We start from the raw sequence: 54,721 nt of genomic DNA, 5'->3' as shown, positions 1-54,721 counted from the left end.
TCGCTCAGTGCGGTCTCGATCGCCGCGAGGCTTTCCCAGAAGTGGCCGGTCACGGTGTTGAACAGACCGCTCGCCGACGCACCGTCGGGGAGGAACCGCGCACCAACCCTGTCCGGCATCGACCGTGAACCCGCCAGGCCTGGGGTGATCAGGCGGGCTTGTTGCCGACCATGACCGGGTGGGTGGGTTTGGTGCCGACCCTCGCCGTCCGGCCGATGGAAGCGCACTGATCCTCCGCAACACGGACGCCGAGCAGCCTGGAGAGGTCGAGGTCGATCCGGCGAGCCGGGTGACGGGTCATGAGAATCGTCCCTTCGAGGTTGCTGAGGATTGCCGAACATCTTCGCTTGTAGAAGGCGCGTCCGGACGTAGAGGAATGTGATAGCTGTGCCTTCCGGCGCCTGGTCTGTCAAGGACCGAGCTGCCCGCAGACAGGTTGCAGACCATGATCGTCTTCATCGTCACCGCCGCTCATCGCTATACCATCGATGCTCTCGATGCAGATTTCGGCGCGCCCCTGCCCGACTGCCGCGCCCTCTCCTATGAGGCCCTGTTCGCGCCCTCGAACCTGCCCGGCGGTACCTATGTGTTCGGCGATGTCGAGCGACTCTCTTACCGGGAGATCGCCCTGGCGGCGCAGGTCTATCGCCAGATGGCGACGAAGACGGGCTTCAGGGTCGTGAACGATCTCGCGCGTGCGCGGACCCGCTACGGCCTCCTGCGTGCCCTGCACGAGGCCGGCATCAACGATTTCGACGCCTATCGCGCGGACGGCTTCCCGCGGCCGACGCGATTTCCCGTCTTCGTGCGCATTGAGGCCTCTCACGAACCGGCGCTCACCGGGCTTCTTGCCGACCAGGCCGCCCTCGACGCGGCGCTCGTTGCCCTGGAGGCCGCCGGCCATGCCCTTGGCCGCCTTGTGGTCATCGAGTACTGCGCCGAGCCCGTCGCGCCGGGACTCTTCCGGCGCTACGGCGCCTATCGCATCGGCAACCGCATCCACCTCGACCACGTGGTCACGGAAGACAACTGGAACGTCAAATGGGGCCGGCAGGGCCTCGTCGGCGAAGAGACCTATCGCGAGGACGACAAGGCGGTGCGGGACAACATGCTTGCGGAGACGCTCGGGACGGCCTTCGACATTGCCGGGATCGCCTATGGACGTGCCGACTTCGGCCTCGTCGGCGGCCGGCCGCAGATCTATGAGATCAATACCAATCCGACCGTCGGCAGGCTCGCCGACCACCCTTCCCCGACACGTATGGCGACCATGCGCTTTGCCCACGAGCGGTTCGCCGAGTACCTGAGGGCGATCGATACGCCGGCCAGCGACGCCCGCTTCGCCCTCGACCCGGCCGCGCTGCCGCCGAACGCCATCGTCGCCTATGACGAGATCAACGCCCTGCGCGACCACCAGCGCGAGATCGTCATGGCTGCCGCCCCACACCGGGGCCTGCGCGCCACGATCGGCGGACTTGTCCGTCGTCTTGGGGGTGACCGGCGCCGGGGATGACGCCGACCGCAACCGTTGAAGACGCGCGGTTCCACAACCAGGCACGCTGCCGAGGCTCAAATCCCTGTCGAGATACATTTATGAGGATATTTTCCTAGATACCACAGAGCGTCACGCTCCTGCAAGCCCCTGATCGACGTGCGACGCGCTGCCGCATCCTTTACGGCCGCTTAACCACGCCGCGCGGTTGCCCCCCTCTCCGTCAAGGAAGCATCAAGGAAAACGGCCTGATAACCACCTCTCCGAGACCACATTCCCGTTCGAATGAGGTCGCTCCGCGTTGCGTTATCAGGACGGACCCTCGCCCATGGCCCCGACCGCTCCCCGCATGCCGCGCCCTTCCCTCCTGGCCGGCGTCGCACTGACGATCCTGACGATGGCCGGATGCGCCAACAGCGAGGTCGTCGCCCGGAGCGAGGGCGACGGCGAGCCGGCCACGCAGGTGTCTCCGCAACTGACGAGCTACGCGGCAGCCGAGCCTGCGACCACCGCCTCGATCTCGCGGGACCAGCAGGTCTGGCGTCCGGCGGCCGGCACGGCGGGCGAGGCCGATGTGGCGGCCCTCGGCCGCGCCATCACCGCGGCCCGGGCCGGGCGCGCCGACCAGGCGACGGCGGCCCGCGACCAGATCCGCGATCCGGTGGCGAAGGTCGTGGCCGAATGGGCCATCCTGCGCTCGAACGACTCCGTCGGCTTTGCCCGGCAGGCTGCCTTCCTCGCCGCCCATCCGAGCTTCCCGGCAAGCCAGCGCATCCGGCTGCGCGCCGAGGGGTCGCTGCTGGAGAACAACGCCGACGCGGCGAGCGTCCGGCAGTTCTTCGCCCATCGCCAGCCGACATCGGCCAAGGGCAAGATCGCGCTGGCCATCGCGCTGAAGCGCGGCGGTGACGGCGGGCGGGCGATCCGCCTCATCCGCGATGTCTGGCACCACTCCGATCTCTCCGCCGAGGTCGAGCAGCGGGTGGTCGCCGAGTTCGGCTCCGCCCTGACTGCCACCGACCACAAGATGCGTCTCGACCGCATGCTGCACGAGAGCGAGACGGCGACCGCCATGCGCGCCGCCCAGCGGCTAGGCGCCGGACAGTTGGCGATCGCCCGCGCCTTCCTCGCCATCGGCGCGCAACGTTCCAATGGCGGCGCCCTGCTCGCCCAGGTGCCAGCGAGCCTGCACCGCGACCCTGCCTATCTCTTCGCCCGCGCCCAGTGGCTGCGTCGCGAGGACCGCGCCATGGAGGCGGTGCCGATCCTCGTCAACGCGCCGCGCGATCCGGCCGTGCTCGGCAAGCCGGAGGACTGGTGGGTCGAGCGCCGCGTGATGGTGCGCAAGCTGCTCGATGCCGGCCAGGCCCGCGCCGCCTATCAGGTGGCCTCCACCCATGCGGTGAGGTCCGGCCCGGTGCGAGTCGACGCCGAGTTCCACGCCGGCTGGCTGGCGCTGCGTCACCTCAACGACGCGACGATGGCGGTGCGGCATTTCGAGGCGGCGCGTCAGGCGGCGACCACGCCGATGTCGCAGTCGCGGGCGCAGTACTGGCTGGCGCGGGCCCATGAGGCGGCCGGCCACCAGGGCCAGGCGCGCCAGCACTACGAGGCGGCGGCGCGCCACTCGACGCACTACTACGGCCAACTGGCGCGGGCAAAGCTCGGCCTCGCCGACCTGCCAATCCGCCGTCCGAGCGACACGACGGCGGCGAGCGCCGCCTATGCGCGGGCGCTCGGCATGCTCTACCGGCTGGATGAGAAGGATCTCGCGCGCCTGATCCTCGCCGATCTCGGCCTTCGCGCCGGCGACCACGGCACGCTGCATGCGGCCGCGGAGGTCGCGGCGCGCGCCGGCGACGCCAAGGGCGTGCTCACCCTCGGCAAGCTCGCCAACAACCGCGGCCTGCCCTTCGACATGCAGGCCTTCCCGACCATGGGCATCCCCAACTACGCCCATGTCGGCCCGCCGGTGGACCGCGCGGTCGTCTATGCCATCGCCCGGCAGGAATCGACCTTCGACCACCGGGTCGTCAGCCACGCGGGCGCGCGCGGACTTTTGCAGCTCATGCCCGCGACCGCGCGCGCGACCGCCCGCAATCACGGCGTCGCCTTCGACCAGGGGCGGCTGACCTCGGACCCCGCCTACAATGCGCGCCTCGGCGCAGCCCATCTCGGCGAACTCGTGGCCGAGTTCAACGGCAGCTACATCCTCACCTTCGTCGCCTACAACGCCGGACGCGCACGCGCACGGGAATGGATCCAGAAGTACGGCGATCCGCGCGACCCGTCCGTCGACCCCGTCGACTGGGTCGAGCGCATCCCCTTCACCGAGACGCGCAACTACGTGCAGCGGGTGATGGAGAATGTGCAGGTCTATCGCGCGCGCCTCGGCGGCGGGTCTTCGCTGCGCATCGAGGCCGACCTCAGGCGCGGGCGCGCGAACTGACGCGGACGGGGACCTCCTCCCAACACCGTGCAAGCTGACGCTCAGATTCCGGTGAAGGGCGAAAGCCGAGTCGGTCCAGCCGCTTGGCGGTGCCTTTGCGAGCTCCGATTCCGATTCCGTAAGGCCGGGTGATCGGGTTCGTCATGATGCTGCCGCTGATGGTCCGCCTGCGCGCCGGCCGGCGTCGGAGGGGTGGCGCTCTGGCCGCCCTCCTCGCCTCGCACGGCGCGGCTGGCCTTGGTCGTCACCGTCTTGATTGGGCTTTGCAGCGGGCCTGGCGGCCCACGCTCTCAGGACGGCGCCGGCGTTTCAGATCGACCGGGCCACGGGAACCCTCGCCGGCATCGCGCTGGGGCTGAACGGGCTGATGAGCGCCCTTCTGGTGCCGCTGGTCTGGCGATGGCTCTGGCCGTGAGCGGGCTCAGCCCCGGAGGGCCTTCTTGGCCGGCGGGCGCACCGCTACCGGAGGCTCCATCGCCTCGACGAGCTGGCGGTAGGACGAACCCGGCAGCGGCGGGGCGAAGACATAGCCCTGGGCGGAGCGCACGCCGCGGCGGCGCAGTGCCTCGACCTGCTCGAAGGTCTCGACGCCCTCGGCGATGACTTCCATGTTCAGGTGGGCGGCGAGATCGATGAGGCTGTCGACGATAGCCGTCGACAGGCGCTCGGCCCCGAGCGCGTCGATGAAGAGCTTGTCGATCTTCATGACATCGACGCGCAGCTTGAGGAGATAGCTCATCCCGCCATGACCGGTGCCCACGTCGTCGAGCGCGACGCGCACGCCCATCTCCTGGAATTTTGCGATGATGCCGCGCGCCCGCTCCATGTCGGGCAGCGGATCGCGCTCGGTGACCTCCAGCAGGACCTGAGTCAGCTTCAGCTCGGAATGGGAGAAGATGGAAGCGACATCGCCGACGATCCGCTCGTCCCGGAAATGTGCGGCGCAGAGGTTGAAGCCGCATTTGAGGTTCGGCCGCGCCGCATAGAGAGGGCCGAGTTCCTCGGCGGCGTGCCGCATGACCGCGAGCGTCAGCGGGAAGATGAAGCCGGAGCGCTCCGCATCGCCGATGAAGGCGCTTGGCGGAATGATGGTGCCGTCCGGCTTGCGCCAGCGCACGAGGGCTTCGCAGCCGAGGATGCGCCCGGTGTCGATGTCCACAACCGGCTGGTAGTGCGGAATGAACTCGCCGTTCCTCAGCGCCCTCTCCATGTCCGCCATGGGACCGCGCTCGCGCCATCCCACGAGAATCAGGGCGCCGATCAGCAGACCGAAGCCGAGACCGCCGCCGACTGACGCCTTGACGACCCATCCGTGCTTCTGACGCCAGGCACCCTCGGAGGCCGTTGTCTGGATGCGGATCGGATAGCGCTCCGAGTGCCGGATCCCGTGGACGTCCCGCGTGCCCTCGACACTGCCCGGCCCGCGAACCGCAACCAGCCGCCCCCGCGGCAACAATTCCACGTCAAGGGCCAGTCCGAGGTTCGATGACTGAATGTCGCTGTAGGGAACGAACAATCCGACGGAGAGCAGACCACCGGTCGTTACCCCGATCGGCGAGGACAGGATGACCCGCAGGGCCCGCCCATGCGGGCCACGCGCGTGCACGATGGACAGCGACAGGTGGGGCTCACGTGTTACGAAAGGGGTGGACGCCGGCGTGATCTGAACGAGACCGCCGATATTGTTGCAGCGGATCCCGCCATCGGGACTGAGAACGGCGATCTCCTTCAGAACCGGCGACTCGAAGACCAGCAGGCGCAGCGTCTCGCGGTCGCCGGCGCTGCAATCCTCGATCTGCTTCGTCTGCGCCTCCCGCAGCGACAACGTCGCACGGACAATGGCATTCTCCATCCGCTCCAGAATGATCGACGCCCGCTGGTCGACATGAGACTGGAGGCTGCGGCGGAGCCAGGTTTCCGCGCCGAGATAGGAGCCAAGCGGTAGCGCGACAACCAACATCGCAGCCGCCAACCAGACCAGGCCTCTCTTTCGCGAGACCGCGCTCACGCCCACTCCACCGCATGCACGCGACCGGCATGCTCCAGGCCGGATCGCGTAAAATTTTCAGCAGTTTATGGGGGGATGCTTAATGGGGTGTTTCTTGACCCTGCGTCAGCGCGGACGCTCCTGATCCTGCTCCTGTGCTTCCACCACGGCCAGCGCCGTCATGTTGACCACGCCGCGGGCGGTGACGGAGGAGGTGAGAATGTGGGCGGGCCTCGCCTGCCCCACCAGGATGGGTCCGACGGGCAGCGCATCCGCCAGCACCTTGATGACCTGGAAGGCGATGTTGGCGGCGGACAGGTTGGGCATGATGAGGACGTTGGCGACGCCCGTCAGCCGCGACTGCGGAAAGACCCTTTCGCGCAGGTCCGGCAGCAGCGCCGTGTCGGCATGCATCTCGCCATCGACCTCGAGGTCCGGCGCCCGCTCCCACAGGATCTTCAGCGCGGCCTGCATCTTCAGCGCTACGTCATCGTCGTAGCTGCCGAAATCGGAATGGGAGACGAGTGCGATCTTCGGTTCGAGGCCGAAGCGCCGCACATGCTCGGCGGCGGTGCAGACCATGTCGGCAAGCTGGTCGGGGGTCGGATCGGCCGTGACATGGGTGTCGGCGATGAAGAGCGGCCCCTTGGAGGTGATGAGGAGCGAGAGGGCGGCAAGGCCGTTGGCGCCCTCCTTCAGGCCGATCACCTGGCGGATGTGGCGCAGATGCGTGTTGAAGCGTCCCTCGACCCCGCAGATCATGGCGTCCACGTCCCCGCGCTCGAGAGCCACGGCGGCGATCGCGGAGTTGGCGGTGCGGATGATGGTGCGCGCCGCATCCGGCGTCACACCGCGGCGCCCGGTGCGGTCGTGATAGGTTGCGACATAGTCCCGGTAGCGCGGATCGGACTGCGGATCGACGAGCTCGAAGTCCTTGCCGGGCTTGATCGACAGTCCGAAACGCTCCAGCCGCTGCTCGACGATGGCGGGGCGTCCGATCAGCACGGGAAAGGCGAGCCCGTCCTCCACGACGACCTGCGCCGCGCGCAGGATGCGTTCGTCCTCGCCTTCGGCATAGATGACGCGCTTGGGGTTCTGCCGCGCCTTGTCGAAGACAGGTTTCATCAGCAGGCCCGAGCGGAAAACGAAGCGCGAGAGCTCGGCCTCGTAGGCCTTGAAATCGGCGATCGGCCGGGTGGCGACGCCGGTCTCCATGGCGGCCTTCGCGACCGCCGGGGCGATGCGCAGGATGAGGCGTGGATCGAAGGGCGAGGGAATGAGACTGCCGGCGCCGAAGGTACCGACCTCGCCGCCATAGGCGCGCGCCACGACGTCGGACGGCGCCTCGCGGGCAAGGCCGGCAATGGCACGCACGGCGGCGAGCTTCATCGCCTCGTTGATGGCGGTGGCGCCGCAGTCGAGCGCGCCGCGGAAGATGTAGGGGAAGCAGAGGACGTTGTTGACCTGGTTGGGATAGTCGGAGCGGCCCGTGCAGATCATGGCGTCGGGTTTGGCGGCACGTGCCTCCTCCGGCATGATCTCCGGATTGGGATTGGCGAGGGCCATGATGAGGGGACCGGCCGCCATGCGCTGGACCATGTCGGGCTTCAGGACGCCGGCCGCCGACAGGCCGAGGAAGATGTCGGCGTCGCCGATGATGTCGCCGAGCGAACGGGCGTTGGTGTCCTTGGCATAGACCGCCTTGTAGGGGTCCATGAGCGTCTCGCGGCCCTTGTAGACGACGCCCTCGATGTCCGAGACCCAGATGTTCTCGACCTTCGCGCCGAGTTCGCGCAGCAGGTTGAGGCAGGCGATGGCGGCGGCGCCCGCGCCGGAGGCGACGATCTTCACGTCCTCGATGGCCTTGCCCATCAGCGCCAGCGCGTTGGTCACGGCGGCGGCGACGATGATGGCGGTGCCGTGCTGGTCGTCGTGGAAGACGGGGATGCCCATGCGTTCGCGCAGGCGGCGTTCGACCTCGAAGCACTCGGGAGCCTTGATGTCCTCGAGGTTGATGCCGCCGAAGGTCGGCTCCAGCGCCGCCACCACGTCGACGATGCGGTCGACCTCGCGGGCGTCGATCTCGATGTCGAAGACGTCGATGCCGGCGAACTTCTTGAACAGGACCGCCTTGCCTTCCATCACCGGCTTGCTGGCGAGCGGGCCGATGTCGCCGAGGCCGAGGACCGCGGTGCCGTTGGAGACGACGGCGACGAGATTGGCGCGGATGGTCAGTTCGGCGGCCTGGGCCGGGTCGGCGACGATCGCCTCGCAGGCGGCCGCGACGCCGGGCGAATAGGCCAGCGCCAGGTCGCGCTGGTTGCCGAGCGGCTTGGTCGCCTGAATCTCAAGCTTTCCCGGCCTCGGCAGGCGATGATAGATGAGCGCGCCGGATTTGAGATCGTCGGTGATCGACTTCGTCATGCCACTGGTCTCCCCGGCCGGTCATGCGCCGCGCGGCCGTCCGGCGTCAATCTCCGACATTGCCGCAACGGCTGGAAGACCATCCCTCGGCCAAGCATCCCTGCGGCGGGGGAAAAGATCGCCGGCGACGGCTTCGGCGTTGCGGGCCGGCGGCACAAGGGCTAATCGGGCATTTCCCGCGAGACGAGCGCCGTGACCGACAAGCCGAAACCCACCAACGGACTGACCTATTCGCAGGCCGGCGTCGACATCGATGCCGGCAACCGGATGGTCGACATGATCAAGCCGCTGGTCCGCGCCACCGCGCGCCCGGGCGCGGACGCCGAGATCGGCGGCTTCGGCGGCCTGTTCGACCTGAAGGCGGCCGGCTTCAAGGACCCCGTGCTGGTGGCGGCCAATGACGGCGTCGGCACCAAGATCAAGATCGCAATCGAGACCGACAAGCACGACACCATCGGCATCGACCTCGTCGCCATGTGCGTCAACGACCTCGTGGTGCAGGGCGCCGAGCCGCTGTTCTTCCTCGACTATTTCGCCACGGGCAAGCTGTCGCCGGAGGCGGCCGCTCAGGTCGTCAAGGGCATCGCCCTCGGCTGCCGGCAGGCCGGCTGCGCGCTCATTGGCGGCGAGACGGCCGAGATGCCGGGACTCTATGCGGACGGAGACTACGACCTCGCGGGCTTCTCGGTGGGCGCTGCCGAGCGCGGCACGCTGCTGCCGCGCCAGGACGTCCAGGCCGGCGACGTGGTGCTGGGCCTTGCCTCCTCCGGCGTCCATTCCAACGGCTATTCGCTGGTGCGCAAGATCGCCGAGGTGTCGGGCCTCGGCTGGGATGCACCCGCGCCCTTCGACGGGGATCGCAGCCTCGGCGAGGCGCTGCTGGAGCCGACCCGCATCTACGTGAAGAGTGTCATGGCCGTGCATCGCGGCACCAAGGCGATCAAGGCGCTGGCCCATATCACCGGCGGCGGCTTCGTCGACAACATCCCGCGGGTGCTCCCGGAAGGCACGGGCGCTGAGATCGACCTCGCCTCCATCGCCGTGCCGGCGGTCTTCGGCTGGCTGGCGAAGGTCGGCGGCCTCGCCCAGGCCGAGATGGTGCGCACCTTCAACTGCGGCATCGGCATGGTGATCGTGGTGGCGGCGGGCGAGGCGGCGCGCGTCACCGAGGCCTTCAACCTCGCCGGCGAGACCATCGTCACCCTCGGCCGCATCACCGAGGCCGCGGCGGAGCCGCGCGTCACCTTCCGTGGGGCGCTGGCGCTGTGAGCGCGGGATCGTCGCCGAAGAAGCGCGTCGCCATCCTGATCTCCGGCCGCGGCTCCAACATGGCGGCGCTGATCGAGGCGGCGAAGGCGCCGGACTATCCGGCCGAGATCGTGCTGGTGCTGTCCAACGTGCCGGACGCCGGCGGTCTCGCCATCGCCGCCGCCAGCGGCATCGCCACGGCGACCGTCGACCACCGCGCCTTCAGCCGGAACCGCGAGGCCTTCGAACAGGCCATGCAGGCCGAACTCGAGCGCCACCGCGTCGACCTCGTCTGCCTCGCCGGCTTCATGCGCATTCTCACCCCCTGGTTCGTGGGCAGGTGGGAGGGACGGATGATCAACATCCACCCTGCGCTGCTGCCCGCCTACAAGGGGCTCGACACCCACGCACGGGCTCTCGCCGACGGGGCGAGGGAACACGGCGCGACGGTGCATTTCGTCACGCCCGGCATGGACGAGGGCGAGATCATCCTGCAGGAGGCGGTGACGGTGCTGCCGGGCGATACGCCGGAGAGCCTTGGCCAGCGCGTGCTGGAGGTCGAGCACCGCATCTACCCGCAGGCGCTCAGGATGATCGCCACCGAATACCGGCTGCTCTGACACGCGCCGTTCACGGCCGCAGCAGCAGGCGATCGAGCGCCGCCGGGTCCTGGTCATCGAGGAACTCCACCGCGAACCCCTCCGGGAAATGCCGGCAGACCCGCGCCGCGATGCGCCCGACCGCCAGCAGCGTGCCCACCTCCGGCACGACGTCGGCGGAAATCGCCGCACCCGTCACCGACATGTCCATAACCAGGCAGGACAGGACGCTGCCGTCCACGAAGGTCAGCATCGAATAGGGCTCGCGCGGCACCATGCGGGCGTGGAGCCGCTTGTCGTGCAGGTCGAGGTTCTTGTGGTCCTCCATCCAGGCGAGGCGGCTGACCAGCCGGGCTCTCGCCTCCTCGGACAGGGTCAGGTTCATGACGAAGCCGCCCTCCAGAACCCGGATGATGCGGCCGGACAGCTTGCCGAACGTGCGGAAATAGGCGATCGCGCGGTCGCCCGCCGGCCCCTTCACCGGACAGGCGAGCATCATGGCGCGGCTGGAGACGTTGATGGCGCGGCAGGCGAATTCCCGGCGCCGGCCGCTGTCGTCGCGCATCGAGGACAGCGAGTATGTTCCGGGCATGCTCATGATCACGCGCGGCTCGGCGCGTCGCTCCATGCCGACATAGTCGGCCGTTGCAGACAGGGCGGTGATGATCTTGGGCATGGCACGAGGGGTCGCGGCGATGAAGCGCTCGCGTGCCAGCTAGCGGGCGGGCCAATAAAACGCGTTTAAATGAATCGTAAAAATTGATTTCATTGCCCCGATTTCATGCAAGATCGCGTTTCCGCAACGACATCGCATGTCATCCCCCCTTCCGTTACGTCAGATCGATCCAACCAGACCGATCATTCGACAGCTTTCACCCGAAGCGACGGCGTGCGATGACTAGCGGAGATATCCGCCATGCGTCGATAATTCTTACAATATTCGTCCAACAACGCTGAAGGAACAGGCCGCCGCCCCTCTTCAGCCGGCGACTTCGCACAGGCGGAGCCACGCCTTGTTGTCGTGGAAGGCCGCGCCGCCGAAGGGCGCGACTGCGTCCGCGCCTGTGAGCATGTTGATGCCGCGGCCGGCCTCATGGTCCGAATTGGCCCAGAGCCCCTCCGCGATCAGCGTTCCCGCCCGCGTCTGGTCAGTGACCTTCGCGTGCAGGATGACCGTGCCGCGCGGCGAACCGACCTCGACCTTCGCGCCGGCTGCGATGCCGAGGCTCGCCGCATCGGCCGGATTGATCATCACCTCCGGCCGACCCTCGCGCTTCCGCGACGACGGCGTCTCGGCGAAGGTCGAGTTGAGGTAGCTGCGCGAGGGCGAGGTGGCGAGCCTGAAGGGATACTCCGCATCGGCCTCCTCGATCACCGGCCAGTGGTCGGGCAGGCCGGGCATGGTGTCGACCGGCCCCAGCGTGCCGATATTGGCATAGGGGACGTTCGGCCAGTCCGGCCTGAAGCGGAACTTGCGGTCGCCATAGGCGAAGCCCTTCAGATAGTGCGCCTCCTCGAACTTCGGCTGCACGTCGCGGAAGTTGGTCGCCGCCAGCTCGTCGAACGTGCCCCAGCCGGACTTCTGCAGCGTCCAGTCGATGATCTCGCGCGGGGTCATGGCGAAGCCCTCGTGCTCGGCGCCGACGCGGGCGGCGAGATCGCTGATGACCTCGTGGTTGGAGCGGCATTCGCCCGGCGGATCGACGAGCTTCAGCCCGAGCATGATGTGCTGGTGGCCGCCGCCCTGGTACATGTCGTCGTGCTCCATGAACTGCGTCGCGGGCAGCACCAGATCGGCCATCTTCGCCGTGTCGGTCATGAACTGCTCGTGGACGACGGTGAAAAGGTCGTCGCGGGCAAAGCCGGCGATCACCTTTGACTGGTCCGGCGCGACGTTCACCGGATTGGTGTTCTGGATGATCATGGCGGCGACGGGCGGCCCGTCCGATCCGTCCGGCCGGGCGAGCGCCGCCCTCTCTCCGGTGAGGATCGCGCCGATACGCGACTGGTCGAGGGTGCGGATCGCCGGATCCTTCACGTCGAGCCCCTCGATCAGCGACTTCCGCCAGTGATAGATCGCGCCATTGTTGTGGAAGGCCCCACCCCCCTCGTATTTCCACGCGCCGGTGACGGCGGGAATGCAGGAGGCGGCATGCATGTTCACCGCGCCGTTGCGCTGACGGCCGAAACCGTAGCCGAGGCGGAAGAAGGTCTTCCTGTTCTCGCCGACGAGTCTGGCGAAGGCCTCGATCTCCTCCACCGTCAGCCCGGTGATGGCGGCGGCCCATTGCGGCGTACGTGTCTGAAGATGTGATTCCAGTTCCGCCGGCACGTCCGTGTAATCGTAGAGATATTCGCGGTCGGCATAACCGTTGCGGAAGAGGACATGCATGACGGCGCAGGCGAGCGCCGCGTCCGTTCCCGGCTTCAGGACGAGACCGAGATCCGCCTGCTTCACCGTGTCGGTGCGGTAGATATCGACGACGACGATCTTCGCCCCGCGCTCCTTGCGGGCCTTCATGGCGTGGGTCATCACGTTGACCTGCGTCGAGACCGGGTTGGTGCCCCAGATCACCACGACATCGGACTTCGCCATCTCGCGAGGGTCGACGCCGGCGAGCCGCCCCGTGCCGGCGATAAAGCCGGACCAGGCCATGTTGGTGCAGATCGTGGCATAGAAGCCGGAATATTTCTTCACGTGGCGCAGGCGGTTGATGCCGTCGCGCTGCACGAAGCCCATGGTGCCGGCGTAGTAGTAGGGCCAGACGCTCTCGGAACCGTAGCGGCGCTCCGCCTCGAGGAACCTCTCGGCCGTGATCGCCATGGCCTCGTCCCAGGAGATGCGCTGGAACGCGCCGGAGCCTTTCGGACCCTTGCGGATCAGCGGGTATGTTAGCCGGTCGGGATGGTGGATGCGCTCGGCATAGCGCGCGACCTTGGCGCAGACGACGCCGGCCGTATAGCTCTGCTGGGGGTCGCCATGCACCCGGCCGATCGTCGTCCCGTCGATGACCTCCACCTCCAGCGAGCAGGCGGAGGGGCAGTCGTGCGGGCAGGTCGACTTCAGGCGCGCGACGCTGACGGGGGCGTTCATGGCGGCTCCGGGGGGCAAGACGAGACTGGCTGCAAGGCTAGCCCATTGGCGGCCAACGAAAAAGGCGGGCCGGAGCCCGCCTTTGCGCATGCACCCTGTGCAGCGAGATCAGGCCGGAAGGATCTCGTTCTCGGAGAAGAACTGGGCGATCTCGAGCTTGGCGTTGTCGACCGAGTCCGATCCATGGACCGAATTCTCGCCGACGGAGACGGCGTAGAGCTTGCGGATGGTGCCCTCGGCGGCCTGGGCCGGGTTGGTGGCGCCCATGATCTCGCGATACCTGGCGACGGCGTTCTCGCCTTCGAGCACCTGCACCACGACCGGGGCCGAGACCATGAAGTCGACGAGTTCGCCGAAGAAGGGGCGCTCGGAGTGGACCGCGTAGAACTTGCGGGCCTCGGTCAGCGACATGCGGATGCGCTTCTGCGCGACGATCTGCAGGCCGGCGGCCTCGATGACGGCGTTCACGGCGCCGGTCAGGTTCCGCTTGGTGGCGTCCGGCTTGATGATGGAGAAGGTGCGCTCGATGGCCATGTCTCGTTCCTCGATGGATCGGTGGGAGAAGGTGGCGCGCTTCTAGCAGCGGCCCGATGAGGCCGCAACGGGCCTCGCGGCGGCACTGTGGCGCGCCGGTGAACCGCCGATGAAGCTAGAGTTCAGAACGGGTTCCGCGGCACTGGCCCAGGATGAGCCCAAGATCGCAGTTGAGCGATCGAGGCGACCGGAGACCCACCAATGCGCAGTCTCGTCCTATCCACCCTTGCCGGGATCGCTGCCTTGTCGGCGGCGGCCGCGGTCCCGTCAGACGCCAAGGCCCAGGTCGCCGTCGATCTGGCGATCACCGCGACCCCCGTCCAGTGGGGCCCCGGTCCCGGCTGGGACGGCCCGCGGCGGCACTACGGTCCGCCGCCCTATATGGCGCCCCGCCCGCACTATCGCCCGCCGCCGCCGCACTACGGCGTCTATCGCCCCTACCGGCCGGCCTATGTCGCTCCTCAATGCTGGCGCGAGCGCCGCTGGGTCGACACGCCGTGGGGTCCCGAGGTTCGCATGGTCCGGGTCTGCCGCTGACGGTTCACGAGTAGTCGCGCGGATCATCCGACGCCCCCCCAAACCCGATCCGCGCGGGTACGAGCCCGCCACCGAGACTCTATCGGTGGCGGGCGTCGCCGTTTGTGAGGCTCAGGCCTCCAGGATCTTCGCCTTGAACAGGTAGCCGGCCGCCGCGGCAGCGATGAGCGGCACGAGGATGAACAGCCAGAGCTGGGCGATCGCCTTGCTTCCGACGAACAGCGCCGGTCCGATCGAGCGGGCCGGGTTGACGGAGGTGCCGGTCACCGGGATCAGCAGCAGGTGGATCGCCGTGAGCGTCAGGCCGATGGCGAGACCCGCGACGACAGGCGATCCGGCCTTGGAGGTGACGCCGAGGATGCAGACGAGGAACAGGAAAGTTCCAACGAACTCGCCGATGATGGCCGAGGTCATTCCATAGCCCTTGGCGGGGTCCCAGCCGTTCTGGCCAAGGCCTGCGGCGGTGACGTCATAGCCCCCGGCCTTGCCGGTCAGGGTCACATAGAGGATGGCCGCGCCGACGATGGCGCCGGCGACCTGGGCTGCGATGTAGCCTGGAACCTCCGAGGTCGGCATGCGACCGGCCATCCAGACGCCCACCGTGACCGCCGGATTGACGTGGCAGCCAGAGACCGGGCCGATGCCGTAGGCCATGGCGACGATGGCGAGGCCGAAGGCAAAGGCGATCGGCAGGGTCGCCAGCGCCGCATAGGGCTGCCCGCCGCCGAAGACGGCGCCCTGACCGCCGAGGGTCACCACCCCGCAGCCGATGATGACCAGCGCCGCCGTTCCGATGAACTCGGCGATATACTTTTTTGTTGAGCCGTTCATGACCCGATTCCCTTCCTGGCCCGACTCGCGGCAATCGTCGATCGGGGGAGACAAATCCTAACACCGCCTGCGACGACGTCACCCGCGACTTTCACGGGAAGGTCGTGCGCAGGGCGCGCAATCCGCCCGCCACGGCCTTGTATCCGGCCGCCGCCTCCTTCAAAAGCCGCTTCATGCTGCAGATCAACGACCTGACCGTACGGGTGGCCGGCCGCGTGCTCATCGACAATGCGTCGGTGTCGCTGCCACCGAATGCGCGCGTCGGCTTCCTCGGCCGCAACGGGACGGGCAAGTCGACCCTGTTCAAGGTGATCCAGGGCGATCTCGCCGCCGATGCCGGCACGATCAAGCTTCCGGCGCGGGCCCGCATGGGCGGCGTCGCGCAGGAGGCGCCGGGCGGACCGGATTCCCTCCTCGACTTCGTGCTGGCCGCCGACAAGGAGCGCGCCCGGCTGCTGGCGGAAGCGGAGACGGCCACCGACCCGCATCGCATCGCCGAGATCCAGACGCGGCTCGTCGACATCGACGCCCATTCGGCCCCGGCCCGTGCCGCGGCCATTCTCGCCGGCCTCGGCTTCGACACGGCGGCGCAGGCGCGACCCTGCTCGGACTTCTCCGGCGGCTGGCGCATGCGCGTGGCGCTGGCGGCGGTGCTGTTCACCGCCCCCGACCTCCTGCTGCTCGACGAGCCGACCAACTATCTCGACCTCGAGGGCACGCTCTGGCTGCAGGACTATCTTGCCGGCTATCCGCACAGCGTCCTCTTGATCAGCCACGACCGCGACCTGCTGGACGCTTCCGTCGAGCACATCCTGCACCTCGACCAGGGCAAGCTGACGCTGTGGAAGGGGTCCTACACGACCTTCGCGCGCTCGCGCGCCATCGAGATCGCGGTGCGCGAGAAGGCGGCGAAGCGGCAGGAGGACAAGCGCGCGCACCTGCAGTCCTTCGTCGACCGCTTCCGCGCCAAGGCGACCAAGGCGCGGCAGGCGCAGTCGCGGCTGAAGATGCTGGAGAAGATGGAAGCGGTGGCGACGATCGTGGAAACGGACGTGCCGCCCTTCATCATCCCGGAGCCGGCGCGCAAGGCCTCGCCGCCGATCATCAACATGGAGGGCGTTTCGGTCGGCTACACGCCGGGCCAGCCGATCCTCCGGCGGCTCGACCTCAGGATCGACGACGATGACCGCATCGGCCTGCTCGGCGCCAACGGCAACGGCAAGTCGACCTTCCTGAAGCTGATTTCGGCCCGGCTGGACGCCATGTCCGGCCGCATCGTGCGCGCCGACAAGCTGAAGATCGCCTATTTCGCCCAGCACCAGCTCGATGAGCTGAGGCCGGCCGAGAGCGTCTATCAGCACCTCCGGCGCCTCATGCCCGACGACCCGGAGGCGAAGGTGCGCGCCGCCTGCGCCCGCGCCGGCTTTTCGGGCGATCGCTCGGACACCAGGATTGCCGCGCTCTCCGGTGGCGAGAAGGCGCGGCTGCTCTTTGCGCTGGCGGTCTTCGAAGGCCCTCACCTGCTCATCCTCGACGAGCCGACCAACCACCTCGACATCGACAGCCGTGCGGCGCTGGTCGAGGCGCTCAACGACTATTCAGGCGCGGTGATGATCGTCTCGCATGACCGCCACCTGCTGGAATCGACGGTGGACCGTCTCTGGCTCGTGCGCGACGGAACGGTGAAGCCATTCGACGGCGACCTCGACGACTACCGCAAGATCGTGCTGTCGGGATCGTCGCCGACGCCTGTGAAATCAGAGAAGGCGAGCGCGGAGGCAAGGCCCGCCGCACCGTCGCGCAGCGAGACCAAGGCGCTGGCGAAGAAGGTCGCCGAGATCGAGGCCGGGATGGCCAAACTGCGCAGCGACATCGACAAGATCGACCGAATCCTCGCCCAGCCCGGCTACTTCGAAGCCCATCCCGACAGCGCAGCGCAGGCGTCGAAGACCCGCGCGCTGCGCGAGAAGCAACTCGCCGAGGCGGAGGAAGCCTGGCTGGAGGCGAGCGCGGAACTGGAGTCCGCGACTGCGCCGGCCTAGTTCTCCTTCAGCGTCTTCCGCCACCTGGCCCGCAGCACGCTCGGCCGCTCGGGATAGCGCTCGTCGAGGAATTCGGCGGAGGCGATGCGGTCGGTGCGGAAGGAGCGGAAGTCGCGCCTGAGCTCGCACCAGGCGATGAGATGGCGGACGCTGTCGAAATAGCCCACCGCCACCGGCCAGAGGATGCGCTGGGTCGCCCTGCCCTGCTCGTCGCTGTAACCGAGCGCGATCTTCCGGCCCTCGTGGATCCAGCCGCGCACGCGGGCAAGGTCGATGCGGTCCTCGGTCGGCTCCCAGGCAGGTCCCGTACGCGAGACGGGATCGAGCGCCACATCGCGCAGGCGCTCAGGGACAATGGCGGCGAGCTTGGCGATGAGGTCGGCCGCCGCGCGCGACAGCGCGGGGTCGCCGCGCGACTGCACCCAGCGGGCGCCGAGGGCGGCGGCCTCGATCTCGTCGGATGTCAGCATCAGCGGCGGCAGGTCGAAGCCGCCTTCCAGCACATAGCCGAGCCCGGCCTCGCCGCGGATCGGCACACGCTGGCCGACGAGCGTTGAGATGTCGCGGTAGATCGTGCGCTTGGACGTCTCAAGCTCCGCCGCGATCGCCTCGGCGGTCAGGGGCCGGCGCGAACGGCGCAGGATCTGGATGATCTGGAACAGGCGGTCGGACGGTCTCATGGGGACACTCTGCCGCAGGGCTGCTGCCAGCGTTATGGCAGCATACTGGCAACAGAGCTATCGCCGCCTGCGAAAACGTCGCGACCACGCATAGATCAGAAGCAGGGTCAGGCCGAGGCTCGACACCGACAGCGAGATCATGACCGGCACGTAGCCGAACTGGCCGATCGCCAGGCTCGCCGGCAGGGCGATGACCGTCATGGCGGCGAAGAAGGTGGCGTTGAACACGGCCATGGGAGTGGCGCGCTGCTCGGGCGGGGTGCCGTCGCAGATCCAGGCCGACAGCACCGGAAAGCCGATGGAATGGCCGAGGCCGAAGACCAGACCGGCCACGGCGACGCCGGTGACCGTCTGGGCGAGGGCCACGAGAACCAGCCCGGCCGCGAGAAGCACGGCGCCCCCCGCCACCACGAGGCGGCGGTCGATGTTTTCGATCAGGGCGAGGCCGCCGAAGCGGACCGCGAAGATCGAGATGGTGAAGGCGGTGAAGAAGGTGCCGACGACGATGCCGCGCTCCACCAGGAAGGGCGCCGCATAGGCGCTGATGAAACCGAACATGTAGCCGTAGACGATGGCGGCGGTGAGTGGCAGCCAGATGCGCGGGGTCGCGATGAGACCGAAAATGCCGCCGACCGGACCCTCGGCCTTCTCCGCCGGGCGGATGGTCCACAACAGCGGCAGACCGATGAGGGCCGGCACGGTGCCTGCCAGGAAGTAACCGTGGGCGCCGAAGGCGTGGTAGAGGAACTCGGCGACGATGGGGCCGAAGGCATAGGGCAGCGGCGCCATCGCCGAGAGCAGGCCGAAGAGGCGGACGAAGCGTTCACGCGTCAGCCGCGTCGTGCCATAGGTCATGACCGGCGCGTGGAACAGTGCGAAGCCAGTGCCTTGGACGAGGCGCGAGGCGAGCGAACCGAGGACGCTCTCATGGGTGAAGTAGAGGCTGAGGAAGCCCAGCGCCGTCAGCACGGCGCCGATGCGCACGGTCTGCAGAAGCCCTATGCGGTTGGCGAGCGGGCCGGAGAACAGACTCATCAGCACCAGCGGGATGCCATAGACGGCGATCAGCAGGCCGATGTCGCGATGGGCGAACCCCGCCTGCTCCCAGACGACGGCGAGCAGCACGGACTGCTGGTTGGTCATGGCGGTCAGGAAGATGATCGCCGCCAGGCGGACGAATTCAGAGCGGGCGGTACTGTCGACGAATCCGCGCGGGGGCCCGGCGGCCGGCGCGCCGGTCACGCCTTCTTCCCCCATCGCCCGGCATCGTCCTGCTGCCAGTAGGTGCAGTCATGCCCAGCCGAGCGTGCCGTCTTCCAGTGTGCGCGCGCCTGATCGAGAGCATCGGGATCGTTGCCGTCGAAGAGCAGCACGATCCGCTCGTAGGTCTCCATGTCGGCAGGCAGCGGGGCGCCGTCGACGAGGAAGCGGACCGATCCACCGTTGGCGCGCCCGGAGCCGGAGGTGATCAGGACCGGCTGCAGCGCGGCATCGGCATCGCGGTCCGTGCCGTGCGGCAGGAAACTCGCATCGTCAAAGGTCCACAGGAACGCGTCGAGGGCCTCGACCCGCTCGGGAGAGGTCGCCTCGACGACGACTTTCCAGCCGCGTTCCACCGATTTTTCGAGCAGCACCGGCAAGACCCTTTCGAGCGGCTGGTTCTGCAAATGGTAGAACAGGATGTCGGTCACGAGTTCCGTCGTTTTTGCATGGCTCTGCGGGGATCAGCGCTCGTAGCCGTCCGCCACCAGCCTGTCGAGGAGCCTCACGCCCCAGCCCGCGCCCCAGGAGCGGTTGAGGTCGCCGTTGGTCGAGTTCATCGCCGTGCCGGCGACATCGAGGTGGGCCCACGGCGTATCGCCGACGAAGCGCTGCAGGAACTGCGCCGCCGTGATCGCGCCGGCATAGCGCCCGCCGGCGTTCTTCATGTCGGCGAACTGGCTGTCCATCAGCTTGTCGTATTCGGGGGTCAGCGGCATGCGCCAGACCTTCTCGCCGGTGGCGAGACCCGCTTCGGAGAGCCCATTCGCGAGATCGTCGTTGTTGGAGAAGAGGCCGGCATGTTCCTGGCCGAGGGCCACCATGATGGCACCGGTGAGGGTCGCCAGATTGACCATGGCCTTCGGCTTGAAGCGGTCCTTGGCATACCAGAGGATGTCCGCGAGCACGAGGCGGCCCTCGGCGTCGGTGTTGATCATCTCGATGGTCTGGCCCGACATGGAGGTGAGGATGTCGCCGGGGCGATAGGCGTTGCCGTCGGGCATGTTCTCGACCAGGCCGATGATGCCTACCACGTTGACGCGCGCCTTGCGGGCGGCCAGCGCATGCATGGCGCCGACGACGGCGGCGGCGCCGCCCATGTCGCCCTTCATGTCCTGCATGCCCTCGCCGGGCTTCAGCGAAATGCCGCCGGAATCGAAGGAGACGCCCTTGCCGACGAGGCAGACCGGCGCCTCGCCGTCCTTGCCGCCGTCCCAGCGCATGACGACGACCTGGCTGTCGCGGGCCGAGCCCTGGCCGACGGCCAGCAGCGCGCCCATGCCAAGCTTCTTCATCTCCTTCTCGCCAAGAATCTCGACGTCGACCCCGAGCCGCGACAGCACCGCCGCCCGCCTGGCGAACTCGACCGGGAACAGCACGTTCGGCGGTTCATTGACGAGATCGCGGGCGAGATCGACGCCGTCGGCGATGGCCTCGCGCGCCTTGAAGGCCTTGCGGGCCGCCTTCTCGTCGGCGACGAGCAGCGTCACGGAGCGCTTCTTCGGCCCCTCCTCGCCGTCCTTCTTCTTCGTCTTGTAGCGATCGAAGGCATAGAAGCGCAGGCGCAGGCCGAGCGCGACGTCAGCGGCCTGCTCGGCCGAGAGCGGCCCCGCCGCCGTCTCGAGGATCACCGCGGCATCGGTCGCGGCATCCGGCAGGCGGGAGCAGATGGCGCCGCCAAGCTTGATGACGTCGAGTTCCTTCCAGTCGGCGGGCTTGCCGACGCCGGCCACCAGGATGCGCGACGCCGCCACCTTCTCCGGCGCCAGAATGTCGAGAAAGGCGCCCGACTTGCCCTTGAAGCCGTCCTCGCCGGCCGCGCGCTCGAACAGGCCCTTGGCGGGCGCGAGCAGGGCGGCCGCCGTCTTCGGCAGGGCAAGGTCGGTGCCGACCAGAGCGACAACGAGGCCGGTGGCGTTCGACGAGAGCGGGGCGAAGCTGATCTTGAGGCTGTCGGGCATGGGGCAAACTTGCTTCGGGAGAGAATCGGGCACAAGGCCCTGACGGATCACACTAACGCGACGTTGTGGCCCGGGGGAGACGCCTCTGCGGGATTCGGCATTGCGGAGCGCGGCCACCTTGCCGCCGCCACGATCCGCTTCTAACCCTTGGCCCCTGACACAAGCGCGGGTTGGCGGACCCTGCACCAGCATGAGCCGGGAATGGGATCCCTCGAACGCTACATCTTCCGGCAGGCCGCGCTCGCCTTCGTGGCGGGGCTTTTCGTTCTGACACTGGTGGTGTGGATCACGCAGGTCCTGCGGCAGCTCGACCTCGTGACCAACAGCGGCCAGACCATCGCGCTGTTCTTCCTGATGACGAGCCTCGGCATCCCGGTGCTCGTCGCGCTGATCGCGCCGATCGCCCTGTTCATCGCCATCGTGCAGACCCTGAACAAGCTGAACGGCGATTCCGAGCTCATCGTCATGTCGGCGGCGGGCGTGTCGCCGGCCCGGCTCGCCCGCCCCCTCATGATCCTCACCGTCCTCGTGATGGCGATGGTCGGGACGCTGTCGCTGTGGCTGACGCCATCCTCGATCCGGCATTTCCGCCTGCTCCTGACCCAGGTCCAGGCCAATCTGCTGACGGCCATCGTGCGGCCCGGCCAGTTCACGCAGGCCGACCGCGGCCTCACCTTCCATATCCGCGACCGCGCGCCCGGGGGCGTGCTGCTCGGCATCGTGGTCTCGGATGTCCGCGATGCACAGGTCCACATGACCTATGTCGCCGAGCGCGGCGTCATCACCGAGCAACCGCAGGGCACCTTCTTCGTGCTGGAAAACGGCAATCTGCAGCGTCGCGAGACGAAGGAAGGCACGACCTCCATCGTCGTCTTCGACCGCTACGCCTTCGACCTGTCGCAACTCACCCAGTCTGCGGAAACGATTTATAGACCATCCGAGCGCTACACCTCGGAGCTCATGAACCCCGACCCCGCCGATCCCATGCTGGAGCGGTGGCGTGGGCGGTTCCGTCAGGAGCTGCACGACCGTTTCGCCGCGCCGCTCTACCCACTGGCCATGATGTGTATTGCGTTCGCCATGCTGGGACAGGCCCGTACGACGCGGCAAAGCCGCGGTGCCGCGGTCGCAGGTGCGATCGGGCTGATGGCTGCCGTCAGGGGCGGCGGCTTCGCCGTATCCGGCCTCGTGGCCGCTCGCCCGGCGGCGGTGCCGCTCGTCTATCTCCTGCCGCTCGCCACCATCGGCGTCTTCGGCGCCATCTCACTCGGCCTCCTGAAACTGCGTGCGCCGGCGGCGCTGACACGGCTGTCCAACGACCTGACCGAACGCCTGACCCGCCTCATCGCGGCCCGCAGCTCGGCGGGAGGCAAGGCCTGATGGTGTCGACCTTCTCCCGCTACATGACGCGGAAATTCCTCGCCGCGGTCGGAGGCACTTTCCTCGGCACGTTCGGGCTGGTTCTCATCGTCGATTTCGTCGAGCAGCTCCGGCGCGTCGAGGATGCGAGCCGCGCTCCGGCCCATCTCGTCGCCCTCCTGACGCTCTACCGCGTCCCCGCCTTCATCGAGATCGTGCTGCCCTTCGCGGTGCTGGTCGGCGCGATGCTCTGCTTCCTCGGCCTGTCACGGAAGCTGGAGCTGGTGGTGGCGCGTGCGGCGGGGCTCTCGGCCTGGCAGTTCCTCGCCCCGGCGGTGATCGTCGCCCTGCTGCTCGGCGTGTTCGCGGCTACCATCTACAACCCCGTTGCGTCAGACTTCCGCGAGCGGAGCTACCGGCTGGAGTCGGCGTTGTTCGGACGGGCGCTCTACTCCGAAGCCCGGACCAATTTCTGGCTGCGGCAGGCCACCCCGACGGGTCAGGCGGTCATCAACGCCGCGTCAGCCACCGATCGCGGCCAGCGCCTCACCGGCATCAGCGTACTGGTCTATGGGACGGACGGCCAGTTCAAGGAACGCATCGACGCCGAGACCGCTGAACTCGGCAATGGCCACTGGCTCCTCCACCAGGCGCGCGTGACGCCGGTCGGCAGCGAGCCGGTGAAGCACGAGACCTATCGCCTGACGACCGAGCTGACGGCCGAGCAGGTGCGGCAGAGCTTCGTCATGCCCGAACAGGTGTCGTTCTGGGAGCTTCCGCAGTTCATCGAGCTGGCGCGCAAGTCTGGCCTGCCGGCCGCCCGTTTCGAGCTGCAGTACCAGCTTTTGCTGGCGAGACCCCTGCTTCTGGTGGCGATGGTGCTGGTCGCCGCCGCGGCGACGCTGCGCTTCGCCCGCCTCGGCGGCCTGGGCAAGACGATTCTGGGTGGCGTGGTCGCCGGATTTTTGCTTTACGTGGGGTCCGAACTCGCCGGCAATCTGGGACGCTCGAATCTCGTGCCCCCGGTCCTTGCCGCGTGGTCGCCTGCATTTATCGGTGCGTTGATGGGTTTTATGGTTCTATTGAAGCAGGAGGACGGCTGATGCTTCGCGCAGCAAGCCGCCTGACGGCTTCTCCGGCCCGAATCGCCCGCTCTGCCCTGACCGCGACCGCCAGCCTGCTGGCCCTGGTCGTCGCGTCGGGCGGACTTGCGCCCGCGCGCGCCCAGTCGCCGAACGACCCGGCGGAGCAGCGGCTCTACATCGCCGATCCCACGCAGATCCAGAACCAGCCGGCCGCCCGCAGCCCGGCCAGCGTCACGTCGCCCCTGCCGAGCGCCGGACCGACCTTCTCGTCAACCCCCCGCGGCACGCCGATGCAGGTGAATGCCGGCCAACTCGTGTATGATGAGCGAACCAGCCGCGTGTCGGCGCGCGGCAACGTCCAGATCTACTATGACGGCCGCACCATCGAGGCCGATGTCGTCACCTACGACCGGCAGTCGAACCGCGTCAGGGCGACCGGCAACGTCCGCGTGACGGAGCCCTCCGGCACCATCGCCCACGCGCAGGACCTGGAATTCGACCAGCAGTTCACCAACGGCTTCATCCGCTCGCTGAACATCGAGACGACGGACCGGCGCTTCATCGGCGCCGCCAGTGTCACGCGCGAGAACGCCGACACCACCATCTTCGAGCGGGCCGCCTACACGGCCTGCGATTCCTGCCGCGCCGACCAGACCAAGCCGCCGACCTGGGTGATCAAGTCGAAGCGCATCATCCACCGCGAATCCGAGCGCACCATCTATTTCGAGGATTCACGTTTCGAGATGTTCGGCCTGCCGATCGCCTACATCCCCCGCATGTGGGCGCCCGATCCGACCGTGCGGAAGGCATCGGGCCTGCTCATGCCGGGGATCGCCGGCTCCAACCGCACCGGCATCGGCATCGAGGTTCCCTATTTCTGGAACATCCAGCCGAATTACGACCTGCTGATCGCGCCGCGGTACTATCTGCGGCAGGGCTTCATGCCGATCGTCGAGTGGCGGCACGGGTTCGAGAGCGGCTACTACACGATCCGCGCGGCCGGCATCCGCCAGAACGACCCCTCGGTCTTCTTCTACTCCGACGGCACCCCGGAGGTCGGCAACCGCGAGTTCCGCGGCATCCTGCACACGACCGGCCAGTTCCGCATCAACGAGCGCTGGTCGGTGGGCTGGGATCTCAATCTCATGTCCGACACGGCCTTCCTGCGTGACTATTCGCTGTCGCTGCCGGGGCAGACAGAGGCCAATTCCCGCCTGTTCCTGCGGGGACAGGGCCCGCGCAGCTGGTTCGACCTGTCGACGACACGCTATGTCGGCATCACGGCGACGGATACCAACAACAAGATCCTGCCGACCACCCACCCCGTGCTCGACTATTTCAGGGTCCTGGACCAGTCGGTGGCCGGCGGCGAGTTCTCCTGGCGCACCAGCGTCGTCAGCCTCACGCGCGAATCCGCCGATCTGTCCAAGCGCAACCAGTTGGATGGCGTCGTCGTTTGTGACCGGACGAACCCTGGTACTGTATTGCCCTCGAACTGCCTGGTGAACGGCATTGACGGCATGTACTCCCGCGCCTCGGCCGAGGTTGCCTGGCGTCGGCGGGTCATCGACTCGATGGGCCAGGTCTGGGAGCCCTTCGCCTCGCTGCGCGGCGACGTGACCTACTACCGCCTGAAGGACAATGCCGCCGTTCTCGGCTCCTTCGACCGCCTTGCCCAGGACAATCGCACGCAGACCCGCGTCATGCCGGTCGTCGGCATGACCTATCGCTATCCGTGGATCGCTGCGAACGCCTATGGCACCACCACCGTCGAGCCGATCGTGCAGTTCATCGCCCGGCCGAACGAGACGAACATCGGCCATATCCCGAACGAGGATGCGCAGAGCCTCGTCTTCGACGACACCAACCTGTTCCAGGTCAACAAGTTCTCCGGCTGGGACCGCGTCGAGGGCGGCGGCCGGCTCAATTTCGGCCTGAACCTGACCCACCGCTTCAACAACGGCTCGTCGTTCAACGTGCTGTTCGGACAGTCGCGACATCTGTTCGGCGTCAACTCGTTCTCGGACGGCGCGCTCTACGATGCTTCCAGCACGGGCGCCAATTCGGGCCTCGACAAGCCGCGGTCGGACTATGTGGCCCGCTTCCAGTACCAACTCGACCGGAGCTTCCGCTTCTCGGCGCGCGGCCGCTTCGACGAGGGCTCCTTCGCCCTGCAGCGCGGCGAGGTCGACGCGACCGGTCGCTTCGGCAACCTGGCGGTGACCGGCACCTTCGGCTATCTCGCCGCGCAGCCAGTTCTCGGATACCAGGTGCCGCGCAGCGCGATCGGCGCCGGCGTCTCCTACACGATGGCGAAGAACTGGACGGTCTATGGCGCGGCGCGCTTCGCGTTCCAGCGGCAGAACCTTCTGGCAAACAACGTCAATCTTCTGCCGCTCGAAGAGCGCAACAAGGTGGAGAGCCTGCTCGTCGGCGTGAACTATCTCGACGACGCCATGCAGCTCGGCTTCTACTATTCGCGCGATTTTGCGGCCGAGGTCGTGACTCTAAATTCGGCGACGACGACCCGCGACGTCCACCGCTTCATGTTCCGGTTCAACCTGCGCACCATCGGCGAACTGACCCTCTCCCAGAACGTCTCGAACTGGTTCAATCCGCCCTCTCAATGAGCCCCCTGCCCTGATTGCGCCACCCTCGTGCGCGAGGGAGCAGGCTTGGCATTCCAACAGTCCCAAGGAGGCGCCACCATGGTTCCCGTGCGACCCTTGTCCGTCGCTGCCCTTCTCGTCGCCCTCATCGGCGGCCTTGCCGCGCCGACCGCCGCCCGCGCCCAGGAAGGCCGGGTAATCGCCAGCGTCGCGGGCGTTCCGATCACCAGCTTCGACATTCCGCAGCGCCAGCGTCTCCTGCAATTGCGCGAGGGGCGGCCGCATTCGGCCGAGCAGGCCCTGCAGGACCTGATCAACGACCGCATCAAGTTCGCCGAGGCGCGCCGCTTCCGCGTCGAGGCCAACGATCAGCAGGTGGCCGCCGCCTATGCCCAGGTGGCCCAGCGCTCGGGCATCGACCCGCGCGGCTTCGACCAGGTGCTGCGCGCACAGGGCATCGAGCCGCGGGTCTACCGGGGCAAGCTGCGCGCCGACCTGTCATGGTCGAACCTCATCGGCGCGCGCTATGGCCGCACCATCTTCATTACCGACACGCAGCTCGTCGACGCGCTGGCGCGCCGGCAGGGCGCAACGCGCCCGTCCAACTATGTGCTGCGCCCCATCGTGCTGCTTGTGCCTGCGACGGCGCCGGCCGCCCAGGTTCAGCGCCGCATGGCGGAGGCCAATGCCCTGCGCGGACGCTTTTCCAGCTGCGCCACCGATCTCGAACAGGTGAGCCGCATTCCGGACGCCGCCATCCGCGAGCAGTTCCGCCGTCTGAGCACAGACCTCAGCCCGGCCTTCCAGCAGGTGCTCAACCAGACCGCCGTCGGCAAGCTGACGCCGCCGAGCCGCACCCAGCAGGGCATCGAGATGATCGCCATCTGCTCCAAGGAAGAGGCCAGCACCAGCGACACCGCGGCCCGCAACCAGGTGCGGGAGGAGATGACAACGGCCGAAATGAAGCGCATCTCCGAGACCTATCTCGCCCGGCTGCGCCAGACCGCGTCGATCACCTACAGCGACGGCCGCGCCGCTCCCCGGCGCTGAGCGGCGCGCCATGCACCTCCCCGTCGCCATCTCCATGGGGGAACCGGCCGGCATCGGGCCGGACGTCGCCCTCATGGCCTGGCGGGACAGGCGCGAGAACGCACTGCCGCCCTTCTACGTCATCGGCGATGCGGCTCTGATGGAGCTGCGGGCGGCGCGGCTCGGCATCGGCGTGCCCGTCGTCCCCTGCCTGCCGGAAGAGACGAACGAGACCTTCCCCTACGGCCTGCCGGTGCTCGACATCGGCGACGGAATCGCGGACCGGCCGGGCGAGCCGACCCCGGAGACCAGCCTCGTCGTCATCGAGGCGATCCGCGCCGGCGTCGATCACATCCGCTCGGGCCGGGCGCGGGCGCTCGTCACGGCGCCGATCTCCAAGGCCGTGCTGGCGGCAGCCGGCTTCCAGCATCCCGGCCACACTGAATTCCTCGGCGAGCTGGCGCGGCCGTTCCGCGTCGGCCCTGTCCGCCCCGTCATGATGATCTGGAGCGAGACGCTCGCCGTCGTGCCCGTGACCATCCACATTCCGATTTCGGAAGTGCCCGCGCGGCTGACCACGAGCCTCATCGTCGATACCGGGGCCGTGGTGGCCCATGACCTCGCAACGAAGTTCGGCATTGAGAGGCCGCGCCTCGCCGTCTGCGGCCTCAACCCGCATGCGGGGGAGAACGGGCTGATCGGCCTCGAGGACCAGGAGGTTGTCGCTCCGGCCATCGCCGAGCTGAACCGCATCGGCATCGCCGCCACCGGACCCCATCCCGCCGATACGCTGTTCCACCCCGAGGCGCGGACGACCTACGATGTCGTGCTCGGCATGTATCACGATCAGGTGCTGGCGCCGATCAAGACCATCGCCTTCGACGAGGGCGTCAACGTCACGCTGGGGCTGCCGTTCATCCGCACCTCGCCGGATCACGGCACGGCCTATTCCCTCGCCGGCACCGGCAAGGCGCGCCCGACCAGCATGATCCATTCCATTGCCCTCGCAGGGCGGCTGTCGCAGAAGAAGCCCGCTTGACCGCTATCGACACCCTGCCGCCGCTGCGCGAGGTCATCGCCCGCCACGGGCTGATGGCGAAGAAGGCCCTCGGCCAGAACTTCCTGCTCGACCTCAACCTGACGAGCCGCATCGCCCGCGCCTCGGGGCCGCTGGAGGGCGCGACCGTCGTGGAGGTCGGTCCCGGCCCCGGCGGGCTGACGCGGGCGCTGCTGGCCGGAGGCGCGGCACGGGTCATCGCCATCGAGCGCGACGCCCGCTGCCTGCCGGCTCTGGCCGAGGTCGCGGCGGCCTATCCCGGCCGGCTGGAGGTCATCGAGGCCGATGCCCTCAAGGTCGACATGGCCGCGCTGACGGCGGGTGCGCCGGCGCGCATCGTCGCGAACCTGCCCTACAACATCGGCACGAACCTCCTCACCGGCTGGCTGACGGGCGAGGCCTGGCCGCCCTGGTACCAGTCGCTGACACTGATGTTCCAGAAGGAGGTGGCGCAGCGCATCGTCGCCGCGCCGGGCAGCGATCCCTACGGCCGGCTCGGCGTGCTCTGCGGCTGGCGGACGGAGGCCAGGATCATGTTCGATGTGGCCCCCTCGGCCTTCGTGCCGCCGCCGAAGATCACCTCCTCCGTCGTGCATCTGGTGCCGCGGGCAGAGCCCCTGCCCTGCGCCGTGAAGATGCTGGAGCGGGTGACGCTGGCGGCCTTCGGCCAGCGCCGCAAGATGATCCGCCAGAGCCTGAAGGGGCTCGTCAGCGATCCCATGCCGCTGATCGAGGCGGCGGGACTCGACCCGACCGAGCGGGCGGAGAATCTGACCATCGAGGACTTCTGCCGGCTGGCGCGGCTGGCGGCGGGATGATCAGGTCGGCAGGCTGCCGGCCGCGAGGATGCCGTCGAGGTCGCGGCCAAGTTCCGCGATCAGCGCCTCGATCTTCGGACGCCGACGCTGCTTCAGCCGTTCGGCGTGGAGAATGGCGCGCAGCTCCGCGAAGGCGCGGCCGAGATCCTCGTTGACCAGGATGTAGTCGAAATCGGCCCAGTGGCCGATCTCGTCGCGCGCCGTCTTCAGCCGCTTGAGAATGGCGGCCTCGTCGTCGCTCGCCCGCCGCTTCAGTCGGGCAATCTGTTCGGCGACCGAGGGCGGCAGCAGAAACACCGTCGCCATGTCCTCACGCACCATTTCCGCGAGTTGGCGTACGCCGGCGACGTCGATGTCGAAGAGGACGTCCTTGCCCGCGGACAGCGCATCCTCCACGGCCCGGCGCGGGGTACCGTAGCAGTTGCCGTGGACCTCGGCCCACTCCAGCAGGTCGCCGGCCTCGCGCAGGCGCTCGAAGGCGGGGCGGTCGATGAAATGGTAGTGGACGCCGTCGATCTCGTCCTTCCGCCGGGCGCGGGTCGTCACCGACACCGAGAGCGCGATGTCGGTCTCCTCCTGCAGGAGCTGGCGTGTCAGCGTCGACTTTCCCGCCCCGGAGGGCGAGGTGAGGATCAGCATGAGGCCGCGGCGGGCGGTGACGGGGTCGGCCATGGCCTACTCCAGATTCTGGACCTGTTCGCGGAACTGCTCGACCACCGCCTTGAGGGCGAGGCCGGTGGCGGTCAAGGTCACGTCATTGGCCTTGGAGCACAGCGTATTGGTCTCGCGATTGAACTCCTGCGCCAGGAAGTCGAGCTTGCGGCCGACCGCGCCGCCTTCTGCGATCAGCTTCGCCGCGGCGGCGACATGGGCGTCGAGCCGGTCCAGCTCCTCGCGGATATCGGCCTTGGAGGCGATCATCAGCGCCTCCTGGTGCAGGCGGTCGGGATCGAAGTTGCGGCCGGGCTCGAGCAGGGCTGCGATCTGTTCGGCGATCTTCGCCTTGATGGCTTCCGGCCGGCGGCAGGGATTGTCCTCGGCCTCGCGCTTCAGCGCCGCGATCTCGGTGAGACGGTCGGTCAGGATGGTGCCGAGGGCCGCGCCCTCGCTGCGACGCATGTCGACGAGGCGGGCGAGCGCGGTGTCGAGCCCGGAGAGGACGCCGGCGACAAGCCTTGCCCGCTCCTCCTCGCTCTCCTCCGCCTCGACGATGTCGATGACGCCCTTGATCGCCAGCAGCCCGTCGATCGCGGGCGCGCGCGCATCGATGCGCTCGGCGATCAGGCGGGCGGCTTCCGCCACCTGCGCCAGCACCGCCTCATTGATCCGGACCTCCGTGGTGGCTGTCTCCCGCTTCGCCGCCAGCGAGGCGAAGACCGAGCCGCGCGTGACCGCGGCCGCCACCTTCTGGCGGATCACGGGCTCCGCCGCATCGAGGCTCGGCGGCAGCCGCAGCTTGACGTCGAGGCCCTTGGAATTGACCGACTTGATCTCCCAGGTCCAGACGGTCGCACCCGTCACGCCTTCGGCACGGGAAAAACCCGTCATGCTGGACAGGGCCATGGAATCCTCTGGCGCACGATGATCCCGCAGGGCGTTACGGCCCGGCTGCGGCGAGGTCAAGCGTCGCGAACCCTGGCCTCGTCAGCGCGTGGCGCGGCGGGGGGCGCCGGCGGGGGCTACCGGCGTGTCGGCCGTCGCGGCCGCAGGCGTTGCCGTTCCGGACGCTTCCGCCCGCTCGCGCTCGATGCGGCGCCAGTTGGCGACGTTGCGGTTGTGCTGCTCCAGCGTCTCGGCGAAGGCGTGCCCGCCGGTTCCGTCGGCGACGAAATAGAGTTCACGATGGCGCGCCGGATTGGCGACGGCCTCCATGGCGGCGCGCCCCGGATTCCCAATCGGCGTCGGCGGCAATCCGTCGATCTGGTAGGTGTTGTAGGGCGTCAGGCGCTGGATGTCCGACTGGAGGATGGGGCGCCCAAGGGCCCCTCGGCCACCGGCGATGCCATAGATGATGGTCGGATCGGATTGCAGGCGCATCGGCCGGGGCAAGCTCAGACGGTTGACGAAGACGCCAGCGACGCGCGGGCGCTCCTCCGCTTTGCCGGTCTCCTTCTCCACGATGGACGCCAGGGTGACCAGTTCCTCGGGCGTGCGGAGAGGAAGGTCCGGGCGGCGGCGCGACCAGATTTCCTGCAAACGCCGTTGCTGTTCACGCGTCATCATATCGACGATCTGCTGGCGGGAGGTCCCACGCGTGAAGCGATAGGTGTCGGGCAGCAGCGATCCCTCGCGCGGGATGCGCGCGATGTCGCCGATGAGAACGTCGTTGTCACGCAGACGGCCGACGATCTGCTCCGACGTCAGGCCCTCCGGGAGGGTAATGCGATATTCGATTGCCTTGCCGTCAAGGAGGATCGACAGCGCCTCGGCCGTGGAGGCGCCTTTCGGAAACAGGTACTCGCCCCATTTCAGGTCGCCGCGGACGCCGTAGAGCTGGACAGCGGCGGAAAAGAGCAGCGCGCTGTTGATGACGCCGTTGCGCTCCAGCGTCTGGGCGATGGTCTCTGCGGTCGAACCACGCTCGATGAAGACGGCGCGATCCTGCTGCAGCGGGCCCTTCGCGACGAAGGCCTGACGCGCATAGAGGAAGGCCCCCATGCCGCCGACGAGGCCGACGAGCAGGATGGTGATGATGAGGTTGCCGATGACGACCCACTGGTTGCGCGCATGACGCGAGGCGGGCGGCGGCGGCGGGGCCGATTCGGGCTCGAGGGCCGCACGGGGCGACTTGATGGCCGGGCGGGACCCGTTTTGAAGCGGGTTATGTCCGGAATGATCGCTCATGGGGCTGGGCTCTGGTCAGGGTCTCGCGTCACCAAGGGGGAGTGATGCGCAGGGAATGTGGCGAAAGGCGGGTTCGGCCTCTACGCAGCAGCCCGGAAGATGACCGAGGCGTTGGTTCCGCCGAAGCCGAAGGAGTTGGAAAGCACGGTCTCGATGGAGCGCTTGCGGGCCACGTGCGGGACGAGGTCGATCGCGGTTTCGACGGAAGGATTGTCCAGGTTGAGCGTCGGCGGGGCGATCTGGTCGCGGATCGCGAGGATCGAGAAGATCGCCTCCACGGCGCCGGCGGCGCCAAGAAGGTGGCCGATGGACGACTTGGTGGACGACATCGAGATCTTCGAGGCGGCATTGCCGACCAGACGCTCCACCGCGCCGAGCTCGATGCCGTCCGCCATGGTCGAGGTGCCATGGGCGTTGATGTAGTCGACGTCGGAGGCGGTAATGCCGGCGCGCTTGAGTGCGGCCTGCATGCAACGGAAGGCGCCGTCGCCATCCTCGGCGGGCGCCGTGATGTGATGGGCGTCGCCCGACAGGCCGTAGCCGATCACCTCCGCATAGATCTTGGCGCCACGCGCCTTGGCGTGCTCGTACGCCTCGAGCACGACCATCCCGGCTCCCTCGCCCATTACGAAACCGTCGCGGTCACGGTCATAGGGGCGCGAGGCGCGGGTCGGCTCGTCGTTGAAGGTGGTGCTGAGCGCCCGGCAGGCAGAGAAACCGGCGAGCGAAAGGCGGCTGATCGGCGATTCGGTGCCGCCGGCCACCATCACATCGGCATCGCCGAAGGCGACGAGGCGGGCAGCATCGCCGATCGCATGGGCGCCGGTGGAGCAGGCGGTGACGACGGCGTGGTTCGGCCCCTTGAGGCCGTGGGCGATGGAGACGTAACCGCCGGCCAGGTTGATCAGGCGCCCGGGAATGAAGAAGGGCGAGATGCGCCGCGGACCCTTGTCACGCAGGATCAGGGCCGCCTCGGCAACGCCATCGAGGCCGCCAATACCGGAGCCGATGAGGACGCCGGTGGTGTTCTGTTCGTCGGACGTCTTGGGATGCCAGTCGGCATCGTCGAGCGCCTGTTTGGCCGCGCACATCGCAAAGACGATGAACTGGTCGACCTTGCGCTGCTCCTTGGGCTCCATCCAGTCGTCCGGATTGAAGGCGCCGGGCGCGTCACCGCGCGGAATCTGGCAGGCAATCTTGGCGGCGATGTCCGACACGTCGAAATGCTCGACCCTGGAAGCGCCGCTCTCGCCGCCGCAGAGGCGCGACCAGGTTTCCTCCACACCGCATCCCAGCGGCGTGAGAAGTCCCATTCCGGTCACAACAACGCGGCGCATCATCGCTTCACCCACATCCCACACCGTGAACGAAAAGCCGGAGACGCTGCGCGCTCCCCGGCCCTTCGGACTTCAACAGTCGAACTGACAGTGTTTCGATCAGGCGCTGGTCGCCTTCTCGAGGAACTTCACGGCATCGCCGACCGTCAGGATGGTCTCGGCGGCGTCATCCGGAATTTCCACGCCGAATTCTTCCTCGAACGCCATCACGAGTTCGACGGTGTCGAGGCTGTCGGCCCCGAGATCGTCGATGAAGCTCGCGGTCGGAACCACCTTCTCGGCGTCGACGCCGAGCTGTTCCACAACGATCTTCTTCACGCGTTCAGCGGTATCGCTCATTAGATTATCCTCGTTCCATCCGACGATGAGTCACCGCTCTCGACCGGATGCGGTGTGCGGCTTTCAAGTTTGCAGGTGGCGAGCCGCTTCGCCGTGAATTCCGGATCGATTGGGAAGCCCCCTGCCCGAACCTGAAGGCTCTCTATCACAGGCCTTCCGGTTTTGCCAGCACGCGTCCCAAACACCGAAAACCCCAATCAGATCATGGCCATACCGCCATTCACATGGAGTGTCTGCCCGGTGACATAAGCCGCTTCCTCCGACGCGAGGTAGACGGCAGCGGCGGCGATCTCCCTCGCCTGGCCGAGCCGGCCGGCCGGAACGCGCGTCAGGATCGTCTCCTTCTGCTTGTCGTTCAGCACGTCGGTCATGGCGGTTTCGATGAAGCCGGGGGCGAGACAGTTGACCGTGACGTTGCGGCTGGCGATTTCGGCGGCGAGCGACTTCGACATGCCGATCAGGCCCGCCTTCGCAGCAGCGTAGTTGCCCTGGCCGGGGTTGCCGGTCACGCCGACAACGGACGTGATCTGCACGATACGCCCCCAGCGCTTGCGCATCATCAGCTTGGCGGCGGCGCGCGTCAGGCGGAAGGTGGCGGTGAGATTGACCGCGATCACCTGGTCCCACTCCTCGTCCTTCATGCGGATGAAAAGGTTGTCGCGGGTGATTCCGGCATTGTTGACGAGGATGTCGAGCCCGCCCATGGCCTTCTCGGCGGAGGGGACAAGCGCCTCCACCTCCTCGACCGAGGAGAGGTTCGTCGGAACGACGTGGGCGCGCTCGCCGAGGCTGGCGGCGAGTTCCTCGAGCTTCTCGCGACGCGTGCCGGAGAGCGCGACGGTCGCGCCCTGTGCGTGCAGCGCGGTGGCTATGGCGCCGCCGATGCCGCCGGTGGCGCCCGTGACGAGGGCGGTCTTGCCGGTCAGGTCGAACATGGTGGTCCTCCTCTTGTCCCTCAGGTCCGCGCGGCCTTGAAGGCGGCGACATCGTCCGGCGTGCCGATGGCGATACCGGATGCGCCGTCGGCGATGCGCCGGACGAGGCCGGTCAGCACCTTGCCGGCGCCGGTCTCGTAAAAGGTGGTGACGCCGGCGCCAGACATGGCGACGACGCATTCGCGCCAGCGCACGGTGCCGGTGACCTGCTCGACGAGCCGCCTGACGATCTCGGCGGGGTCGCTGACCGGCGCCGCCAGCACGTTGGCGACGACCGGCACGACCGGAGCCTTCACCTGAACCGTCGACAGAGCCTCCGCCATGGCGTCGGCCGCCGGCTGCATCAGGGCGCAGTGGAAGGGGGCGGAAACCGGAAGCGGAATGGCGCGCTTGGCGCCCTTCGCCCTGGCGATCTCGCAGGCCCGGTCCACCGCCGCCTTGTGGCCGGAGATGACGACCTGGCCGCCGCCATTGTCATTGGCGGCCTGACAGACATCGCCCTGGGCGGCCTCGGCGGCGACCGCCACGACCGCCTCGAAGTCGAGACCGAGAATGGCCGCCATGCCCCCCGTGCCGACGGGAGTTGCCGCCTGCATGGCATTGCCGCGGATGCGCAGCAGGCGCGCCGCGTCCGCAATGGAGAAGGTGCCGGCGGCAGCCAGCGCCGAGTATTCACCGAGGGAATGGCCGGCGACGAAGGCCGCGTCGCGCGCGAGGTCGAGGCCGGCTTCGGCTTCCAGCACGCGGATCGTCGCGAGAGAGACCGCCATCAGCGCCGGCTGGGCGTTCTGCGTCAGGGTCAGGGTCTCAACGGGGCCGTCCCACATGACGGCGGAGAGCTTTTCGCCGAGGGCGGCGTCGACCTCATCGAAGACCGCGCGCGCCTGGGGGAAGCCGTCCGCCAGGGCCTTGCCCATGCCGACCGTCTGGCTGCCCTGTCCCGGGAAGGTGAATGCAGCGGTCATCCCTCAACCTCTCGCGCCGTCGTGAAGGTGCGCGGGACTGGCATCGGGCTGCGGCGGAGTCAAGCGAGGGCGGGGATTCATTTCAACTCGGACGGCCGCAAAACGCCTCTTGCCAGGAGCGTGCCGATCCTTGATATGTAACATTATAACGTATGAGGTTTTCATGTCCGACGACCGCCGCCTGCCCGTCACCGTCCTCTCCGGCTTCCTGGGAGCCGGCAAGACGACGCTGCTGAATCACATCCTGAACAACCGCGAGGGGCGTCGCGTCGCCGTCATCGTCAACGACATGTCCGAGGTGAACATCGACGCCGACCTCGTCCGCGACGGCGGCGCCAACCTGTCGCGCACGGATGAGAAGCTGGTGGAGATGACCAATGGCTGCATCTGCTGCACGCTGCGCGACGACCTTCTGACCGAGGCGCGCCGGCTCGCCGATGGCGGACGCTACGACTACCTGCTGATCGAGGGAACGGGCATTGCCGAACCGCTGCCGATCGCGGCGACGTTCTCCTTTCGAGACGAGAACGATCAGGCGCTGGAGGATGTCGCCCGTCTCGACACGATGGTGACCGTGGTCGACGCCGTCAATCTCGTGAAGGATTTCGGCAGCCGGGATTTCCTCAGGGATCGCGGCGAGACGACCGGATCGGAGGACGAGCGAACCCTCGCCGACCTCCTCACCGACCAGATCGAGTTCGCCGACGTCGTCATCGTCAACAAGGTGTCGGATGTCACGGCCGAACAGCGCAACCTCGTGCTGAAGGTGGTGCGCGGCCTCAATCCGGATGCTCAGATGATCGAGACCGATTTCGCCAGGGTGTCTCTCGACGCGGTACTCGATACCGGCCGCTTCGACCCTCAGAAGGCGGAAATGCACCCGCTCTGGGCGAAGGAACTCTACGGCTTCAAGGACCATGTGCCGGAGACGGAGGAGTACGGAATCTCCTCCTTTGTCTATCGCGCTACGCGCCCCTTCGACCCCACAGCCTTCGACGCCTTCCTGAGAAAGATCTGGCCAGGGCTCATTCGCGCCAAGGGCCATTTCTGGCTGGCGACGCGACCGGACTGGTGTGGCGAATTGTCGATCGCCGGCGCGGTCTGCCGGACCTCGGCCATGGGCTTCTGGTGGACCGCTGTGCCGAAGGCGCGCTGGCCGCAATCGGAGGAATGGCGCGAGATGCTCAAGCGCCACTGGCACCCGGTCTATGGCGACAGGCGGCAGGAACTGGTCTTCATCGGAACGGGGATGGACGAGGCGGCGATGCGCGCGGCGCTCGACGGCTGCCTTCTGGGACGCGCCTCGGCCACACGGTTCAGCACGGACGACTTCGCAGGTCTCACCGATCCGTTCCCGGCATGGCGCCGCGAGGCGGACGCCGCCTGAGGGTCAGTGACGCAGGGGATCCGTGATCGCGACCACCAGATCCTCGCCCTCGAAATGGAGGGTTTCGGTATGCGCCGTCGAGACGGGCAGGGTCGCTTCAAGGTCGACGTCGCCGCGCGCGACAGCCGCCACAAGGGCACGACCAAGGGAGCGGCGGGCGCCCTCATCCTCGGCAAAGACGCCCAGTTCCTCGCAGGTGCAATCGAACTTGCGCTTGATGAGCGACAGGTCCTGCGGCGTCAGGATGCAGGCCGGCATGGGAGGTTGCTGAAGGTTCGACATGGATTCGCTCCCGGATTGGTCCGCCTCGCGAACTGTTGCGTTTTCTTTCATTGGATCACGGCAAGAAAAGGGCGGTCAGCCAGCGTGACTATAGCGCTTCACCGGCTTCGGCGGAGCGCCGCGCGTCAAATCCTTGGGCCCGCTGACACCGTCGGCGAAGGTTCCCGCGCCGATCTCGTCGCCGGCCTGCTTGTCCCCGCCGCGATTGCCCGCGCCGCCGCGGTCCGGACCATCCGACACGATGCGCTTCTTCACGGAACTCGTCTTGCCGGAGTGAGCTTTCGCCGTCATGAACGCCTCCTGTCGCAGCCTGTTTGCAGAATAACCCGGCATATCCTCCCGGGTTCCCGGCACGGGCGAGAGCCGGAAGAACTTGAATCTCCGGAAAGTTCGCGTATAAGGCCGCCTTCGCTTCGGTCGGCCGGTGGCTGAACGGACGGCAGGTTTTCCTGCAGGATGGGTTTTCATCCGTCGTCCGGTGTCTCCGCCTTCGAGAAAACTGTCGGGCCTGTCCAGGGCTCGGGGGGCTTCGCGCCGGACAAAGCGTCACTCGAACCGGAGACAGGCCGAATGCCTCTCTATGAACATGTGTTCCTGGCGCGCCAGGACGTGACCTCGCAGCAGGCCGAAGCGCTTGCCGAGCAGTACAAGGGCGTCATCGAAGCCCATGGCGGCGCGGTGCCCAAGGTCGAGCCCTGGGGCCTCAAGTCGATCGCCTTCCGCGTCCGCAAGAACCGCAAGGCGCACTACACCCTGATGAACATCGATGCTCCGCCGGCGGCCATCGCCGAGATGGAGCGCCAGATGGCGATCAACGAGGACATCCTCCGCTTCATGACCGTCAAGGTCGAGGAACTCGAGGAAGCCCCGTCTGCCATGCTGCAGAAGCGTGACCGCGACGATCGTGGCGAGCGCGGCTTCGGCGGCGATCGCGGCTTCGGCGGCGGTGGCGGCCGTGACCGTGGCTTCGGTGGCGGCGGCGGTGACCGCAGCTTCGGTGGTGGTGGTGGCGGAGGCGGCGCCCGTCGTTTCCGCGATCGTGACGGCGGCGATGTCGAAGCCGGCGTCGAAGTCGCACAGACGGAGGAGTGACCATGTCAGCCGCAGCAGCAGCCGGTGGCGCCCGCCGCCCCTTCTTCCGTCGTCGCAAGACCTGCCCGTTCTCCGGCCCCGGCGCGCCGAAGATCGACTACAAGGACGTGCGTCTTCTGCAGCGCTACATTTCCGAGCGCGGCAAGATCGTTCCGTCCCGCATCACGGCCGTGTCGGCCAAGAAGCAGCGCGAGCTCGCCCAGGCGATCAAGCGCGCCCGCTTCCTCGGCCTTCTCCCCTACGTGATCAAGTAAGAACCGCATCTGCGGCGGGACGTCCGCGTCCCGCCGCCTGCCTATCCGTGCATCATTGATCGTCGGCCGCGCCGGTTCGCAAACCGCCGCGGCTGAAGCTGGGGATTCTCCCCTAACCCTCTGGTACGAGCGGGACAGCTGACGATGGGACCGACCCTCGCCATCGCCTTCGGGGCAGGACTTGCCTCCGCTCTCCTCTTCGCGACGCTGGCGTCGGGGAGCGTGATGGCGCTCGTCCTGTTCTACTTCGCGGCGCTGCCCGTGCTCATCGCCGGCCTCGGCTGGGGACATTATGCCGGCGCCTTCGCAGCCGCCATCGGGGCACTGGCCCTGTCGCTCGCCTTCACGTCGCAATTCGGCATCTTCTTCTTCTTCTCCGTCGGCCTGCCGGCCTGGGTTCTGACCTACGCGGCCCTGTCGCTGCGGCCCGCGCCGACGCAGGAGGACCCGCAGGCGGTCGAATGGGTGCCGCCCGGCCTGCTGCTGACCATGATCGGCGTCGGCGCGGTCATTCTCACCCTCTTCGCCATCGTCGCGCTCTACGGCCTCGACTTCGAGGCGTTCCAGACCGCCATCCGGCAGGCTGTGGGCCGGACGCTGGCGCAGGTCCGGGTCGGCAATACCGACCGCGACACGCTCGTTCTCCTGATGGCCGCCGCGGTGCCGGTCGCCGCGGCGGTGGTGTGGACCTTCGTGACGACCGTCAATCTCTATGTCGCCGGAAGGATCGTCCGCGCCTCCGGCCGGCTGGTCCGCCCCTGGCCCGACCTGCCCGCCCTCAAGCTGCCGAAATGGACCGCCGTCGCGCTCTTCGTCGGCTCGGTCGGGTCCTTCGCCTCGGGCTTTCCCGGCCAGCTTGCGGCCATCGTCCTGGCGGTGGGCCTTGCCGTCTATGCGCTGCAGGGCTTCGCGCTGGCCCATGACGTCACCCGCGGCTGGGGCATGCGCGGCTTCGCGCTCGGCCTGCTCTACGCGCTCACCTTCGTCATCGGCTGGCCGATGATCTTCGTCGCGCTCGCTGGCCTTGCCGACGTGCTCTTCGACATCCGGGCGAGGCGCAAACCGCCGCTGCCCCCCTTCAACACCTGACACAGACAAGGAGAAGAACCATGCAAGTGATCCTGCTCGAGCGCGTCGCCAAGCTTGGCCAGATGGGCGAAGTCGTCGACGTGAAGCCGGGCTATGCCCGCAACTACCTGCTCACCAGGGGCAAGGCGCTGCGCGCCACCGAAGTCAACCGCAAGAAGTTCGAGACGATGAAGGCCCAGCTCGAGGCCCGCAATCTCGAACTGAAGAAGGACGCCGAAGCGGTCGCCGCCAAGCTCGACGGCACTTCCTACATCCTGATCCGCCAGGCCGGCGAGACCGGCCAGCTCTACGGTTCGGTCTCCGGACGCGACCTTTCCGAGGCGATCACCGGCGCCGGCATCTCGGTCGCCCGCGCCCAGGTCCAGCTCGACACCCCGATCAAGGCCATCGGCCTGCACAAGGTCACGATTTCGCTGCATCCGGAAGTCGAGGCCTCCGTCACGGTCAATGTCGCCCGTTCGGTCGGCGAGGCGGATCGCCAGGGCCAGGGCGAGGACCTGACCCAGCGCGCCGACGAGCCGACCTTCGAGACCTTCAATCCGGAAGAGTTCGGCGACGAGCAGGGCTGAGGCCCGCGGCGTCCGGACAGGCCGGGCGCCCCTCGCCTTCCCGGCAAACGAAAACGCCCGGTCCTGCGACCGGGCGTTTTTTCTTGAACCGCATGCAGCGGCGAGGCGCGGGCCTCGCCGGCCAGCCTCAGTAGCGGGCGATCACCGGCGCGGCCACGGGCGGGTGGCCGAAGAGATAGCTCACGCCGACGCGAACCGTGTGCGTCTCGACGCGGTTGTTGATGTCGGAGGAGTTCGGATCGATCGAGCAGGAGTCGGTGGCAAGGCAGGTGCGCGAGCCGTAGTTGGTGTAGCGGTACTCGGCGCGGACCGACCAGTGGTAGTTGAACTTGTGCTCGATGCCGGCGCCGATCGTCCAGCCAAGCCGCGTCCGGGAATAGCGGACAATGTGGTTGGCGCCATTGATGCAGTCGTCGATCACGGTGCAGACGGTCATGTTGGCGAAGGCGAGGCCGCCGGTCAGGTAGAACAGCGACTTGTGATGCACGAAGCCGAAACGGCCGCGCAGCGAACCCTGCCAGTTCAGACCGACGCGCTGCTGATAGCTGTTGCCGGCGACGCCCCCGGAGTAGGCGACATTGCCGTTGTACCAGGGCGAGGAGATTTTCGCCTGCGGGCCATCGAAGTCGAGTTCGGCGCCGATCAGGAAATGACCGAAGAGGCGCTGGATGCCGAAGTGCAGGCCGTAGGTGAAGCGGGCGCCGGCGTAGTCGTAGGCGAAATCCGGGAAGGAGGGATGGGCGGCGCCGAGGGCATCGGAGTGGAAACCCGCGTTGCGGATGACCTGCATGCCGACGGAGCCGCCGACATAGACGCCGCTCCACTTGTCGGCGTGGTGGTAGGAGGGTTCGACGACCTCGGAACCACGAAGCATTGGCGCGCCGAGGTCGGCAGCCCCGGCCGCGGCGGACGTCAGGAGAACCGCGGCAGCGGCCATGGGTAATGCGACACGCTTGAACATGGGAGCGCCCCTTGGAAATGAACGATTCACCGCGATTGCGGTTCGCATGAGGGATCGCACGTTAATCTTAACGTTGGGTTTCCAAGCGACGCTCTAGGTAAAGCGAGGATTGTACTTGGCGAATGACCGCGACTGCTTGCCGGCGACTGTGGCGCAGGTGCAACAGCCGCTTCTCCCGACACCCTTGCCGTCCACTCCCAACGGCGGGGCTGAGTCAAGCTCGGCGGGGCGTCATCACACTCCTGCCTTGGGATTGCTGTGAACAGTGGGACCTTGCCAAAATCTGCCGCTAGTGATTCCCGGTCCGACTGATAGCCAAGTTCAGCTGCCCGGCCCCGAATTCAAAAAAGAAGCCCCATGTCCGCCCTGCCCGCCCTGAGACCCGTCGGCCCGTCCGAACTGCCGTTCCGCCAGGCCCCGCACAACATCGAGGCCGAGCAGGCGCTATTGGGCGCGATCCTCGTCAACAACGAGGCGTTCTACCGAATCTCGGACTTCCTCGAGCCGAAACACTTCTTCGATCCGCTGCATCAGAAGATCCACGAGATCTCCTCCCAGCTCATCCGCGCCGGCAAGATCGCGACGCCGGTGACGCTGAAGACCTTCATGAACGATGCCGCCATCGACGTCGGCGGCATGACGGTCGCGCAATATCTCGCCCGCCTGGCGGCGGAGGCGACCACCATCATCAATGCCGAGGACTACGGCCGGGCGATTTACGACCTCGCCATCCGCCGCAACCTGATCCTCATCGGCGAGGGCATGGTCAATGTCGCCTATGACGCGCCGGTGGACATGCCGCCGCGCACGCAGATCGAGGATGCCGAGAAAAGCCTGTTCGAACTCGCCGAGACCGGCCGCTACGATGGCGGATTCCGCCGCTTCACCGACGCCATGGCCCGCGCCCTCGACATGGCCGCGGCGGCCTACCAGCGCGACGGCAAGCTGTCGGGCATCTCGACCGGCCTCAACGACCTCGACCAGCGGCTCGGCGGCCTGCAGCACTCCGACCTCGTGATCCTCGCCGGCCGCCCCGGCATGGGCAAGACGGCGCTCGCCACCAACATCGCCTTCAACATCGCCAAGGCCTACCGTTTCGAGGTGGAGCCGGACGGCACCCACAAGACGACGAATGGCGGCATCGTCGGCTTCTTCTCGCTCGAAATGAGCTCTGACCAGCTCGCGACGCGTATCGTCGCCGAACAGGCGGCGATACCCTCCTACAAGATCCGCCGCGGCGACCTGAACGAGAAGGAGTTCTACGACCTGACCGAGGCGGCCCGGCAGATCCAGTCGCTCCCCCTCTACATCGACGACACCGGCGGCCTGTCCATCGTCCAGCTTGCGGCGCGCGCGCGCCGGCTGAAGCGCCAGCGCGGCCTCGACTTCATGGTGGTCGACTATCTCCAGCTGCTGTCCGGCTCGTCGAAGAAGGGCGAGAACCGCGTGCAGGAGCTGACCGAGATCACCACGGGCCTCAAGGCGCTCGCCAAGGAATTGCACGTGCCGATCATGGCACTGTCGCAGCTCTCGCGTCAGGTCGAGTCGCGCGACGACAAGCGCCCGCAGCTCTCGGACCTGCGTGAATCAGGCTCCATCGAGCAGGACGCCGACGCCGTCATGTTCGTGTTCCGCGAGGAATATTATCTGAAGAACAAGGAGCCGAAGCCCGGCACCGAAGAGCATCTCAAGTGGCAGACCGACATGGCGCAGGTCCACGGACGCGCCGAGGTCATCATCGGCAAGCAGCGTCACGGACCGACCGGCACCGTCATGCTGCAGTTCGAGGATTCGGTGACGCGCTTCTCCGACCTCGCCGACTCCGACCGCCTGCCTGAACGTTTCGAGTAATCCGATGACCATCCCCCCGAACGAGGCCGGAGCGGTCCTGACCATCGACCTCGGGGCGCTGGCGAGGAACTACCGGACGCTGGCCGCGATGGGGCACGGCGCGGCCTGCGCCGCCGTGGTCAAGGCCGACGCCTACGGCCTCGGCATCGAGAAGGCGGGACCGGCGCTGTCGACCGCTGGCTGCGAAACCTTCTTCGTGGCGCACCTGTCGGAAGCGCGGCGGCTCAGGGCCGTGGTGCCGCGCGCCACGATCTATGTGCTCAACGGGCTCTTCGTATCGGCTCTGGGAGCCTATGCGGAGCTGAATCTGAGGCCGGTCCTCGGCAGCCGCGATGAGGTCGAGACCTTCGCCGCCTTCTGCGACACGCTGGGACGCCGGCTGCCGGCCGCCGTGCATATCGACACGGGCATGAACCGCCTCGGCCTCGACCTTGCCGAGGCCGCCCTGCTGGCCGAGCCGGGAGCTGCGGCGCTCGCCTTCGAACCGGCGCTGATCATGAGCCACCTCGCCTGCGCCGACGAACCCGGTCATGCGCTCACCGCGCGGCAGATCGACCGGTTCCAGCAGATTCGTGCGCTTTTTCCGGGCGTCGCCGGCTCGCTCGCCAATTCGGCCGGCTGCACCCTCGCCAGCGCCCGCCATGACCTCATGCGTCCGGGCATCGCGCTCTATGGGGCCAAGTTCGTCGCCAACCGCGATCCGCTCGCACCCGTCGTCCGCCTCGACGCGCCCATCGTGCAGGTGCGCACGATCCGCGCCGGCGAGACGGTCGGCTATGGCGCGGCCTGGACGGCGGGGCGCACCAGCCGCATCGCCATCGTCTCGGTCGGCTATGCCGACGGCTATATCCGTCAGGCCGGCTCCACCGACCGCAAGACCGGCGCGCCGATCCGCGTCAACGGCGTCATCTGCCAGCCGGCCGGCCGCGTCTCCATGGACCTCGTCGCCATCGACGTGACCGATGCCGGCGCCGTCGGTCCCGGCGACATGGCGACGCTTCTCGGCGACGGCATCGGCCTCGACGACATGGCGGAGGCTGCCGGCACCATCGGCTACGAGATCCTGACCAGCCTCGGGCGGCGTTACCATCGCCGCTACGCGGACTGACATGGCCCGCGCCACCACCACCTACGTCTGCCAGTCCTGCGGCGCCTCCTACGGGCGCTGGCAGGGCAAGTGCGAGAACTGCGGCGCGTGGAACACCATCGCCGAGGAAAGCGTGGCGGCGACCGGCATCGGCGGGGCGCCCGCCAAGGGTCCCGCCCGGGGCGGCAAGACGCGCGGCCGGGCCTTCGTGCTCGCCGGGCTAGACGGCGTCAATGACGAGGCTCCGCGCACCGAGACACAGGTGGGCGAACTCGACCGCGTCTTCGGCGGCGGCCTCGTCAAGGGCTCGGTGATCCTCATCGGCGGCGACCCCGGCATCGGCAAGTCCACCCTGCTCATCCAGGCCTCGGCGCGGCTGGCGCGCATGGGCCACCGCGTCGTCTACATCTCGGGCGAGGAAGCGGTCGGCCAGGTGCGCCTCAGGGCCGACCGCCTGGCCCTGACGGCCTCGCCGGTGGAACTCGCCGCAGAGACCAATGTCGAGGACATCGTCGCCACCCTGTCGGAGGGGCCTACGCCCCGACTCGTCGTCATCGATTCGATCCAGACCATGTGGACCGACACCGTGGAGAGCGCCCCCGGCACGGTCAGCCAGGTGCGCTCGGCCGCGCAGATCCTGATCCGCTACGCCAAGAAATCGGGCGCCGCCGTCATCCTCGTCGGCCACGTCACCAAGGACGGGCAGATCGCCGGCCCGCGTGTCGTCGAGCACATGGTCGATGCGGTGATGAGCTTCGAGGGCGAAGGCGGCCACCATTTCCGCATCCTGCGCGCCGTGAAGAACCGCTTCGGGCCGACCGACGAGATCGGCGTGTTCGAGATGACCGGCATGGGCCTGCGCGAGGTGCCGAATCCGTCGGAGCTCTTCCTCGCCGGCCGCGATCTCGGCGCGCCGGGCACCGCCGTCTTCGCCGGGATGGAGGGCACGCGCCCCGTGCTGGTGGAGATCCAGGCTCTGGTCGCTCCCTCGACGCTCGGCACGCCGCGCCGCGCGGTGGTCGGCTGGGACCCCGCCCGGCTCTCCATGGTGCTCGCCGTGCTGGACGCGCACTGCGGCGTGCGCCTCGGCGGCCACGACGTTTATCTGAACGTTGCCGGAGGCCTCAGGATTGCCGAGCCGGCTGCCGATCTCGCCGTGGCCGCGGCGCTGGTCTCGTCGCTGTCGGGCGCCGTGCTGCCGGCCGACGCGGTCTATTTCGGCGAGGTCAGCCTCTCCGGCGCGGTCAGGCCGGTAGCGCAGGCCGCCGCCCGCCTCAAGGAAGCCAAGAAGCTGGGGTTCACGAAGGCCGTGGTGCCCGAGATCGCCCGTGGCGAGACGGGCGAACCGGGTCTTGCGACGCAGGCCGTCACGAACCTGTCGACGCTCGTCGCCGACATCGCGGCGTCGGGCGTTGCGCGGGAGCGACCGAAGGCTGCAACCGGGGAGTGACCCGGCAAGGGGAGGAAACGGGCGATGGGCTATCTGAGGCGCGTGTTCCTTGCCGGCGTCCTGCTGCTCCTGCCCCTCGCGGTCACCGCCTTCGTCGTGGGGTGGACGGTCAGCTTCATCTACGCCTTCGTCGGCCCCGGAACGGTGGTCGGCCGCTTCCTGACATCGCTCGGCCTCGGCTTCTCAAGTTCCTCGCTCGCCGCCTATCTCATCGGCATCCTGATGGTCTGCGGGCTGATCTATCTGCTCGGCCTCGTCGCCATCGTGCTGCAGGAGCGGTTGCAGGACGCCCTCGACCGAATCATGCGGCGCATCCCGCTGATCGGCACCGTCTACGAACTGTCGCGCCGCTTCGTCTCCATGGTGGACCGCAAGGACGCCGATGGCCTGAAGAGCATGAGCCCGGTCTGGTGCTTCTTCGGCGGCGAACCCGGCGGCGCCGCAGTGCTGGCGCTGCTGCCCTCCCACGAGCCGGTGATGGTCGGCGAGCATCGCTATCTCGGCATCCTCGTGCCGACGGCGCCGGTTCCGATCGGCGGCGGGCTCATCTACGTGCCGGAGAGCTGGGTGACGGCGGCCGATATCGGCATGGACCAGCTCATGAGCATCTATGTCTCGATGGGGGTCACACCGCCCAAGGCGGTGACGCCCCTGCCGGCGGACAACCGGGCGAGCGAGAGCCCTTCGTAGCAACCGGGACATGACCTCCGCGCCACATTCTGGACGGCTTGTGCGTGGTCGGGGTTTGCACCCACCCGTGACGGGGTGACGCGGGCCACCTGCCTCGCTATAAGCGCGAGGTTCGCGCACGGGTTCAGTGACTCGCAGCGCCCGAAGCAAGCCTTTCCGGAGCCGAAATCGATGCCGGTCACCTATCTCGATATCGGCCTCGCCGCGATCATGCTGATCTCCGCGCTGCTGGCGATGGTGCGCGGCTTCGTCCGCGAGGTGCTGTCCATAGCGTCCTGGGCGCTGGCGGCGATCGCCACCTGGTACGCCTATCCGCGGCTCCTGCCGATCGCCCAGACGCAGGTTTCCAACGAGTTGCTCGCCAAGGCGATCGTCATCGCCGGCGTGTTCCTGGCGGTGCTGGTGGTCGTCTCCGTCATCACCATCAAGATTTCCGACGCCATCCTCGATTCGAAGATCGGCGTGCTCGACCGCACCCTCGGCTTCGCCTTCGGATTGGGGCGCGGCCTGGTCATCGTCGTCGTCGCCTTTGCCTTCTTCACCTGGCTGGTGCCCGGCCCGAACCGGCCGGACTGGGTGACGCGCGCCAAGTCCTATGCGCTGCTTGAGCAGACCAAGGACTGGCTCATCGCCCAGTTGCCGCAGGACATTGAGGGATCGGACATCCTGCGCCGCCTGAACCGCACGCAGGCCCCGGCCGGTGGCGCGACGCCGCCTGTCACGGGAGCGCCTCCTGCCGCCAGCGCGCCGCCCGCGGCGACGACTGCGCCGGGTGCGACGCCGCCGCGCCAGCCCTGACGGCTTGTGCGGGCATATCGATCGGCGCATGGTCGCCGTGCATGGGGTGGATCTTTCGTTCCGGCGCATCGGCCCGCATCTATGGCGACGGGCTGACGACCTAGGCTTTCAGACGACGAGGATGCGATGACGCAATCCCTGGAGATCCGCCATCACGAGGCGGATCAGGACGCTGCGTTCGGCCGCGAGCCGAGCCTCGATTTCGAGAGCGACAAGCTGCACGAGGAATGCGGCGTCTTCGGCGTCTACGACCACCCCGATGCGGCGGCGTTGACCGCGCTTGGCCTGCACGCTCTCCAGCATCGCGGCCAGGAGGCGGCCGGCATCGTCTCCTTCGACGGCGCCCGCTTCCATTCCGAGCGCCGCATGGGTCTCGTCGGCGACAACTTCTCCCGCCGCGAGGTGATCGATCGCCTGCCCGGCCAGTCGGCCATCGGCCACACGCGCTATTCGACGACCGGCGGCACCCTCCTGCGCAACGTGCAGCCGCTCTTCGCGGAGCTCGAGACCGGCGGCTTCGCCGTCTGCCATAACGGCAACCTAACCAACGGCCTCACCCTGCGCCGCCGCCTCATCGCCGATGGGGCCATCTACCAGGCGACGTCGGACACCGAAGTGATCCTCCATCTCGTCGCCCGCTCGCGCCGCAATCGCTTCGTCGACCGTTTCATGGACGCGCTGAGCCAGATCGAGGGCGGCTACGCCTTCGTCGGCATGACCAACAAGAAGCTGATCGGCGCCCGCGACCCGCTCGGCATCCGCCCGCTGGTGATCGGAGAACTCGACGGCCGCTTCATCCTGGCGTCGGAATCGGTGGCCCTCGACATCATCGGCGCGCGCTTCGTGCGCGAGGTGGAGAATGGCGAGATCGTCGTCATCGACGAGAAGGGCGTGGAATCGATCAAGCCTTTTCCAGCCCGTCGCAAGCGCCCCTGCATCTTCGAGTATGTCTATTTCGCCCGGCCCGATTCCATTGTCGATGGCAAGAACGTCTACGGCCTGCGCAAGCAGATCGGCGCCATCCTGGCCAAGGAGGCGCCGGTTGATGCCGATGTCGTCGTGCCGGTGCCGGATTCCGGGGTGCCGGCCGCCATCGGCTACGCCCAGGCCGCGGGGATTCCCTATGAGCTCGGCATCATCCGCAATCACTATGTCGGGCGCACCTTCATCCAGCCGACCCAGTCGGTACGCGAGCTCGGCGTCAGGCTGAAGCACTCGGCAAACCGCGCCGTCGTCGAGGGCAAGCGGCTCGTCCTCGTCGACGATTCCATCGTGCGCGGCACGACCTCGCGCAAGATCGTGCAGATGATGCGCGATGCGGGCGCCAGCGAGGTTCATTTCCGCATCGCCTCGCCGCCGATCAAGTTCCCGGACTACTACGGCATCGACATGCCGGACCAGGACAAGCTGCTGGCGGCGCACATGTCGATCGAGCAGATGCGCGACTATCTCGGCGTCGATTCGCTCGCCTTCATCTCGATCGACGGCCTCTACCGCGCGCTCGGCGAGCCTGGCCGCAATGCCGCCCAGCCGCAGTTCACTGACCACTACTTCACCGGCGACTATCCGACGACCATCACCGACCTTGTCGGAGAGGCGGCCAAGCAGCTCTCGCTGCTGGCGGAAGCGAGCTGACGGGATCTGTTCCAGACATGACGACCAAGCCTTTCACAGGACGCATCGCCTGCGTCACCGGCGCCTCGCGCGGCATCGGGCGGGCGACGGCGCTGGCCCTCGCCGCCGGCGGTGCGCAGATCGTGGCGGTGGCCCGCACCCAGGGCGGGCTTGAATCGCTCGACGACGCCATCCAGAAGGCAGGCGGGCTGCCCGCGACGCTGGTGCCGCTCGACATCCGCGACGGCGACGGGCTCGACCGGCTCGGGCTCGCCATCCACGAGCGCTGGGGCAGGCTCGACGTCCTGGTGGCGAACGGTGCCATTCTTGGACCGATCTCGCCGCTCGGCCATGTCGTGCCGAAGGAATGGGACCAGATCGTCGCCGTGAACCTGACGGCGCAATGGCGGCTGATCCGCTCCTTCGACCCCCTGCTGCAGGCCTCCGATGCCGGGCGGGCCGTCTTCGTGACCTCGGGTGCGGCGACGAAGTGCCGGCCGTTCTGGGGCCCCTACTCCACGACCAAGGCGGCGCTCGACGCCCTGGCACGCACCTATGCCGCCGAGACGGAGAAGACGGCGATCCGCGTGAACCTGTTCAATCCCGGCCCGATCCGCACCACCATGCGGGCGCAGGCCATGCCGGGTGAGGATCCGCAGACGCTGGAGCCGCCGGAGGCAGCGGCCGAGGCGATCGTTGCCATGTGCCTCGCCTCGCTGACGGAAACGGGGCGTCTGTTCGACTTCCCGACCCGCAGTTGGAAAAGCTTCCGCGACCCGGCCTGATGCACCGTCACGCGAGCCCGGCGCCGTCGCGCGTGCCGGTATCATAGCGCTTTTGCGCGACCTCGACGGCGCCGATATGCGTCTCCGCCCAGACGCGCAGCGGGTCGACCGCCTCGTGCAGGGTCATGCCGAGTGGCGTGATCGAGTATTCCACCGTCACCGGCACTGACGGGATGACGCGGCGCGACACGAGACCGTCCCGCTCCAGGCTCTTCAGCGTCTGCGACAGCATCTTCTGCGAGATGCCGTCGATGAGGCGGCGCAGCGCATTGAAGCGCTTCGTACCGCGCGCCAGCAAGATCAGAATCAGGACGGCCCATTTGTCGCCGACGCGGTCGAGAACGCGCCGGGTCGGGCAGGCCGCGGCGAAGACGTCCGGCGGGTAGAGCCCCGCCGACACCGGCGCCTGACCACCGAGACTGTCGGTCATGATCTTCGCGGCCATGGCGGTTCCCTTCGGGTGACCTTGTGACGGACAAGTGCCTTCTTACCGAGGCGCTCACCGTTCGCTATCTGGTATCCATTGGTAACTACCACAAGGACATCTCGCATGAAAGTCGCACTGCTCGGCGCCTCCGGCATGATCGGATCGCGCATCCTCGCCGAGCTCGCCTCGCGCGGGCACGCCGTCACGGCGCTCGCCCGCAATACCGCCAGGATCGCCGCCCTGCCCAGCGTCACGCCAAAGGCGGTGGACGCCGATGACCGTGCAGCCCTCGCCGCCGCCTATGCCGGGCATGATGCGGCGATCTCGTCGGTCCACTACCTCGCCTCGAATGCCGATACGCTCATCGGCGCAGCGAAGGACTCCGGCGTTGCGCGCTATCTGGTTGTGGGCGGCGCCGGCAGCCTGGAGGTCGCGCCGGGCGTGAGCCTCGTCGACACACCGCAGTTCCCGGCGCTCTATCTCGACGAAGCCCGGGCCGGCGGCGTTTTCCTCGGCAAGCTCAAGGCGGAGCCGGAGCTGAACTGGACCTTCCTGTCGCCCTCGGCGCTGATCCAGCCGGGCGAGCGCACCGGGACCTTCCGCCTCGGCACGGACCAGTTGCTGGTCGACGCAGCCGGCAACAGCGCCATTTCCGCGGAGGACTATGCAGTGGCGCTGGTCGATGAGTTGGAAGCGCCGAAGCACGTCCGGGCGCGGTTCACGGTGGGCTATTAAACATCGCCGGGCGGGGGCGCATCGCGCGTTCCCGCCCTACCGGATCTTCCGCCCCGTCTCGGCGTAGGGATTGTCCGTCTTCTTCAGGTGGAAGCGGATCGGCGTGCCCTTCAAATCGAAACTCTCGCGCAGGCCGTTCACCAGATAGCGCAGGTAGCTCTCGGGGAGCGCCTCGGGGCGCGAGCAGAAGGCGACGAAGGTCGGCGGCCGCGTCTTGGCCTGCGTCATGTAGCGCAGTTTGATGCGCCGGCCGGTGACGGCCGGCGGCGGATGGTGGTCGATGGTCTCCTGCAGCCAGCGCACCAGCGTGCTGGTCGAGATCCGCTTCTGCCACGGCACGCGCGCATCGAGGATGGCCTGCATCACGCGGTCGAGCCCCTGTCCGGTCTCGGCCGAGTTGGCGACGACCGGGCAGCCCTTGATCTGCGGCAGCCAGTGGTCGGTCTCCTCGCGGAGCTTCGCCGCTTTGCCGCCCTTGTGGGGCACGAGGTCCCATTTGGTGAAGGCGAGCACGACCGCCCTGCCCTCCTTGGAGGCGAGGTCGGCGATGCGAAGATCCTGATCCTCGAAGGGCTTCGTCGCGTCCATGCAGACGACCACGACCTCGGCGAAGCGGATCGACCGCAGCGCGTCGGCCACGGACAGCTTCTCCAGCTTGTCCTCGATGCGGGCGCGCTTCCTGAGGCCCGCGGTGTCCACGAGGCGGAACTTGCGGCCGCCCCAGTCCCAGTCCACCGAGATGGAATCGCGGGTGATGCCGGCCTCGGGCCCGGTGAGCAGACGCTCTTCCCCGATCAGCGCGTTGACGAGCGTCGACTTGCCGGCGTTCGGCCGCCCGACGATGGCGACCGGAATGGGCTTCGACAGATCCTCCGGCGGCGCCTCCTGGTCGCCCTCCGGAATATCGTCGACCTCCTCCTCGTCCTCGTCAGCGAAGACAGGCGGCGGCATGAGGGCGGCGAGCGCCTCGTAGAGTTCGTTGATACCCTCGCCATGTTCGGCGGACAGCGGAACAGGATCGCCCAGGCCCAGCGAGAAGGCCTCGTAGGCCCCGGCCATGCCGACCTTCCCCTCGCTCTTGTTGGCGGCGAGGATGACCGGCTTGCCCGACTTGCGGACGAGTTCGGCGAAGGAGCGGTCGTCGGGGGTCAGGCCGATGCGCGCATCGACCATGAACAGCACGGCGTCGGCGAGGCGGATGGCCTCCTCGGTCTGGGCGCGCATCCGGCTTTCCAGCGAGCCCTCGCGGGTGTCTTCAAGGCCGGCGGTGTCGATGATGGTGAATTCCAGGTCGCCGAGGCTCGCCTCGCCTTCGCGACGGTCGCGGGTCACGCCCGGCCGGTCGTCGACCAGCGCGATGCGCTTGCCGACGAGGCGGTTGAACAGCGTCGACTTGCCGACATTGGGCCGGCCGACGATGGCGAGCGTGAAGGTCATGGTGGGGGCGATGCGGGTCAGCGGCCGCGCGCCGGCGCCTGGGCCGGCGGCGGCTCGGCGGGCGGCGGCGCGGCGGGCGGCGGCGCGGCGCCGATCGGCGAATTGGCCGGCTGCTGGACCGAGCGGTCGATGCCCGGGACCCCCTCGGGGAAGACCGGCCGGCGGTCACCGGCGAGCGGAGGGCTGCGGCGCTCGAACATGGCGGGAATGTCCTGCAGGGTCTCGCAGCCGGCCATGGCGAGGCCAAGACCGGCAAGAATACCGGTGCGCAGGACGAGGCGGCGGTCGGGGCGGAAAGTGGTCATGGGCGGATCCCGGTGGTCGCTCAGCTGCCGCTGGCGGAGAAGACGGTGGACATGAGGTCGGCGCGGCCGCGCACGCCCTGCGGCGATTCGCGGTCGTCCTGGATCGCCTTGATCCAGCGCTCGGCCGTGGGGCGGTCGCCGGCCCTGAGGGCGGCGAGCGCCAGGATCTCGCGCGCCGAATGGCGGAACGGCCGGTCCGCGCCGGCGAGCGGTTCGGCCCGCTGGACGAGGTCGGCCGGCGGCGCGGTATCGACCAGGAGATAGGCGGCGCGCAGCCGCGCCAGATCCTGCAGGACCGGTCCGATTCCGGCATCGGTGCCGAGCGTGTCGAGCACGCGTACCGCCTCGGCCTTGTCGCGGGCGGCGAGCTCCGTCGCGTGGCGGAACCGCGCGAGGATGCGGTAGCCGGAGGGCGCTTCGGCGGTGAGCGCAGCGAACCGGCTCTCGGCCTCCTGCGCGCTGGTCTGCGACAGCCTCAGCGCCGCCTCGAACTTCGCGCCGGCAGCAGCGGACCGCTGGGCCTGCACATAGTCGTAGAGACGCCAGCCGCCGACCACCAGCACGACCGCCGCCGCGGAGGCGACGATGACCGGCCAGTACTTCTGCCATAGCGCCTCGGCCTTGGCCCGGCGCAGGTCCTCTTCAACTTCGTCGAAAATATCGGCCATGGTCTCATCCAGCCGCGGCGAACCCGTCAAAGGTCCGGCGCGCCCCCGTCAGAAGGCGCGGAACCTATCAACTCCCCCTGTGCGACGCAAACGCGGCGCGACTGGGGCGGAGAGCGACCTGATCGCACCGCACCACCGCTTGCGATGACAGGTCCGCCCCGTAGCACCGATGCCTGAACATGAAATGCCGGAATTCCCCATCACCGCCACATTTGGGGGCCAAGGAAGGTCCCGAGAGCCGCCGATGGCTCCGCCGCGGGGCCGCACGACTGGCCAGGGGCGGCCGGAAGTGGTAGCGACGTCAGCCTCACCTGCCCATGGTCGAATGAAGCACGTTCCAGTGACAATCTCCGACACAGCGCAGCCTGTCCCTCTCCATGACGCCGGCGTCGTTCTGGGGGACATGTACGATCCGGTTCGCGAGCGCGCCGTGGCGCGCCGCCTGCGCGGCGCACGGCGGCGTCGCCTCGCCCTGCTGATCACCGCCATCTCGATTTCCGCGGCAGCGGCGGCCGGCTTCACACTGTTCAACCGGGACATGATCCAGGCCGAACTGACGCCCGCGCCGGTCGTCGCGGAACCGGCCCCGGCGGCCGAGGCCCCGGCTCTGGCCTCCAGCACCTCCCGCCTGATCCAGTTGCCCGGCACGGGCGCCGACCCGAACAAGGTCCAGGCCCGCGTCATCGTGCCGGCCGATCCCGAACCGCAGCCGGTCCGCGCGCCTGTGACGGACGACGCGGTGCCGAACGCGACGCCCGATGCCGCGCCGCGCACCATTGCGCTGTCTCCGGCGAGCCCCATCCGTGGCGATGCTGCGCCGGCCGAGGCACAGGGCGCCCTGCCCGCCGCGGCCCTCGGCTTCGCGCCGGTGCCGGCGCCGCGGCCCAGCCGCGCGCCCTGAGACCTTTCCGGTCACTCTGAAACACAGTCCCTGACGCGAGCCACCGGGCGGCAATCGCACCCGATTAGACACAGCGTTGCCCCGTCACGACGACGGGCTGCGATCGGGACAAGACAGATGCGGGTACTGGGCTGGGCGCTGTTCTGGGGGCTTGCCGGGCTGGTGGGCGGCTACGTGGCGGCCGTGGCCATCGGGCTGGTGGTGTTCGAGATCTTCAATGTCTCGCAGCGCGAGGGGGCGGCCGCCATGGGCCTCGCCTTCATCATTGGACCCTTCGTGGCCTGTCTCGTCGCCCTGGCGTCTGCGGCAACCGCCGCCATCGTCACCCGCGGACGCGAGCGGAAGCGCGAAGGCGGCCACATCGGACCGCGCCAGCCGTGGGGCCGCGGTGCGCGCGCCGCCGTCGGAGGCATTCTGGGCCTGATCGGCGGCTATGGCGCCGCGGTCATCGTGCTCGCCGCCTTCTACGCCCTCAGGGGCTCGCCCTATTTCTCCAGCTATGCCTGGGCTTACGCCGCCGCCTGGGCGCCGTTCCTCGCCGCGGCCGCGGGAGGCGGATTCGGCATCTGGATCGCACTGCGTGACAAGGGCGCCGCGACGGGCGGCGTCAGCCCCGGCTGAAGGTCGTGGCGTAGAGGTCCGGCTTGAAACCGACCATCAGCTTGCCGTCCGCTTCCAGGACCGGGCGCTTGACGAGCGTACGCATCCGGCGAAGGCCACCTTGCGGGAGTTGAGGCAAATCGTTGAGCACTGTCGGTATGGACAGCCATACGCACAGTGCCTTTGGGCGGCTTGAGATTGTCGAGACGGGGCGTCGCCGTCGT

Annotated in this window: 54 protein-coding genes (1 of these 54 cut by a window edge); 28 read left to right on the top strand and 26 right to left on the bottom strand. The window is 68.1% G+C overall.

Features of this window, described 5'->3' with window-relative positions; translation table 11 throughout:
- Positions 1-119: the beginning of an aKG-HExxH-type peptide beta-hydroxylase gene (locus tag ACJ4V0_RS09245; protein ID WP_448299291.1), read on the bottom strand. It extends 838 nt beyond the left edge of the window; only the first 119 of its 957 coding nucleotides appear in the window; the start codon lies at positions 117-119; its stop codon lies beyond the left edge, outside the window.
- Positions 120-148: 29 nt separating this feature from the next.
- Complete coding sequence (locus ACJ4V0_RS09240) at positions 149-301, bottom strand: hypothetical protein (protein ID WP_448299290.1); 153 nt, start codon at positions 299-301, stop codon at positions 149-151.
- Positions 302-445: 144 nt separating this feature from the next.
- On the opposite strand from ACJ4V0_RS09240, the gene ACJ4V0_RS09235 reads away from it, so the two are divergent.
- The 3 genes from ACJ4V0_RS09235 to ACJ4V0_RS09225 all read left to right on the top strand — a co-directional run bounded on the left by ACJ4V0_RS09235 (position 446) and on the right by ACJ4V0_RS09225 (position 4,356).
- Positions 446-1,513 carry a hypothetical protein gene (locus tag ACJ4V0_RS09235; RefSeq protein WP_448299289.1) on the top strand — a complete coding sequence of 356 codons (1,068 nt, stop codon included), beginning with the start codon at positions 446-448 and terminating at the stop codon, positions 1,511-1,513.
- 307 nt (positions 1,514-1,820) lie between these two features.
- Positions 1,821-3,941 carry a lytic transglycosylase domain-containing protein gene (locus tag ACJ4V0_RS09230; protein ID WP_448299288.1) on the top strand — a complete coding sequence of 707 codons (2,121 nt, stop codon included), beginning with the start codon at positions 1,821-1,823 and terminating at the stop codon, positions 3,939-3,941.
- Between the two features lie 256 nt (positions 3,942-4,197).
- Positions 4,198-4,356, top strand: coding sequence for an LrgB family protein (locus ACJ4V0_RS09225; protein ID WP_448299287.1), 159 nt, complete (start codon positions 4,198-4,200; stop codon positions 4,354-4,356).
- A gap of 6 nt (positions 4,357-4,362) precedes the next feature.
- Here ACJ4V0_RS09225 and ACJ4V0_RS09220 read toward each other — a convergent pair whose 3' ends face one another.
- Together ACJ4V0_RS09220 and ACJ4V0_RS09215 are read right to left on the bottom strand one after the other, a co-directional pair.
- Positions 4,363-5,901: an EAL domain-containing protein gene (locus ACJ4V0_RS09220; protein WP_448299286.1), complete on the bottom strand. Its 1,539-nt coding sequence runs from the start codon at positions 5,899-5,901 to the stop codon at positions 4,363-4,365.
- Between the two features lie 153 nt (positions 5,902-6,054).
- Complete coding sequence (locus ACJ4V0_RS09215; RefSeq protein WP_448299285.1) at positions 6,055-8,352, bottom strand: NADP-dependent malic enzyme; 2,298 nt, start codon at positions 8,350-8,352, stop codon at positions 6,055-6,057.
- A gap of 192 nt (positions 8,353-8,544) precedes the next feature.
- Here ACJ4V0_RS09215 and purM point away from each other — a divergent pair, with 192 nt between their 5' ends.
- Positions 8,545-9,621 (top strand): phosphoribosylformylglycinamidine cyclo-ligase, encoded by a 1,077-nt coding sequence (gene purM / locus ACJ4V0_RS09210; RefSeq protein WP_448299284.1) that lies wholly within the window; start codon positions 8,545-8,547, stop codon positions 9,619-9,621.
- Positions 9,618-10,220, top strand: coding sequence for a phosphoribosylglycinamide formyltransferase (purN, locus tag ACJ4V0_RS09205; protein WP_448299283.1), 603 nt, complete (start codon positions 9,618-9,620; stop codon positions 10,218-10,220). The genes purM and purN overlap by 4 nt, the downstream gene beginning before the upstream one ends.
- Before the next feature lie 10 nt (positions 10,221-10,230).
- Here the strand turns inward: purN and ACJ4V0_RS09200 are convergent, their stop codons facing one another.
- The 3 genes from ACJ4V0_RS09200 to ndk all read right to left on the bottom strand — a co-directional run bounded on the left by ACJ4V0_RS09200 (position 10,231) and on the right by ndk (position 13,827).
- A complete protein-coding gene (locus tag ACJ4V0_RS09200; protein ID WP_448299282.1) occupies positions 10,231-10,875 on the bottom strand; it encodes a PilZ domain-containing protein in 645 nt (214 codons plus the stop codon).
- A gap of 303 nt (positions 10,876-11,178) precedes the next feature.
- Positions 11,179-13,293, bottom strand: coding sequence for a molybdopterin-containing oxidoreductase family protein (locus ACJ4V0_RS09195; protein ID WP_448299281.1), 2,115 nt, complete (start codon positions 13,291-13,293; stop codon positions 11,179-11,181).
- 108 nt (positions 13,294-13,401) lie between these two features.
- The gene (gene ndk / locus ACJ4V0_RS09190; protein WP_448299280.1) at positions 13,402-13,827 is read right to left on the bottom strand and encodes a nucleoside-diphosphate kinase; all 426 of its coding nucleotides are present in this window, start codon (positions 13,825-13,827) and stop codon (positions 13,402-13,404) included.
- A gap of 201 nt (positions 13,828-14,028) precedes the next feature.
- On the opposite strand from ndk, the gene ACJ4V0_RS09185 reads away from it, so the two are divergent.
- Complete coding sequence (locus ACJ4V0_RS09185) at positions 14,029-14,364, top strand: hypothetical protein (RefSeq protein ID WP_448299279.1); 336 nt, start codon at positions 14,029-14,031, stop codon at positions 14,362-14,364.
- A gap of 111 nt (positions 14,365-14,475) precedes the next feature.
- On the opposite strand, the gene ACJ4V0_RS09180 is transcribed toward ACJ4V0_RS09185, so the two are convergent.
- Complete coding sequence (locus ACJ4V0_RS09180) at positions 14,476-15,195, bottom strand: aquaporin (RefSeq protein ID WP_448299278.1); 720 nt, start codon at positions 15,193-15,195, stop codon at positions 14,476-14,478.
- A gap of 173 nt (positions 15,196-15,368) precedes the next feature.
- On the opposite strand from ACJ4V0_RS09180, the gene ACJ4V0_RS09175 reads away from it, so the two are divergent.
- Positions 15,369-17,237: an ABC-F family ATP-binding cassette domain-containing protein gene (locus tag ACJ4V0_RS09175; protein ID WP_448299277.1), complete on the top strand. Its 1,869-nt coding sequence runs from the start codon at positions 15,369-15,371 to the stop codon at positions 17,235-17,237.
- Here the strand turns inward: ACJ4V0_RS09175 and ACJ4V0_RS09170 are convergent.
- From ACJ4V0_RS09170 to ACJ4V0_RS09155, 4 genes are read right to left on the bottom strand one after another with little or no spacing between them, the layout of a single operon-like run.
- Positions 17,234-17,917, bottom strand: coding sequence for a helix-turn-helix transcriptional regulator (locus tag ACJ4V0_RS09170; RefSeq protein WP_448299276.1), 684 nt, complete (start codon positions 17,915-17,917; stop codon positions 17,234-17,236). The two genes, ACJ4V0_RS09175 and ACJ4V0_RS09170, sit on opposite strands and share 4 nt — an antisense overlap.
- Before the next feature lie 57 nt (positions 17,918-17,974).
- Entirely contained in the window at positions 17,975-19,159 is a 1,185-nt protein-coding gene (locus ACJ4V0_RS09165; protein WP_448299275.1) for an MFS transporter, read from the bottom strand.
- On the bottom strand, positions 19,156-19,608 hold the full coding sequence (locus ACJ4V0_RS09160) for a DNA polymerase III subunit chi (RefSeq protein WP_448299274.1): 453 nt from the start codon (positions 19,606-19,608) through the stop codon (positions 19,156-19,158). The genes ACJ4V0_RS09165 and ACJ4V0_RS09160 overlap by 4 nt, the downstream gene beginning before the upstream one ends.
- 33 nt (positions 19,609-19,641) lie before the next feature.
- Positions 19,642-21,138: a leucyl aminopeptidase gene (locus ACJ4V0_RS09155; protein ID WP_448299273.1), complete on the bottom strand. Its 1,497-nt coding sequence runs from the start codon at positions 21,136-21,138 to the stop codon at positions 19,642-19,644.
- Positions 21,139-21,339: 201 nt separating this feature from the next.
- Between ACJ4V0_RS09155 and lptF the strand changes: the two genes are divergently transcribed.
- From lptF to rsmA, 6 genes are all read left to right on the top strand, one after another.
- Positions 21,340-22,518 carry an LPS export ABC transporter permease LptF gene (gene lptF, locus ACJ4V0_RS09150; protein WP_448299272.1) on the top strand — a complete coding sequence of 393 codons (1,179 nt, stop codon included), beginning with the start codon at positions 21,340-21,342 and terminating at the stop codon, positions 22,516-22,518.
- On the top strand, positions 22,518-23,600 hold the full coding sequence (lptG, locus tag ACJ4V0_RS09145) for an LPS export ABC transporter permease LptG (protein ID WP_448299271.1): 1,083 nt from the start codon (positions 22,518-22,520) through the stop codon (positions 23,598-23,600). Before lptF ends, lptG begins: the two co-directional genes overlap by 1 nt.
- The gene (gene lptD, locus ACJ4V0_RS09140; RefSeq protein ID WP_448299270.1) at positions 23,600-26,212 is read left to right on the top strand and encodes an LPS-assembly protein LptD; all 2,613 of its coding nucleotides are present in this window, start codon (positions 23,600-23,602) and stop codon (positions 26,210-26,212) included. The genes lptG and lptD overlap by 1 nt, the downstream gene beginning before the upstream one ends.
- A 78-nt stretch (positions 26,213-26,290) precedes the next feature.
- Entirely contained in the window at positions 26,291-27,241 is a 951-nt protein-coding gene (locus ACJ4V0_RS09135; protein WP_448299269.1) for a peptidylprolyl isomerase, read from the top strand.
- A 10-nt stretch (positions 27,242-27,251) separates the two neighbouring features.
- On the top strand, positions 27,252-28,259 hold the full coding sequence (gene pdxA / locus ACJ4V0_RS09130) for a 4-hydroxythreonine-4-phosphate dehydrogenase PdxA (protein WP_448299268.1): 1,008 nt from the start codon (positions 27,252-27,254) through the stop codon (positions 28,257-28,259).
- Positions 28,256-29,095, top strand: a complete 840-nt coding sequence (gene rsmA / locus ACJ4V0_RS09125; protein ID WP_448299267.1) for a 16S rRNA (adenine(1518)-N(6)/adenine(1519)-N(6))-dimethyltransferase RsmA — start codon at positions 28,256-28,258, stop codon at positions 29,093-29,095. Before pdxA ends, rsmA begins: the two co-directional genes overlap by 4 nt.
- Here rsmA and gmk read toward each other — a convergent pair whose 3' ends face one another.
- From gmk to fabD, 7 genes are all read right to left on the bottom strand, one after another.
- Complete coding sequence (gene gmk / locus ACJ4V0_RS09120) at positions 29,096-29,767, bottom strand: guanylate kinase (protein WP_448299266.1); 672 nt, start codon at positions 29,765-29,767, stop codon at positions 29,096-29,098. It lies immediately after the preceding gene.
- A gap of 3 nt (positions 29,768-29,770) precedes the next feature.
- A complete protein-coding gene (locus ACJ4V0_RS09115; RefSeq protein WP_448299265.1) occupies positions 29,771-30,658 on the bottom strand; it encodes a YicC/YloC family endoribonuclease in 888 nt (295 codons plus the stop codon).
- Between the two features lie 81 nt (positions 30,659-30,739).
- On the bottom strand, positions 30,740-31,939 hold the full coding sequence (gene mltG, locus ACJ4V0_RS09110) for an endolytic transglycosylase MltG (RefSeq protein WP_448299264.1): 1,200 nt from the start codon (positions 31,937-31,939) through the stop codon (positions 30,740-30,742).
- 80 nt (positions 31,940-32,019) lie between these two features.
- A complete protein-coding gene (fabF, locus tag ACJ4V0_RS09105; RefSeq protein WP_448299263.1) occupies positions 32,020-33,276 on the bottom strand; it encodes a beta-ketoacyl-ACP synthase II in 1,257 nt (418 codons plus the stop codon).
- Positions 33,277-33,375: 99 nt separating this feature from the next.
- A complete protein-coding gene (locus ACJ4V0_RS09100; protein ID WP_293420992.1) occupies positions 33,376-33,615 on the bottom strand; it encodes an acyl carrier protein in 240 nt (79 codons plus the stop codon).
- 197 nt (positions 33,616-33,812) lie between these two features.
- A complete protein-coding gene (gene fabG, locus ACJ4V0_RS09095) occupies positions 33,813-34,550 on the bottom strand; it encodes a 3-oxoacyl-[acyl-carrier-protein] reductase (RefSeq protein ID WP_448299262.1) in 738 nt (245 codons plus the stop codon).
- Positions 34,551-34,570: 20 nt separating this feature from the next.
- Complete coding sequence (fabD, locus tag ACJ4V0_RS09090; protein ID WP_448299261.1) at positions 34,571-35,515, bottom strand: ACP S-malonyltransferase; 945 nt, start codon at positions 35,513-35,515, stop codon at positions 34,571-34,573.
- A gap of 163 nt (positions 35,516-35,678) precedes the next feature.
- On the opposite strand from fabD, the gene ACJ4V0_RS09085 reads away from it, so the two are divergent.
- Positions 35,679-36,902 carry a GTP-binding protein gene (locus ACJ4V0_RS09085; RefSeq protein WP_448299260.1) on the top strand — a complete coding sequence of 408 codons (1,224 nt, stop codon included), beginning with the start codon at positions 35,679-35,681 and terminating at the stop codon, positions 36,900-36,902.
- Positions 36,903-36,905: 3 nt separating this feature from the next.
- Here ACJ4V0_RS09085 and ACJ4V0_RS09080 read toward each other — a convergent pair whose 3' ends face one another.
- Both ACJ4V0_RS09080 and ACJ4V0_RS09075 read right to left on the bottom strand, forming a co-directional pair.
- The gene (locus ACJ4V0_RS09080) at positions 36,906-37,184 is read right to left on the bottom strand and encodes a hypothetical protein (protein ID WP_448299259.1); all 279 of its coding nucleotides are present in this window, start codon (positions 37,182-37,184) and stop codon (positions 36,906-36,908) included.
- A gap of 75 nt (positions 37,185-37,259) precedes the next feature.
- On the bottom strand, positions 37,260-37,475 hold the full coding sequence (locus tag ACJ4V0_RS09075) for a hypothetical protein (protein ID WP_448299258.1): 216 nt from the start codon (positions 37,473-37,475) through the stop codon (positions 37,260-37,262).
- Between the two features lie 279 nt (positions 37,476-37,754).
- On the opposite strand from ACJ4V0_RS09075, the gene rpsF reads away from it, so the two are divergent.
- The 4 genes from rpsF (at position 37,755) to rplI (ending at position 40,188) form a co-directional block, all read left to right on the top strand.
- Complete coding sequence (gene rpsF, locus ACJ4V0_RS09070) at positions 37,755-38,276, top strand: 30S ribosomal protein S6 (RefSeq protein ID WP_448299257.1); 522 nt, start codon at positions 37,755-37,757, stop codon at positions 38,274-38,276.
- A 2-nt stretch (positions 38,277-38,278) separates the two neighbouring features.
- Positions 38,279-38,530: a 30S ribosomal protein S18 gene (gene rpsR / locus ACJ4V0_RS09065; RefSeq protein ID WP_448299256.1), complete on the top strand. Its 252-nt coding sequence runs from the start codon at positions 38,279-38,281 to the stop codon at positions 38,528-38,530.
- Between the two features lie 144 nt (positions 38,531-38,674).
- A complete protein-coding gene (locus ACJ4V0_RS09060) occupies positions 38,675-39,619 on the top strand; it encodes a DUF2232 domain-containing protein (protein ID WP_448299255.1) in 945 nt (314 codons plus the stop codon).
- Positions 39,620-39,639: 20 nt separating this feature from the next.
- The gene (rplI, locus tag ACJ4V0_RS09055; protein ID WP_448299254.1) at positions 39,640-40,188 is read left to right on the top strand and encodes a 50S ribosomal protein L9; all 549 of its coding nucleotides are present in this window, start codon (positions 39,640-39,642) and stop codon (positions 40,186-40,188) included.
- Positions 40,189-40,315: 127 nt separating this feature from the next.
- On the opposite strand, the gene ACJ4V0_RS09050 is transcribed toward rplI, so the two are convergent.
- A complete protein-coding gene (locus tag ACJ4V0_RS09050) occupies positions 40,316-41,149 on the bottom strand; it encodes an outer membrane protein (protein WP_448299253.1) in 834 nt (277 codons plus the stop codon).
- Between the two features lie 357 nt (positions 41,150-41,506).
- On the opposite strand from ACJ4V0_RS09050, the gene ACJ4V0_RS09045 reads away from it, so the two are divergent.
- The 7 genes from ACJ4V0_RS09045 (at position 41,507) to ACJ4V0_RS09015 (ending at position 49,424) form a co-directional block, all read left to right on the top strand.
- On the top strand, positions 41,507-43,000 hold the full coding sequence (locus ACJ4V0_RS09045; protein WP_448299252.1) for a replicative DNA helicase: 1,494 nt from the start codon (positions 41,507-41,509) through the stop codon (positions 42,998-43,000).
- Positions 43,001-43,004: 4 nt separating this feature from the next.
- Positions 43,005-44,108 carry an alanine racemase gene (alr, locus tag ACJ4V0_RS09040; protein WP_448299251.1) on the top strand — a complete coding sequence of 368 codons (1,104 nt, stop codon included), beginning with the start codon at positions 43,005-43,007 and terminating at the stop codon, positions 44,106-44,108.
- Position 44,109: 1 nt separating this feature from the next.
- Positions 44,110-45,537, top strand: coding sequence for a DNA repair protein RadA (radA, locus tag ACJ4V0_RS09035; RefSeq protein ID WP_448299250.1), 1,428 nt, complete (start codon positions 44,110-44,112; stop codon positions 45,535-45,537).
- 24 nt (positions 45,538-45,561) lie between these two features.
- Positions 45,562-46,227, top strand: a complete 666-nt coding sequence (locus tag ACJ4V0_RS09030; RefSeq protein WP_448299249.1) for a DUF502 domain-containing protein — start codon at positions 45,562-45,564, stop codon at positions 46,225-46,227.
- 171 nt (positions 46,228-46,398) lie between these two features.
- Positions 46,399-47,025 carry a CvpA family protein gene (locus tag ACJ4V0_RS09025; RefSeq protein WP_448299248.1) on the top strand — a complete coding sequence of 209 codons (627 nt, stop codon included), beginning with the start codon at positions 46,399-46,401 and terminating at the stop codon, positions 47,023-47,025.
- 126 nt (positions 47,026-47,151) lie between these two features.
- Positions 47,152-48,660: an amidophosphoribosyltransferase gene (purF, locus tag ACJ4V0_RS09020; RefSeq protein WP_448299247.1), complete on the top strand. Its 1,509-nt coding sequence runs from the start codon at positions 47,152-47,154 to the stop codon at positions 48,658-48,660.
- Positions 48,661-48,677: 17 nt separating this feature from the next.
- Positions 48,678-49,424 carry an SDR family NAD(P)-dependent oxidoreductase gene (locus ACJ4V0_RS09015; protein ID WP_448299246.1) on the top strand — a complete coding sequence of 249 codons (747 nt, stop codon included), beginning with the start codon at positions 48,678-48,680 and terminating at the stop codon, positions 49,422-49,424.
- A gap of 7 nt (positions 49,425-49,431) precedes the next feature.
- Here the strand turns inward: ACJ4V0_RS09015 and ACJ4V0_RS09010 are convergent, their stop codons facing one another.
- The gene (locus ACJ4V0_RS09010; RefSeq protein WP_448299518.1) at positions 49,432-49,854 is read right to left on the bottom strand and encodes a winged helix-turn-helix transcriptional regulator; all 423 of its coding nucleotides are present in this window, start codon (positions 49,852-49,854) and stop codon (positions 49,432-49,434) included.
- 120 nt (positions 49,855-49,974) lie between these two features.
- On the opposite strand from ACJ4V0_RS09010, the gene ACJ4V0_RS09005 reads away from it, so the two are divergent.
- A complete protein-coding gene (locus ACJ4V0_RS09005; RefSeq protein ID WP_448299245.1) occupies positions 49,975-50,586 on the top strand; it encodes an NAD(P)-dependent oxidoreductase in 612 nt (203 codons plus the stop codon).
- 36 nt (positions 50,587-50,622) lie between these two features.
- Here ACJ4V0_RS09005 and der read toward each other — a convergent pair whose 3' ends face one another.
- From der to ACJ4V0_RS08990, 3 genes are read right to left on the bottom strand one after another with little or no spacing between them, the layout of a single operon-like run.
- Complete coding sequence (der, locus tag ACJ4V0_RS09000) at positions 50,623-52,023, bottom strand: ribosome biogenesis GTPase Der (RefSeq protein ID WP_448299244.1); 1,401 nt, start codon at positions 52,021-52,023, stop codon at positions 50,623-50,625.
- A gap of 17 nt (positions 52,024-52,040) precedes the next feature.
- Positions 52,041-52,328, bottom strand: coding sequence for a hypothetical protein (locus ACJ4V0_RS08995; RefSeq protein ID WP_448299243.1), 288 nt, complete (start codon positions 52,326-52,328; stop codon positions 52,041-52,043).
- A 20-nt stretch (positions 52,329-52,348) separates the two neighbouring features.
- The gene (locus tag ACJ4V0_RS08990) at positions 52,349-52,996 is read right to left on the bottom strand and encodes a tetratricopeptide repeat protein (RefSeq protein WP_448299242.1); all 648 of its coding nucleotides are present in this window, start codon (positions 52,994-52,996) and stop codon (positions 52,349-52,351) included.
- 403 nt (positions 52,997-53,399) lie between these two features.
- Between ACJ4V0_RS08990 and ACJ4V0_RS08985 the strand changes: the two genes are divergently transcribed.
- Both ACJ4V0_RS08985 and ACJ4V0_RS08980 read left to right on the top strand, forming a co-directional pair.
- Positions 53,400-53,897, top strand: a complete 498-nt coding sequence (locus tag ACJ4V0_RS08985) for a hypothetical protein (protein WP_448299241.1) — start codon at positions 53,400-53,402, stop codon at positions 53,895-53,897.
- A gap of 117 nt (positions 53,898-54,014) precedes the next feature.
- A complete protein-coding gene (locus tag ACJ4V0_RS08980; protein ID WP_448299240.1) occupies positions 54,015-54,518 on the top strand; it encodes a hypothetical protein in 504 nt (167 codons plus the stop codon).
- The last annotated feature ends 203 nt before the right edge of the window (positions 54,519-54,721 follow it).

Source organism: Phreatobacter aquiterrae, assembly GCF_053471285.1.
Note: the sequence above shows the minus strand (reverse complement) of the source record. Positions and strands in the feature narration are given on the sequence as shown.

Excerpts from the sequence above, each read along its gene's own strand:
- ACJ4V0_RS09240 (WP_448299290.1), bottom strand. The coding sequence starts at position 301 with ATGACCCGTCACCCGGCTCGCCGGATCGACCTCGACCTCTCCAGGCTG.
- ACJ4V0_RS09235 (WP_448299289.1), top strand. The coding sequence starts at position 446 with ATGATCGTCTTCATCGTCACCGCCGCTCATCGCTATACCATCGATGCT.
- ACJ4V0_RS09230 (WP_448299288.1), top strand. The coding sequence starts at position 1,821 with ATGGCCCCGACCGCTCCCCGCATGCCGCGCCCTTCCCTCCTGGCCGGC.
- ACJ4V0_RS09220 (WP_448299286.1), bottom strand. The coding sequence starts at position 5,901 with ATGTTGGTTGTCGCGCTACCGCTTGGCTCCTATCTCGGCGCGGAAACC.
- ACJ4V0_RS09215 (WP_448299285.1), bottom strand. The coding sequence starts at position 8,352 with ATGACGAAGTCGATCACCGACGATCTCAAATCCGGCGCGCTCATCTAT.
- ACJ4V0_RS09200 (WP_448299282.1), bottom strand. The coding sequence starts at position 10,875 with ATGCCCAAGATCATCACCGCCCTGTCTGCAACGGCCGACTATGTCGGC.
- ACJ4V0_RS09195 (WP_448299281.1), bottom strand. The coding sequence starts at position 13,293 with ATGAACGCCCCCGTCAGCGTCGCGCGCCTGAAGTCGACCTGCCCGCAC.
- ndk (WP_448299280.1), bottom strand. The coding sequence starts at position 13,827 with ATGGCCATCGAGCGCACCTTCTCCATCATCAAGCCGGACGCCACCAAG.
- ACJ4V0_RS09185 (WP_448299279.1), top strand. The coding sequence starts at position 14,029 with ATGCGCAGTCTCGTCCTATCCACCCTTGCCGGGATCGCTGCCTTGTCG.
- ACJ4V0_RS09180 (WP_448299278.1), bottom strand. The coding sequence starts at position 15,195 with ATGAACGGCTCAACAAAAAAGTATATCGCCGAGTTCATCGGAACGGCG.
- ACJ4V0_RS09175 (WP_448299277.1), top strand. The coding sequence starts at position 15,369 with ATGCTGCAGATCAACGACCTGACCGTACGGGTGGCCGGCCGCGTGCTC.
- ACJ4V0_RS09170 (WP_448299276.1), bottom strand. The coding sequence starts at position 17,917 with ATGAGACCGTCCGACCGCCTGTTCCAGATCATCCAGATCCTGCGCCGT.
- ACJ4V0_RS09155 (WP_448299273.1), bottom strand. The coding sequence starts at position 21,138 with ATGCCCGACAGCCTCAAGATCAGCTTCGCCCCGCTCTCGTCGAACGCC.
- lptF (WP_448299272.1), top strand. The coding sequence starts at position 21,340 with ATGGGATCCCTCGAACGCTACATCTTCCGGCAGGCCGCGCTCGCCTTC.
- lptG (WP_448299271.1), top strand. The coding sequence starts at position 22,518 with ATGGTGTCGACCTTCTCCCGCTACATGACGCGGAAATTCCTCGCCGCG.
- lptD (WP_448299270.1), top strand. The coding sequence starts at position 23,600 with ATGCTTCGCGCAGCAAGCCGCCTGACGGCTTCTCCGGCCCGAATCGCC.
- ACJ4V0_RS09135 (WP_448299269.1), top strand. The coding sequence starts at position 26,291 with ATGGTTCCCGTGCGACCCTTGTCCGTCGCTGCCCTTCTCGTCGCCCTC.
- pdxA (WP_448299268.1), top strand. The coding sequence starts at position 27,252 with ATGCACCTCCCCGTCGCCATCTCCATGGGGGAACCGGCCGGCATCGGG.
- gmk (WP_448299266.1), bottom strand. The coding sequence starts at position 29,767 with ATGGCCGACCCCGTCACCGCCCGCCGCGGCCTCATGCTGATCCTCACC.
- ACJ4V0_RS09115 (WP_448299265.1), bottom strand. The coding sequence starts at position 30,658 with ATGGCCCTGTCCAGCATGACGGGTTTTTCCCGTGCCGAAGGCGTGACG.
- mltG (WP_448299264.1), bottom strand. The coding sequence starts at position 31,939 with ATGAGCGATCATTCCGGACATAACCCGCTTCAAAACGGGTCCCGCCCG.
- fabF (WP_448299263.1), bottom strand. The coding sequence starts at position 33,276 with ATGCGCCGCGTTGTTGTGACCGGAATGGGACTTCTCACGCCGCTGGGA.
- ACJ4V0_RS09100 (WP_293420992.1), bottom strand. The coding sequence starts at position 33,615 with ATGAGCGATACCGCTGAACGCGTGAAGAAGATCGTTGTGGAACAGCTC.
- fabG (WP_448299262.1), bottom strand. The coding sequence starts at position 34,550 with ATGTTCGACCTGACCGGCAAGACCGCCCTCGTCACGGGCGCCACCGGC.
- fabD (WP_448299261.1), bottom strand. The coding sequence starts at position 35,515 with ATGACCGCTGCATTCACCTTCCCGGGACAGGGCAGCCAGACGGTCGGC.
- ACJ4V0_RS09085 (WP_448299260.1), top strand. The coding sequence starts at position 35,679 with ATGTCCGACGACCGCCGCCTGCCCGTCACCGTCCTCTCCGGCTTCCTG.
- ACJ4V0_RS09080 (WP_448299259.1), bottom strand. The coding sequence starts at position 37,184 with ATGTCGAACCTTCAGCAACCTCCCATGCCGGCCTGCATCCTGACGCCG.
- ACJ4V0_RS09075 (WP_448299258.1), bottom strand. The coding sequence starts at position 37,475 with ATGACGGCGAAAGCTCACTCCGGCAAGACGAGTTCCGTGAAGAAGCGC.
- rpsF (WP_448299257.1), top strand. The coding sequence starts at position 37,755 with ATGCCTCTCTATGAACATGTGTTCCTGGCGCGCCAGGACGTGACCTCG.
- rpsR (WP_448299256.1), top strand. The coding sequence starts at position 38,279 with ATGTCAGCCGCAGCAGCAGCCGGTGGCGCCCGCCGCCCCTTCTTCCGT.
- ACJ4V0_RS09060 (WP_448299255.1), top strand. The coding sequence starts at position 38,675 with ATGGGACCGACCCTCGCCATCGCCTTCGGGGCAGGACTTGCCTCCGCT.
- rplI (WP_448299254.1), top strand. The coding sequence starts at position 39,640 with ATGCAAGTGATCCTGCTCGAGCGCGTCGCCAAGCTTGGCCAGATGGGC.
- ACJ4V0_RS09050 (WP_448299253.1), bottom strand. The coding sequence starts at position 41,149 with ATGTTCAAGCGTGTCGCATTACCCATGGCCGCTGCCGCGGTTCTCCTG.
- ACJ4V0_RS09045 (WP_448299252.1), top strand. The coding sequence starts at position 41,507 with ATGTCCGCCCTGCCCGCCCTGAGACCCGTCGGCCCGTCCGAACTGCCG.
- alr (WP_448299251.1), top strand. The coding sequence starts at position 43,005 with ATGACCATCCCCCCGAACGAGGCCGGAGCGGTCCTGACCATCGACCTC.
- radA (WP_448299250.1), top strand. The coding sequence starts at position 44,110 with ATGGCCCGCGCCACCACCACCTACGTCTGCCAGTCCTGCGGCGCCTCC.
- ACJ4V0_RS09030 (WP_448299249.1), top strand. The coding sequence starts at position 45,562 with ATGGGCTATCTGAGGCGCGTGTTCCTTGCCGGCGTCCTGCTGCTCCTG.
- ACJ4V0_RS09025 (WP_448299248.1), top strand. The coding sequence starts at position 46,399 with ATGCCGGTCACCTATCTCGATATCGGCCTCGCCGCGATCATGCTGATC.
- purF (WP_448299247.1), top strand. The coding sequence starts at position 47,152 with ATGACGCAATCCCTGGAGATCCGCCATCACGAGGCGGATCAGGACGCT.
- ACJ4V0_RS09015 (WP_448299246.1), top strand. The coding sequence starts at position 48,678 with ATGACGACCAAGCCTTTCACAGGACGCATCGCCTGCGTCACCGGCGCC.
- ACJ4V0_RS09010 (WP_448299518.1), bottom strand. The coding sequence starts at position 49,854 with ATGACCGACAGTCTCGGTGGTCAGGCGCCGGTGTCGGCGGGGCTCTAC.
- ACJ4V0_RS09005 (WP_448299245.1), top strand. The coding sequence starts at position 49,975 with ATGAAAGTCGCACTGCTCGGCGCCTCCGGCATGATCGGATCGCGCATC.
- der (WP_448299244.1), bottom strand. The coding sequence starts at position 52,023 with ATGACCTTCACGCTCGCCATCGTCGGCCGGCCCAATGTCGGCAAGTCG.
- ACJ4V0_RS08995 (WP_448299243.1), bottom strand. The coding sequence starts at position 52,328 with ATGACCACTTTCCGCCCCGACCGCCGCCTCGTCCTGCGCACCGGTATT.
- ACJ4V0_RS08990 (WP_448299242.1), bottom strand. The coding sequence starts at position 52,996 with ATGGCCGATATTTTCGACGAAGTTGAAGAGGACCTGCGCCGGGCCAAG.
- ACJ4V0_RS08985 (WP_448299241.1), top strand. The coding sequence starts at position 53,400 with ATGTACGATCCGGTTCGCGAGCGCGCCGTGGCGCGCCGCCTGCGCGGC.
- ACJ4V0_RS08980 (WP_448299240.1), top strand. The coding sequence starts at position 54,015 with ATGCGGGTACTGGGCTGGGCGCTGTTCTGGGGGCTTGCCGGGCTGGTG.